The 54,663-nt window shown below is 70.4% G+C and carries 58 protein-coding genes, 1 pseudogene and 1 riboswitch (1 of these 60 running past the window's edge); of the genes and pseudogenes, 30 read left to right on the forward strand and 29 right to left on the reverse strand.

Translation table 11 applies throughout. The features are described from left to right. A protein-coding gene (locus AMIS_RS14080) for an ATP-binding protein (protein WP_014442974.1) crosses the window boundary here: on the forward strand, positions 1-1,367 show its 3' portion. It extends 82 nt beyond the left edge of the window; the window shows 1,367 of its 1,449 coding nt (coding positions 83-1,449); its start codon lies off the left edge, out of view; its stop codon occupies positions 1,365-1,367. A gap of 156 nt (positions 1,368-1,523) precedes the next feature. On the opposite strand, the gene AMIS_RS14085 is transcribed toward AMIS_RS14080, so the two are convergent. From AMIS_RS14085 to AMIS_RS14095, 3 genes are read right to left on the reverse strand one after another with little or no spacing between them, the layout of a single operon-like run. After that, the gene (locus tag AMIS_RS14085) at positions 1,524-2,114 is read right to left on the reverse strand and encodes a TetR/AcrR family transcriptional regulator (protein WP_014442975.1); all 591 of its coding nucleotides are present in this window, start codon (positions 2,112-2,114) and stop codon (positions 1,524-1,526) included. Positions 2,115-2,126: 12 nt separating this feature from the next. Further along, complete coding sequence (locus AMIS_RS14090) at positions 2,127-3,263, reverse strand: alkane 1-monooxygenase (protein ID WP_014442976.1); 1,137 nt, start codon at positions 3,261-3,263, stop codon at positions 2,127-2,129. Positions 3,264-3,318: 55 nt separating this feature from the next. Then, positions 3,319-3,978, reverse strand: a complete 660-nt coding sequence (locus AMIS_RS14095) for a TetR/AcrR family transcriptional regulator (RefSeq protein ID WP_014442977.1) — start codon at positions 3,976-3,978, stop codon at positions 3,319-3,321. An 87-nt stretch (positions 3,979-4,065) separates the two neighbouring features. Between AMIS_RS14095 and AMIS_RS14100 the strand changes: the two genes are divergently transcribed. Both AMIS_RS14100 and AMIS_RS14105 read left to right on the forward strand, forming a co-directional pair. Continuing rightward, the gene (locus AMIS_RS14100) at positions 4,066-5,679 is read left to right on the forward strand and encodes an MDR family MFS transporter (protein ID WP_014442978.1); all 1,614 of its coding nucleotides are present in this window, start codon (positions 4,066-4,068) and stop codon (positions 5,677-5,679) included. A 70-nt stretch (positions 5,680-5,749) separates the two neighbouring features. Further along, positions 5,750-6,490, forward strand: coding sequence for an SDR family oxidoreductase (locus AMIS_RS14105; protein ID WP_014442979.1), 741 nt, complete (start codon positions 5,750-5,752; stop codon positions 6,488-6,490). Between the two features lie 42 nt (positions 6,491-6,532). On the opposite strand, the gene AMIS_RS14110 is transcribed toward AMIS_RS14105, so the two are convergent. Both AMIS_RS14110 and AMIS_RS41645 read right to left on the reverse strand, forming a co-directional pair. Further along, complete coding sequence (locus AMIS_RS14110; RefSeq protein WP_014442980.1) at positions 6,533-7,447, reverse strand: RNA polymerase sigma-70 factor; 915 nt, start codon at positions 7,445-7,447, stop codon at positions 6,533-6,535. 613 nt (positions 7,448-8,060) lie between these two features. Next, positions 8,061-8,417: a peptidase inhibitor family I36 protein gene (locus AMIS_RS41645; RefSeq protein WP_231859392.1), complete on the reverse strand. Its 357-nt coding sequence runs from the start codon at positions 8,415-8,417 to the stop codon at positions 8,061-8,063. 418 nt (positions 8,418-8,835) lie between these two features. Between AMIS_RS41645 and AMIS_RS14115 the strand changes: the two genes are divergently transcribed. Then, positions 8,836-9,273: a hypothetical protein gene (locus AMIS_RS14115; protein WP_041829761.1), complete on the forward strand. Its 438-nt coding sequence runs from the start codon at positions 8,836-8,838 to the stop codon at positions 9,271-9,273. A 23-nt stretch (positions 9,274-9,296) separates the two neighbouring features. Here AMIS_RS14115 and AMIS_RS14120 read toward each other — a convergent pair whose 3' ends face one another. Beyond that, a complete protein-coding gene (locus AMIS_RS14120; protein ID WP_014442982.1) occupies positions 9,297-9,923 on the reverse strand; it encodes a TetR/AcrR family transcriptional regulator in 627 nt (208 codons plus the stop codon). A gap of 118 nt (positions 9,924-10,041) precedes the next feature. On the opposite strand from AMIS_RS14120, the gene AMIS_RS14125 reads away from it, so the two are divergent. Both AMIS_RS14125 and AMIS_RS14130 read left to right on the forward strand, forming a co-directional pair. Continuing rightward, positions 10,042-10,557, forward strand: a complete 516-nt coding sequence (locus tag AMIS_RS14125) for a lysylphosphatidylglycerol synthase domain-containing protein (protein WP_014442983.1) — start codon at positions 10,042-10,044, stop codon at positions 10,555-10,557. A 78-nt stretch (positions 10,558-10,635) separates the two neighbouring features. Next, on the forward strand, positions 10,636-12,117 hold the full coding sequence (locus AMIS_RS14130) for an MFS transporter (protein WP_014442984.1): 1,482 nt from the start codon (positions 10,636-10,638) through the stop codon (positions 12,115-12,117). Positions 12,118-12,186: 69 nt separating this feature from the next. On the opposite strand, the gene AMIS_RS14135 is transcribed toward AMIS_RS14130, so the two are convergent. The 3 genes from AMIS_RS14135 to AMIS_RS14145 all read right to left on the reverse strand — a co-directional run bounded on the left by AMIS_RS14135 (position 12,187) and on the right by AMIS_RS14145 (position 15,251). Then, a complete protein-coding gene (locus tag AMIS_RS14135; RefSeq protein WP_014442985.1) occupies positions 12,187-12,735 on the reverse strand; it encodes a hypothetical protein in 549 nt (182 codons plus the stop codon). 57 nt (positions 12,736-12,792) lie between these two features. Beyond that, positions 12,793-14,307: an FAD-dependent oxidoreductase gene (locus tag AMIS_RS14140; RefSeq protein WP_014442986.1), complete on the reverse strand. Its 1,515-nt coding sequence runs from the start codon at positions 14,305-14,307 to the stop codon at positions 12,793-12,795. A gap of 125 nt (positions 14,308-14,432) precedes the next feature. Continuing rightward, complete coding sequence (locus tag AMIS_RS14145) at positions 14,433-15,251, reverse strand: hypothetical protein (protein ID WP_014442987.1); 819 nt, start codon at positions 15,249-15,251, stop codon at positions 14,433-14,435. Positions 15,252-15,365: 114 nt separating this feature from the next. Here AMIS_RS14145 and AMIS_RS14150 point away from each other — a divergent pair, with 114 nt between their 5' ends. Next, complete coding sequence (locus AMIS_RS14150) at positions 15,366-15,980, forward strand: dihydrofolate reductase family protein (protein ID WP_014442988.1); 615 nt, start codon at positions 15,366-15,368, stop codon at positions 15,978-15,980. A gap of 77 nt (positions 15,981-16,057) precedes the next feature. Here the strand turns inward: AMIS_RS14150 and AMIS_RS43365 are convergent, their stop codons facing one another. Continuing rightward, the gene (locus AMIS_RS43365; RefSeq protein ID WP_014442989.1) at positions 16,058-16,210 is read right to left on the reverse strand and encodes a hypothetical protein; all 153 of its coding nucleotides are present in this window, start codon (positions 16,208-16,210) and stop codon (positions 16,058-16,060) included. Positions 16,211-16,390: 180 nt separating this feature from the next. Between AMIS_RS43365 and AMIS_RS42645 the strand changes: the two genes are divergently transcribed. The 3 genes from AMIS_RS42645 to AMIS_RS14160 all read left to right on the forward strand — a co-directional run bounded on the left by AMIS_RS42645 (position 16,391) and on the right by AMIS_RS14160 (position 18,026). Next, complete coding sequence (locus AMIS_RS42645; protein WP_157434854.1) at positions 16,391-16,777, forward strand: hypothetical protein; 387 nt, start codon at positions 16,391-16,393, stop codon at positions 16,775-16,777. A 72-nt stretch (positions 16,778-16,849) separates the two neighbouring features. Then, on the forward strand, positions 16,850-17,299 hold the full coding sequence (locus AMIS_RS14155) for a hypothetical protein (protein WP_014442991.1): 450 nt from the start codon (positions 16,850-16,852) through the stop codon (positions 17,297-17,299). A 64-nt stretch (positions 17,300-17,363) separates the two neighbouring features. Further along, positions 17,364-18,026: a nucleoside/nucleotide kinase family protein gene (locus AMIS_RS14160; RefSeq protein WP_014442992.1), complete on the forward strand. Its 663-nt coding sequence runs from the start codon at positions 17,364-17,366 to the stop codon at positions 18,024-18,026. Here the strand turns inward: AMIS_RS14160 and AMIS_RS44850 are convergent, their stop codons facing one another. The 3 genes from AMIS_RS44850 to AMIS_RS14170 form a co-directional block, all read right to left on the reverse strand. Then, positions 18,027-18,386: a helix-turn-helix domain-containing protein gene (locus tag AMIS_RS44850; protein WP_157434855.1), complete on the reverse strand. Its 360-nt coding sequence runs from the start codon at positions 18,384-18,386 to the stop codon at positions 18,027-18,029. 748 nt (positions 18,387-19,134) lie between these two features. After that, positions 19,135-20,343, reverse strand: coding sequence for a pectate lyase (locus tag AMIS_RS14165; protein ID WP_014442994.1), 1,209 nt, complete (start codon positions 20,341-20,343; stop codon positions 19,135-19,137). A gap of 234 nt (positions 20,344-20,577) precedes the next feature. Continuing rightward, positions 20,578-21,144 (reverse strand): C40 family peptidase, encoded by a 567-nt coding sequence (locus tag AMIS_RS14170; protein ID WP_014442995.1) that lies wholly within the window; start codon positions 21,142-21,144, stop codon positions 20,578-20,580. Between the two features lie 6 nt (positions 21,145-21,150). After that, positions 21,151-21,328: riboswitch (cyclic di-AMP (ydaO/yuaA leader) on the reverse strand. 332 nt (positions 21,329-21,660) lie between these two features. On the opposite strand from AMIS_RS14170, the gene AMIS_RS14175 reads away from it, so the two are divergent. The 3 genes from AMIS_RS14175 to AMIS_RS14185 all read left to right on the forward strand — a co-directional run bounded on the left by AMIS_RS14175 (position 21,661) and on the right by AMIS_RS14185 (position 24,142). Next, a complete protein-coding gene (locus AMIS_RS14175; protein WP_014442996.1) occupies positions 21,661-22,587 on the forward strand; it encodes a flagellar M-ring protein FliF C-terminal domain-containing protein in 927 nt (308 codons plus the stop codon). Between the two features lie 93 nt (positions 22,588-22,680). Further along, positions 22,681-23,595, forward strand: coding sequence for a dioxygenase family protein (locus AMIS_RS14180; RefSeq protein ID WP_157434857.1), 915 nt, complete (start codon positions 22,681-22,683; stop codon positions 23,593-23,595). Positions 23,596-23,680: 85 nt separating this feature from the next. Next, positions 23,681-24,142, forward strand: a complete 462-nt coding sequence (locus AMIS_RS14185) for a response regulator (protein WP_014442998.1) — start codon at positions 23,681-23,683, stop codon at positions 24,140-24,142. A gap of 8 nt (positions 24,143-24,150) precedes the next feature. On the opposite strand, the gene AMIS_RS14190 is transcribed toward AMIS_RS14185, so the two are convergent. Beyond that, positions 24,151-24,663 (reverse strand): hypothetical protein, encoded by a 513-nt coding sequence (locus AMIS_RS14190; protein WP_014442999.1) that lies wholly within the window; start codon positions 24,661-24,663, stop codon positions 24,151-24,153. Between the two features lie 214 nt (positions 24,664-24,877). Between AMIS_RS14190 and AMIS_RS14195 the strand changes: the two genes are divergently transcribed. The 3 genes from AMIS_RS14195 (at position 24,878) to AMIS_RS14205 (ending at position 26,776) form a co-directional block, all read left to right on the forward strand. Continuing rightward, positions 24,878-25,276 carry a response regulator transcription factor gene (locus tag AMIS_RS14195; protein WP_014443000.1) on the forward strand — a complete coding sequence of 133 codons (399 nt, stop codon included), beginning with the start codon at positions 24,878-24,880 and terminating at the stop codon, positions 25,274-25,276. 8 nt (positions 25,277-25,284) lie between these two features. Further along, positions 25,285-26,124, forward strand: a complete 840-nt coding sequence (locus tag AMIS_RS14200; RefSeq protein WP_157434858.1) for a hypothetical protein — start codon at positions 25,285-25,287, stop codon at positions 26,122-26,124. A gap of 85 nt (positions 26,125-26,209) precedes the next feature. Then, entirely contained in the window at positions 26,210-26,776 is a 567-nt protein-coding gene (locus AMIS_RS14205) for a hypothetical protein (protein ID WP_157434859.1), read from the forward strand. A 259-nt stretch (positions 26,777-27,035) separates the two neighbouring features. Here the strand turns inward: AMIS_RS14205 and AMIS_RS43665 are convergent, their stop codons facing one another. Further along, positions 27,036-27,266 carry a hypothetical protein gene (locus AMIS_RS43665; RefSeq protein WP_197538014.1) on the reverse strand — a complete coding sequence of 77 codons (231 nt, stop codon included), beginning with the start codon at positions 27,264-27,266 and terminating at the stop codon, positions 27,036-27,038. A gap of 268 nt (positions 27,267-27,534) precedes the next feature. Here AMIS_RS43665 and AMIS_RS14215 point away from each other — a divergent pair, with 268 nt between their 5' ends. Next, on the forward strand, positions 27,535-28,278 hold the full coding sequence (locus AMIS_RS14215) for an NAD(P)-dependent oxidoreductase (RefSeq protein ID WP_014443004.1): 744 nt from the start codon (positions 27,535-27,537) through the stop codon (positions 28,276-28,278). 7 nt (positions 28,279-28,285) lie between these two features. Beyond that, positions 28,286-28,510, forward strand: a complete 225-nt coding sequence (locus AMIS_RS14220; protein WP_014443005.1) for a hypothetical protein — start codon at positions 28,286-28,288, stop codon at positions 28,508-28,510. A 31-nt stretch (positions 28,511-28,541) separates the two neighbouring features. Here AMIS_RS14220 and AMIS_RS14225 read toward each other — a convergent pair whose 3' ends face one another. Both AMIS_RS14225 and AMIS_RS14230 read right to left on the reverse strand, forming a co-directional pair. Then, a complete protein-coding gene (locus AMIS_RS14225; RefSeq protein ID WP_231859303.1) occupies positions 28,542-30,032 on the reverse strand; it encodes an FAD-dependent oxidoreductase in 1,491 nt (496 codons plus the stop codon). 166 nt (positions 30,033-30,198) lie between these two features. Further along, entirely contained in the window at positions 30,199-30,813 is a 615-nt protein-coding gene (locus AMIS_RS14230; protein WP_014443007.1) for a hypothetical protein, read from the reverse strand. Positions 30,814-30,861: 48 nt separating this feature from the next. On the opposite strand from AMIS_RS14230, the gene AMIS_RS14235 reads away from it, so the two are divergent. Together AMIS_RS14235 and AMIS_RS14240 are read left to right on the forward strand one after the other, a co-directional pair. Then, positions 30,862-31,071 (forward strand): hypothetical protein, encoded by a 210-nt coding sequence (locus AMIS_RS14235; protein ID WP_041829769.1) that lies wholly within the window; start codon positions 30,862-30,864, stop codon positions 31,069-31,071. A gap of 61 nt (positions 31,072-31,132) precedes the next feature. Next, positions 31,133-31,312, forward strand: a complete 180-nt coding sequence (locus AMIS_RS14240) for a hypothetical protein (RefSeq protein ID WP_014443008.1) — start codon at positions 31,133-31,135, stop codon at positions 31,310-31,312. Between the two features lie 100 nt (positions 31,313-31,412). On the opposite strand, the gene AMIS_RS42660 is transcribed toward AMIS_RS14240, so the two are convergent. Then, positions 31,413-31,625: a hypothetical protein gene (locus tag AMIS_RS42660; RefSeq protein WP_157434860.1), complete on the reverse strand. Its 213-nt coding sequence runs from the start codon at positions 31,623-31,625 to the stop codon at positions 31,413-31,415. Between the two features lie 143 nt (positions 31,626-31,768). Next, on the reverse strand, positions 31,769-32,761 hold the full coding sequence (locus AMIS_RS14245; protein WP_014443009.1) for an IS481 family transposase: 993 nt from the start codon (positions 32,759-32,761) through the stop codon (positions 31,769-31,771). A gap of 192 nt (positions 32,762-32,953) precedes the next feature. On the opposite strand from AMIS_RS14245, the gene AMIS_RS14250 reads away from it, so the two are divergent. Beyond that, positions 32,954-33,277 (forward strand): hypothetical protein, encoded by a 324-nt coding sequence (locus AMIS_RS14250; RefSeq protein ID WP_014443010.1) that lies wholly within the window; start codon positions 32,954-32,956, stop codon positions 33,275-33,277. 1 nt (position 33,278) lies between these two features. On the opposite strand, the pseudogene AMIS_RS14255 reads toward AMIS_RS14250, so the two are convergent. The 5 genes and pseudogenes from AMIS_RS14255 to AMIS_RS44620 all read right to left on the reverse strand — a co-directional run. Continuing rightward, positions 33,279-33,521: pseudogene (locus AMIS_RS14255) on the reverse strand (IS630 family transposase); the annotation flags it as partial. Positions 33,522-33,535: 14 nt separating this feature from the next. Continuing rightward, positions 33,536-34,216 (reverse strand): hypothetical protein, encoded by a 681-nt coding sequence (locus tag AMIS_RS14260; protein ID WP_014443012.1) that lies wholly within the window; start codon positions 34,214-34,216, stop codon positions 33,536-33,538. A gap of 1,013 nt (positions 34,217-35,229) precedes the next feature. After that, positions 35,230-36,285 (reverse strand): hypothetical protein, encoded by a 1,056-nt coding sequence (locus tag AMIS_RS14270; RefSeq protein ID WP_014443014.1) that lies wholly within the window; start codon positions 36,283-36,285, stop codon positions 35,230-35,232. A 15-nt stretch (positions 36,286-36,300) separates the two neighbouring features. Then, a complete protein-coding gene (locus tag AMIS_RS14275; protein WP_157434861.1) occupies positions 36,301-36,522 on the reverse strand; it encodes a hypothetical protein in 222 nt (73 codons plus the stop codon). Positions 36,523-36,586: 64 nt separating this feature from the next. Continuing rightward, on the reverse strand, positions 36,587-36,709 hold the full coding sequence (locus tag AMIS_RS44620; protein ID WP_269447714.1) for a hypothetical protein: 123 nt from the start codon (positions 36,707-36,709) through the stop codon (positions 36,587-36,589). A gap of 97 nt (positions 36,710-36,806) precedes the next feature. Here AMIS_RS44620 and AMIS_RS14280 point away from each other — a divergent pair, with 97 nt between their 5' ends. Both AMIS_RS14280 and AMIS_RS14285 read left to right on the forward strand, forming a co-directional pair. After that, positions 36,807-37,346: an ArsR/SmtB family transcription factor gene (locus AMIS_RS14280; RefSeq protein ID WP_014443016.1), complete on the forward strand. Its 540-nt coding sequence runs from the start codon at positions 36,807-36,809 to the stop codon at positions 37,344-37,346. Continuing rightward, positions 37,343-38,602: an MFS transporter gene (locus tag AMIS_RS14285; protein ID WP_014443017.1), complete on the forward strand. Its 1,260-nt coding sequence runs from the start codon at positions 37,343-37,345 to the stop codon at positions 38,600-38,602. Before AMIS_RS14280 ends, AMIS_RS14285 begins: the two co-directional genes overlap by 4 nt. 122 nt (positions 38,603-38,724) lie before the next feature. On the opposite strand, the gene AMIS_RS14290 is transcribed toward AMIS_RS14285, so the two are convergent. Beyond that, positions 38,725-39,150, reverse strand: a complete 426-nt coding sequence (locus tag AMIS_RS14290; RefSeq protein WP_014443018.1) for a winged helix-turn-helix transcriptional regulator — start codon at positions 39,148-39,150, stop codon at positions 38,725-38,727. A 101-nt stretch (positions 39,151-39,251) separates the two neighbouring features. Here AMIS_RS14290 and AMIS_RS14295 point away from each other — a divergent pair, with 101 nt between their 5' ends. The 7 genes from AMIS_RS14295 to AMIS_RS14325 all read left to right on the forward strand — a co-directional run bounded on the left by AMIS_RS14295 (position 39,252) and on the right by AMIS_RS14325 (position 49,008). Beyond that, positions 39,252-39,902 carry an SGNH/GDSL hydrolase family protein gene (locus AMIS_RS14295; protein ID WP_157434862.1) on the forward strand — a complete coding sequence of 217 codons (651 nt, stop codon included), beginning with the start codon at positions 39,252-39,254 and terminating at the stop codon, positions 39,900-39,902. A 108-nt stretch (positions 39,903-40,010) separates the two neighbouring features. Continuing rightward, positions 40,011-44,516: a HAMP domain-containing protein gene (locus AMIS_RS14300; protein ID WP_041830848.1), complete on the forward strand. Its 4,506-nt coding sequence runs from the start codon at positions 40,011-40,013 to the stop codon at positions 44,514-44,516. A 110-nt stretch (positions 44,517-44,626) separates the two neighbouring features. Continuing rightward, entirely contained in the window at positions 44,627-45,247 is a 621-nt protein-coding gene (gene sigK, locus AMIS_RS14305) for an ECF RNA polymerase sigma factor SigK (RefSeq protein ID WP_041829773.1), read from the forward strand. Continuing rightward, on the forward strand, positions 45,244-45,993 hold the full coding sequence (locus AMIS_RS14310) for an anti-sigma factor (protein WP_014443022.1): 750 nt from the start codon (positions 45,244-45,246) through the stop codon (positions 45,991-45,993). Before sigK ends, AMIS_RS14310 begins: the two co-directional genes overlap by 4 nt. Before the next feature lie 72 nt (positions 45,994-46,065). After that, positions 46,066-46,719: a fasciclin domain-containing protein gene (locus tag AMIS_RS14315; RefSeq protein WP_014443023.1), complete on the forward strand. Its 654-nt coding sequence runs from the start codon at positions 46,066-46,068 to the stop codon at positions 46,717-46,719. Continuing rightward, entirely contained in the window at positions 46,719-48,317 is a 1,599-nt protein-coding gene (locus tag AMIS_RS14320; RefSeq protein ID WP_014443024.1) for a molybdopterin-dependent oxidoreductase, read from the forward strand. Before AMIS_RS14315 ends, AMIS_RS14320 begins: the two co-directional genes overlap by 1 nt. 49 nt (positions 48,318-48,366) lie before the next feature. After that, positions 48,367-49,008, forward strand: a complete 642-nt coding sequence (locus AMIS_RS14325) for a hypothetical protein (RefSeq protein WP_157434863.1) — start codon at positions 48,367-48,369, stop codon at positions 49,006-49,008. Between the two features lie 370 nt (positions 49,009-49,378). Here AMIS_RS14325 and AMIS_RS14330 read toward each other — a convergent pair whose 3' ends face one another. From AMIS_RS14330 to AMIS_RS14345, 4 genes are read right to left on the reverse strand one after another with little or no spacing between them, the layout of a single operon-like run. Continuing rightward, a complete protein-coding gene (locus AMIS_RS14330) occupies positions 49,379-50,023 on the reverse strand; it encodes a response regulator transcription factor (RefSeq protein ID WP_014443026.1) in 645 nt (214 codons plus the stop codon). Next, positions 50,011-51,321 (reverse strand): sensor histidine kinase, encoded by a 1,311-nt coding sequence (locus tag AMIS_RS14335; protein WP_014443027.1) that lies wholly within the window; start codon positions 51,319-51,321, stop codon positions 50,011-50,013. The genes AMIS_RS14330 and AMIS_RS14335 overlap by 13 nt, the downstream gene beginning before the upstream one ends. A gap of 49 nt (positions 51,322-51,370) precedes the next feature. Continuing rightward, positions 51,371-53,881 (reverse strand): ABC transporter permease, encoded by a 2,511-nt coding sequence (locus AMIS_RS14340; RefSeq protein ID WP_014443028.1) that lies wholly within the window; start codon positions 53,879-53,881, stop codon positions 51,371-51,373. After that, positions 53,878-54,609, reverse strand: coding sequence for an ABC transporter ATP-binding protein (locus AMIS_RS14345; RefSeq protein WP_014443029.1), 732 nt, complete (start codon positions 54,607-54,609; stop codon positions 53,878-53,880). Before AMIS_RS14345 ends, AMIS_RS14340 begins: the two co-directional genes overlap by 4 nt. Positions 54,610-54,663: the final 54 nt, after the last annotated feature.

Consider the following 54,663-nt stretch of genomic DNA (forward strand, 5'->3'; position numbering starts at 1 on the left):
TCGCCCTCCGCGGACGCCGGCAGGTCGGCAAATCCCGCCTCGTCCAGGAGCTCTGCGATCGATCGGGCCTGCCGTACTGCTTCTATACGGCGGTCAAAGGCGCGTCGAGCGTCGAGGCGGTCGGCTATTTCCTGGAGTCGGTGCGGGACTCGACGCTGCTCACCCCGGCAGGTCGGGATCTCCTGCCCTCCCGGCCCACTTCCGGTGGCTGGGGGGACATGCTGCGCGTCCTCGCCGGGGTTCTGCCGGACACGCCGAGCATCGTGGTGCTCGACGAGCTGCCCTGGCTCTCCGAGCAGGACGCGACCTTCGACGGGCACCTGCAGGTCGTGTGGGATCGTCTGCTGGCCGCGAAGCCCGTCCTGTTGCTGCTGCTCGGAAGCGACCTGCACATGATGCAGCGGTTCACCGAGTACGACCGGCCCTTCTACGGCAGGGCCACCAACATGCTCCTCGGCCCGTTCAACCTCGCCGAGACCGCCGCCGTGACCGGTCTGCGCGGTGCGGACGCCATCGACGCCCACCTGATCACCGGGGGCCTGCCCGGCATCGCGCTCGAATGGGAGCCGGGCGCCCCGCCCGCCGACTTCCTCCGCGAAGAGATCACCAACAAGACGTCCGCCCTGTTCACGGTCCCTGAGCAGTCCCTGGCGTCGGAGTTCCCCACTCCGGACACCTCACGGCGGGTTCTGGAAGCGGTCGGCGGCGTGGGCAGCCGCACCTTCGGCAACATCGCCTCCGCCGCCGGGGACCGGGGCGGACCGGTCAGCTCGGGCACCCTGTCTCCGCTGCTCACCCGGCTGGTCGAGGAGAAGCGGATCCTCGCCGTGGACAGGCCGCTGTCCACGAAGCCCAGCAAGCTGGCGCAGTACCGGATCGCCGACAGCAACCTTCGCCTCTACCTGGCCGTGCTGCGCGACGTCCAACAGCTGGTGCTGCGAGACCGGCTGGCAGCCGCCCGGAACGTCCTCGAGGCGCGCTGGTCCAGCTGGCGTGGCAGCGCGGTGGAGCCGCTCATCCGGGACGCGCTCGCTGTCGCCGCCGGAGCCGGGGACCTGCCCTGGAGCGATGGGTGGGAGGTCGGCGGCTGGTGGAATCGCCAGGCCAACCCGGAGATCGATCTCGTCGGCGCCGACCGGGCCCCGATCGCGTCCCGGATCGTCTTCGCCGGTTCGATCAAGTGGCAGGACGGGCCCTTCGACCAGCGTCATCTCGACGAGCTGCGCCAGGGCGCCCTGCAGATCCCGGGTTTCGAGCCCGGCGTGAGCGGCCTGGTGGTCGTCAGCCGTTCCGGCACGAGTCTCCCGGACGCCGCCGTGGATCTCGTCTGGGGACCCGACGACGTCGTACGCGCCTGGCCGGCCTGACCCGGCCGGTTCTCAGGGTTGTCAATCTATGCGATGGCGTCAAAACCTTTGACACTGTGGCACTGCGTGTACAGTTGCCGGATGGCTGGGAGGCGCCCGGCCGATTCCGCCCCCAGAATGCTCGGGCGCCTTTCGGTCGCCCGTGGACACCGGTGATCAGCGCAGCAGGCGGACGAGGACCTCGGCGAGCGCGTCGGCCGACTCGGCCGGCGAGGCGGGCGGCAGGAGGATGTGGCTGATCGTCAGCCGGACTGTCGCATCGGCGGCCAGCAGCACGGCGGCCGGCTCCACCTCGGACGCGTGGGTGCCGGCCCACTCCCGGATCACCTCGACCGCGGCCGAGAGGACGGCGTCGGACCGGGTCGTCAGGTACGGCAGCAGATCCTCGGGCCCGCCCCGCACGGTGGTCAGGATGCCGCGCACCAGCGGGTTGCGGGCGGCTTCCTGCAGGGTGTGCAGGATCGCGGCGTGCCCGGCTGCGCGGACGTCGCTCCCGTGTGCGAAGAGCTGGGAGCGAACCTGTGCGACGAACTGCTCGATCTCTCGGACGGCCAGCGCCTGGGCGAGCCCGGCCCGATCGCCGAACTCGTTGTAGACCGTCTGCCGGCTCACGCCCGCCGCGCGGGCGACCTGGGCCATCCGCACGTTCTCCCATCCGTGCTCGATGGCCAGGTCGCGGGCGGCGCCGACGAGCGTGAGGCGGAGCCTGGCCCGGCTGGCGTCACGGTAGGACGAGATCTCTTCCATAGGGCCTGAATTCTAGGCAGGGTGATGTTCCCGGGCCGGCCGGTAACCGGCCACGGCGTTGGCCCGGCCCGCCTCGCCGCCGTAGTGCCGCAGCACGCGGTGGTCCATGACCCGTCGCCACAGCGGCGGAATCAGCGCGAGCAGCAGCATCGTCGCGTATCCGGCGGGCAGCTGCGGGGAGACGTCGAAGGTGCGCAGCGTCTGGTACCGCCGCAACGGGTTGGCGTGGTGGTCGCTGTGGCGTTGCAGCTGGAACAGGAAGACGTTGGTGGTGAGCCGGTCGCTGTTCCAGCTGTGCCGGGGATCGACCTTCTCGTAACGGCCCGCGGCGTTGCGTTGCCGGAGCAGCCCGTAATGCTCGAGGTAGTTGACCGCCTCGAGAACCGAGAAGCCGACGATCCCCTGCAGGATGAGGAACGCCAGCACGCCGGGGCCGAACGCGACGCACAGGACGGTGAACAGCGCGACGGTCATCGCCCAGGCGTTGAGGACGTCGTTGTGCCGGCTCCAGGGGCTGCGCTGACGCAGCCGGTGCCGGTTGGTCTCCAGGTTCCACGCCGATCGCAGACCCCCGGCGACGGTACGGGGCCAGAACCGCCAGTAGGACTCCCCGAGCCGTGCGCTGGCCGGATCCTCGGGAGTCGCCACCCGTACGTGATGGCCTCGATTGTGCTCGACGAAGAAGTGACCGTAGCCGGTCGGCGCGAGGGCGATCTTGGACAGCCAGCGCTCGACCGATTCCCGCTTGTGACCCAGCTCGTGGGCGGTGTTGATGGCGATGCCGTTCACCAGGCCGGCGGTGAGCACGAGCCCCGCCGCCCCGAGGGCGCCGATCCCATGGCTCCACACCGCGCAGGCCATGACCAGCGCGGCGTACTGGACGGGCACGAAGACGTAGGTGATCCAGCGGTAGTAGCGGGACGCCAGAAGCGCCGGCACGGCGGTGTCCGGCGGGTTGTCCCGGTCGTCGCCGACCAGGACGTCGATGAGGGGGATCACGCCGAGGATGAAGACCGGTGTGAGCCACCAGCCCCAAGCCGACCCGGTGGCGAGGGTGATGGCGAGGGCGGCGAACGGCAGCGTGGGCACGACCAGGGCCAGCGGCCACAGGGGCCGCTTGGTGTCGCGCCAGGCGAGGGCAGCAGTCATCCATCGATGCTTTACAAATGGTATTCGATTGTCAAGGACGTGCGGGATGACCTGCTCAACCGCCCAGCAGGCCGGTGAGGACGCGGGCCACCGTGTCCTCGAAGCGGGGCGCCGGCGTCGGGATCGCGCCGGTGAGGGCCGCGGTCAGGTGCGGGTGCCGGCCGGCCGCCAGCACGTGGGCGAGGTAGGCGCCCTGCCTGCTCCGGGCCTCGGAGCCGCCACCGATCTCGTGCAGGACCAGCGCCGCGGTGAGCGTGGTCATCACCGCGAACGCCTCCAGCTTGCGGCCGGCGTCCGCCGGGTGCTCGGCGAGGACCGCCAGCACGTGCTCCAGCAGGTCGGCGCCGTGCGGGCCGAGCGTGGAGCGGGTGAGGACCAGCTCCGGCAGCCAGCCGTGCTGCAGCATCAGCTCCCGCGCCTGCCGGCACACCTCCAGCAGCCCGGGCAGCCACGGGCCGCCCGGCGGCGGTAGCCGGTATCCGGCGGCCACCGCGTCGGTCATCAGGTCGAGCAGGTCGTCACGGCTGTCGACGTAGCGGTAGAGCGAAGCCGCCCCGGTGCCCAGCTCGGCGGCGACGCGCCGCATGGAGACCGCCGCCAGGCCTTCGCGGTCGGCCAGCGCGATCGCCGCGGTGGTCACCTCGGCCTGGGACCGCTCGGCGGGGCGGCCCACTCCGGCACGCCGCTCGCGGAGCCACACCGGCACGGTCTCCATGCTCTACCTCCTTGTTTGCCGTCAGCCTACCCTTACGATAACGTCGTTCGCGAACGCCGTTCCCGAATGAGAGGCGCTGACGGAGGCATGACCACCACCCGCTTCACCGACACCGCCCCGCCGCTGCTGCTGACCAGACGCCGCATCTGGATCATCTTTTCCGCGCTGATCGCCGGGATGCTGCTGGCCAGCCTCGACCAGACCATCGTCTCGACCGCGATGCCGACCATCGTCGGTGAGCTCGGCGGCGTCTCCTCGCAGGTCTGGATCACCACCGCCTACATCCTGGCCACCACGATCGTGATGCCGATCTACGGCAAGTTCGGTGACGTGCTCGGCCGCCGGCGGCTGTTCATCGTCGCGATCGCGATCTTCACGGCCGCCTCCGTCGGATGCGCGTTCGCCACCGGCTTCTGGACGTTCGTGATCTTCCGCGCCGTCCAGGGGCTCGGCGGTGGGGGACTGATGATCCTGTCCCAGGCCATCATCGCCGACATCGTGCCGGCGTCCGAGCGAGGCCGGTACCTCGGCCCGCTCGGTGGCATCTTCGGCCTGGCCGCGGTGGGCGGCCCGCTGCTCGGCGGCTTCTTCGTCGACCATCTCACCTGGCAGTGGGCGTTCTACATCAACATCCCGGTCGGCATCGCCGCGTTCCTGATCGCGGTGTTCGCGCTGCGGCTGCCGAACAAGAAGGCGGTCCATCCGATCGACTGGCTCGGGGTGCTGTCCCTCTCCGCCGCGACCACCTGCCTGATCTTCTTCGCGGACTCCGGCGGCTCGGCGGACCACGGATGGGCCGCCGGCGTCACCTGGGCATGGGCAGCCGGCCTGGTCCTCTCCGCGAGCCTGTTCGTCGTCGTCGAGGCCCGCGCCGCCGACCCGATCATGCCGTTGTCGATGTTCCGCAATCCGATCTTCGTGAACGCCACCGCGATCGGCCTCGCGCTCGGGATCGGCATGTTCGCCGCGCTCGGGTTCGTCCCGACCTTCCTGCAGATGTCGTCCGGGACCTCGGCGGCGGCATCCGGCCTGCTCATGCTGCCGCTGATGGCCGGCCTGCTGGCGACCTCCGTCGTGGCGGGCGTGCTGATCACCCGTACCGGCCGGTATCGGATCTTCCCGGTCCTCGGCACGCTGATCACCGGTGGCGCGATGGCCGCGATGACCACCCTGACCGCCTCCACACCGATCTGGCTCATCGGCGTCTACCTGCTCATCTTCGGTGCCGGGCTGGGCCTGATCATCCAGGTGGTGGTCCTGGTGGTGCAGAACGCCGTCTCGCCGGACGACATCGGCACCGCCACCGCGACGAACAACTACTTCCGCGAGGTCGGGGGAGCGGTCGGCATCGCCGTCTTCGGCACGATCTTCACCTCCCGGCTCACCGAGAACCTCACCACCGTGTTCACCGGCGCGGGCGCCGACGCCGAGCAGGCGAGCCGGGCCACCGCGACGATCGACCCGGCCGTCCTCCGGCAACTGCCCGACCAGGTACGGGACGGCATCGTCGCCGCCTACGCCGACGCCCTGGCACCGGTGTTCTGGTACCTCATCCCGTTCATGGTGATCGCGCTGGTCCTCGCGCTCCTCCTCAAGGAGATCCCGCTGTCCGACGTGGCCGGCATGGTGGCACGGGGCGAGGCGATCGGCGGCGAGGAGGCCGAACGCCTGGAGGCGGAGAGATCAGCGCCGCCGTCCTGATGTCACAACTCCGCGGGCTGCCCGGTCAGTGGTGGTGACAAGGACGTGACAGCGAAGGGTTGTGGTTCGTATGAAGATCGCAGTGCTGGGCGGGACCGGCCTCATCGGCTCCCAGGTCGTCCGGCTGCTCACCGAGCGCGGGCACGAGGCGGCGCCGCTGTCGCCGTCGAACGGTGTCGACCTGCTCACCGGTGACGGGCTGGACGACGGGCTCAAGGGCGCCGACGTGGTGGTGAACCTGACCAACTCGCCGACCTTCGACGACAAGTCGCCGGACTTCTTCCGTACCACGATGGACGCCATGGTGGCCGCCGCCGAGCGGCAGGGCGTCGGGCACGCGGTGATCCTGTCGATCGTCGGGGTCGACCGGGTGCCCGGCCTCGACTACTACCGGGCCAAGGTGCTGCAGGAGGACATCCTCAAGGCCGGACCGGTGCCGTGGTCGATCGTGCGGGCCACGCAGTTCTTCGAGTTCGTGCCGGCGGTGCTGTCGTGGACCTCGGACGAGACCACCGTGCGCCTGCCCGCCACCCCGGTGCAGCCGCTCGCCTCGGCTGACATCGCCGCCGAGGTGGCGACGGTGAGCGTCGGCGCGCCGCTCAACGGGTACCGCAACGTCGCCGGGCCGGAGGTGTTCACGCTCGACGAGCTGGGGCGGATCGCGCTCGAGGCCGGCGGCGACAAGCGGCCGGTCGTGCTGGATCCGGCGGCGGGCATGTTCGCCGCGGTGCCGGGCGACGCGCTGATCGCCCGGGGCGATGCCCACCTCGCCACGACCACCTTCCGTGAGTGGCTCGCGGCCCGGAAGTAGCCGGACGGACGGCCCGCACACCGATGTGCGGGCCGCCCGCGGTCAGCGGAACGCGGCGATCTTGTCCGGGTTCATCAGCCACAGCAGGTGATCGATGCCGTCCGCCGAGGCGGTCAGCGTCAGCACCGCCTTGACGCCGCCGGCGTGCTGCAGGACCGCGGCGGGCCGGCCGTTGACGGTCACGAACCGGGCCTCCACGCCGTCCCACCAGAACGAGGAGAACGCCGCGATGAACTTCGCGACCGGTGTCGCGCCGGCGACCACCCGGCGGGCCGCGTGCTTGACGCCGTTGCCGTCGGTGATGCTGGTGACGCCGGCCGCGAAGAGGTTCTCCAGGCCCGCGAGATCACCGGCACGGGCGGCCGTGAGGAACGTGCTCAGCAACTCGCGCTGGGCCGCCGCGTCGACGGGCGCCTTACGCTCGCTCGTCACGTGCTTGCGGGCGCGGCTCACCAGCTGCCGCGCGGCGGGCTCGCTGGTCCGCAGGACGACAGCGATCTGAGGGTACGGATATTCGAACGCCTCCCGCAGCACATAGGCCGCCCGTTCGGTGGGGGTCAGCTTCTCCAGCAGGATCAGCACGGCGAACTCGAGGGCGTCGCCGGTCTCCGCACCCAGGTAAGGATCGGCCGACGTGTCGACCGGCTCGGGCAGCCACGGGCCGAGGTAGGTCTCCCGCCGTACCCGTGCTGACTGAAGGTTGTTGATCGCGAGGCGGGTCGTCGTCGTCGCCAGGAAAGCCGCCGGGTTCCGCACCGCGCCGCGATCGTAGTTCTGCCAGCGGAGCCAGACGTCCTGCACCAGATCCTCCGCCTCGGTGGCGCTGCCGAGCATCCGGTAGGCGATCCCGAACAGGCGCGGGCGCACCCGGGTGAAGGCGGTTGCCGCCTCGTCGAGCTCGTTCCGGTCCATGGTCGCGTGCACGTCGTCCCCCTCGTGGCTGTCGTCATCAGCCATGACAGGCGACCGCCGAAGCCCGTGACGTCCGGGAGGATGACCTGTGCCACATCCTGGCTCCCGTCAATATGTCGGCCGTGGATCACTACGGAAGGCTCCATCACGCGGTGATCGAAGGGGGCGTTCCGCGCAGCCTTTTGTCACGGATCGGGAGTTCATCGGCCCGGAACGGGACCTCTTCGTCGTGGTCCACGCCGACCTGCCCGAATGGGTCGCGAAGGGGGCCGGCGCTGTTGATCAGCTAGCTGTGTTGATCAGCTCTGTGGACCAGCTGGTCCGGCTGGCTGTCAGCGCTGTCCGAGCACAATGCCGGCAGCACTGGGAGCCAGCTCGTCCCGCCCGGCTGGTCAACAGTGCTGTCGGCCGCACGTTTTTTCCGCGCTGAGCGCCAGCCGGCCTCGGCATTTCCAAGATCTGCCGGGAGCCGGTCGCCCCGGCGATGATCACGGTGCTCGACCGGCAACCCGGCCCTCGCCCGCTGACCCCGACCCCACACACTGCCCGGGCCGACCCGCTGCGTGTGGAGTCGAGGTGCGGAGCGAGCGGAGCGTGCCCGAATTTGACACGCAGGAACCACGCGCCGGCCGGCGCTCTCCGTGTGCTGTCTCGTTCCCTAGTCGCAGACTTGAACGGCGTCCGTCTGGCGAATGGCGGAAAGCGGCAAGTTGCCCCTCTGCCCATCTGTCACACGCGCCAGAAGGGCCCATTGCGTACCCGTCCAGTTGTAAAGGCCAACCGTTTCGCCGGTGCGATTCTGGTAAGAGATCAGGCGGTCACCATTGCCGGCGCTTCCGATGTCGTGCAACCGGCACTCGGGGCCTTGCTGCACAATCATGGTGCCGCGGGCATCGTATCCGTCCCAGCCGCAGAATGTCCCACCGGGACAGGTCCACTCCGGTTTGAGGGCAGACGCGCCTGCATAAGCGCTGGCCGGAGCCGTCCCGGCAAGCGCAGAGGACGTCAGCACCATGGCGACCACGCAGGATCGTCGCAATAGCCGAGTAGTATTCATTTCGAACGGAGATCCTCTCAGGGCCCGCCTTTTTCGGTTTCGGACTCAAAATAACACCAGGTGTTTTGTGGCGTCGGCGTTATTTGATATGACCATTCAGCTCGGTTCGGTCCGACTGAACTGGATCAGCACCGAGGCTGTCGGCAATTCGTTCGGGGCGAGCCGCATCCGCATCCGCACCCGCCACCGTCGGCCCGGCGGGAGGCGGGAGGCGGGAGGCGGGAGGCGGGAGACGGCAGGCGGCAGGCGGCAGGCGGCAGGCGGCAGGCGGTAGGCGGTAGGCGGTAGGGGTAGGCGCTCCCGCCCGCGGTGCCGCAGGAGAACCCGAGGATGGCCGGTCACCGAGATGATTGACGATCATCGTAGTATCTCGCGCGTGGTGAGTCTGTTTCGTCGTATCTCGGCGGTGGTGTTCGGTCTGGGCGGGCTGGTCTTCCTCCTGATCGGAATCGTCCAGTTGAGCAACCAGGCGTGGGGCGGCGTCACCGGAACCGTCCAGACGTGCACCGTGGCGACGACGGAGGCGACCCCGAAATCGCGGGCGCGCAACGTCCACACGTGCGTCGTCGCCTGGGACGCCGGTGGGCAGGAACGGACGCACACCCTGGAGTTGCCGGCGCACCTGGCGGCGCCGGGCTGTCCGGTGGACCTGCGGGTGAAGGGTGACCGGGCCGCCCTGGCGATGCCGCTCGGGAAGGCGGCCATCCCGGCCGTCATCGGTCTCGCGCTCGTCGTGTTCGCGACCGTCCAGTTCGTCCGGGCGCGGCGCGCGAAGACGTTCCGGGGCGGCGTGACAGTCATCGGGTCCCGGTAGCGATGAACTCCGGGCGGGGCGCCTCAGCTCGGTGAGCCGCTGTCCGGGTGGGGCAGCAGCGCGTCGATGAGCTCGGCGAACACCTGGTTCAGGGCGTCCTCGCCGGCGTCGGCGATCGGCTGGACGGCGCGGGTGGAGCGCAGCATGACGACGCCCAGGACGGTTCCCAGCACGAGCTGAGCGCGGATCAGAACCTCGTCGTCCGCGGGGGCCCGGCCGGTCGCGGCGTTCGCCAGCTTCTCGCTCAACGAGCGCAGCACGGCGTGCCGCAGGCCGTCGATGCGTTCGTCGCCTGACGATCGCAGCAGCAGCAGCGCGTTGCGCAGCTGGACCCGGTCGGGGGAGCCGCTGAGGTGGCGTGCGAGGCGGGCCGCGATGTCGTCGCGTTCCAGGTCGTCGGTGTTGGTGCCGACGTCGGAGATCGCGTCGGTCAGGCACGCTTCGAAGAGGCCTTCCTTGGACGCGAAGTAGCGGCTGATCAGCGCGACGTTGACACCGGCCTGATCGGCGATGTCGCGGACCGTGGTCGCCGCGTAGCCGTCCTTCGCGAACCGGGCCCGTGCCACGGCGAGGAGGTCCTGCCGGGTCTGCGCCGCGTTGCGCCGCCGCCGGGAAGCGGTCTCACCATCCGCGCTCGTGATCACTGCCATCCTCTCTGCCCACCCGCGCGACTGTGATCCATCGTTCAACGGGTAGTAAACGGTTGTTGATTTGGTGGCGTCAACCACTACGGTGCGAGTCAGCAATTGTTTACTAGGGCGGGGCACCGTGACGAAGAAGGTAGCGGCATGGCTGCGCACGCACGGAGTCCGGATCGCGGCGGGGACGGCCGTGGTGGCCGCCGTTGCCGTGGCGCTGCGCGGACGCGTACCCGATCCGGTGGAGGTCGGGAACGTCCTGGCCGCCGCCGATCCGCGCTGGCTGGTGGTGGCGGTCCTCGCGCACGTCGTGTCGCAGCTGGCCTTCGCGCGGCAGCAGCGGACACTGCTCGCCGCGCTGGCGGCGCACGTGTCGCGCCGGGTGACGCTGGCGATCACCTACAGCCGGTCGGCGCTGAGCATGGTCCTGCCCGCCGGAGGGGCGATGTCGGCGGCGTTCGCCGTCCGGCAGTACCGCCACAGCGGCGTCAGCACCCCCGCCGGGCTGGTCGCCGCGGGCGCCCCGCACTCGGCGGCGGCCGCGACCGTGCTCGGCTACCGGATCGCCACGTTCTGGCTGCTCCTGCCGGCCGGGCTGGCCGCGTACCTCCGGCTCAGGCGGGTGCAGGCACCGGCCCTGGTGTGACGTAAGCAACCGTTTACTTCCGTGCCTGGCTGCCGATAATAAGTCAGCAGGCGTTTACTTCTAGCTGTCGAGGACACCATGACCCGTACCATCGAAGAGCCCGCGACCCGGGGCTCCGGCGGAAATCTGCTGGTGCTCTACCTGGCGCTGGGCGGCCTGGCCTTCGCGGTCCTGCAGTCGCTCGTCTCACCGGCGCTGTCCACCATCGGCCGCGAGCTGAACGCGTCCACCAGCGATGTCAGCTGGGTCGTCACCGCGTACCTGCTGTCGGCCTCGGTGCTGACCCCGATCCTCGGCCGGCTCGGTGACATCGCCGGCAAGCGCAAGGTCCTGATCGGCGTCCTCGCCACCCTCGCCGCCGGCACCGTGGTCGCCGCGCTCGCCCCGAACCTGGCGGTGCTGATCGTCGGCCGCGTCCTGCAGGGTGCCGCCGGCGCGATCCTTCCGCTCTCGATCGGCATGGTCCGCGACGAGCTGCCCCGCGAGAAGGTCTCCACCACGGTCGGCCTGATCTCGGCGATCTTCGGTGTCGGCGCCGGTGTCGGCATCGTGGCCGCCGGCCCGATCGTCGAGCACCTCTCCTGGCACTGGCTGTTCTGGCTTCCGCTGGTCCTCGTCGTCATCGCGCTGGTCGGCGCGATCTTCGGCATGAAGGAGTCCCCGGTACGCACCCCCGGCAAGCTGGACGTGCTCGGCGCGACCATCCTGTCGGTGTCGCTCGTCGCGCTGCTCCTGGCGATCAGCAAGGGCCAGTCCTGGGGCTGGGGCGAGCCGAAGACCATCGGCCTGCTCGCTCTGGGCGCCGTCGGCCTGATCGTTTTCGTCCTGGTCGAGCTGCGGGTCAAGGAGCCGCTGATCGACATGAAGCTCATGAAGGTCCGCGGCGTGTGGGCCACCGACCTGGTCGCGCTGATCCTGGGCTTCGCGATGTTCGGCACGTTCCTGCTGGTCCCGACGCTGCTCCAGCTCCCCGAGGCGACCGGTTACGGATTCGGCAAGTCGGTCTCGCAGGCCGGCCTGTTCCTGCTGCCCACCGTCGTCATGATGGTGTTCTTCGGTCCGCTCGCCGGCATCCTGAACCGCAAGTACGGCCCGAAGCTCCCGATGTTCCTCGGTGCGATCTTCGTGGTCGTCGCGTTCACGATCCCGGCCCTCGGCCACGGCGCCATCTGGCAGGTCCTCGCGTCCGGCATCCTCACCGGCGCGGGCATCGGCTTCGCCTTCGCGGCCATGTCCAACGCGATCATCGAGAGCGTCCCGGCCGCGCAGACCGGCGAGGCCACCAGCGTCAACACGATCGCCCGGACCATCGGCAGCAGCATCGGCACCGCGGTCGTCGCGGCGGTCATCACCTCCAACACCACGCCGCAGGGCCTGCCCACCGACGCCGCGTTCACCAACGGCTTCTGGGTCTGCGCCGGCGTCGCCGTCCTCGCGGTCGTCGCCGCGCTCGCCCTGCCCGGCGCGCACAAGCGGCACGAGCAGGCCGTCCAGGCCGGCGTCGGCGACCTGCCGCCGGAGCCGGAGGAGATCCACCTGCTGCACCGCAGCAAAGCCTGACGGTCGATCCCCGGGTACGGGCCCGAGTCGCTGCCGGCGGCTCGGGCCCGCTGCTGTCCCGGCCGGGCGTCAGTGACTGAGCACCGTCTTGAGCAGCCCGATCGCGGCGGCAGCGACGGCCAACGCCAGACCGGCGACCAGGGTGCGCGGCGACGGGCGGCGGTGGCGCAGCCGCTCGATGACGAAGCCGACCAGCGCCATCCGCACCATCAGATAGAACGCCGAGGCGGCGATCACGGTGCGTGGGTTCAGCCATCCGGCCCACCCCACACCCATCAACACACACGGTACGAGGGCGGAGGTCACGACCGGCATCGAGTCCCGTAGCTCGTGCCGCAGAGCCGAGCCGGTCATGGTCTCGTCGTCATCGGCGTTGCTGCCGACCAGATCGGCGAAGACGTGCGCCACGAACGTCGACACGGTGACCCCGGCGACCAGCGCCAGGGCATGTCCGTGCCCCAGGTCGGCGGGCTTGAGCGCTACCACTGAGGCGAACGCGATGATGTTGCCGTAGACATAGGCGGAGATCCGGGCGCCGGCCTGGGCAGAGGGCAGCCGCCGGTTGGCCCGGTACTGAACGAGGCGGTCGCGCAGATCGCCTGGATCACCGTCCCCCACCGGACTCACGGTAACAGCGCGTGACGGAGAAGGGCGGCCTTCCCCGGATCGGCGCTGTCAGGCGGTGACGCCGGGAGTCAGGTGCGGGAGGTAGGTGTCCAGCCTCTCGGCGAAACAGTCGCCGGCTGCGAGCCCGATGTGACCGTCGGGGCGTACCAGGAAAAGGGCTTCTTCGTCGGGTGCAACACCGTAGATCGCGGCGATCGTGTCCGCGGTGGAGGGCGAGTGCTCGCGCACGTCGAGGACGCGGAAGGAATCCGCCGGGGCGTGGCGGCGGAGCACCGCGTCGCTCTCCTCGGCCGCCCTGGCCCCGAACGCGAGAGCGGTCAGCTCCACGTCCCGCATCACGGGGAACAGCCGGGGCGCCGAGCCGTCCCGGAGGCTCAGAGGGCCGTCCGGTGCTCGGTCACCGGCGTGCACGGTTCCCGGCGCCGGGCGGGTCTGGACGCTGAGCCGGCGTCCGCGGTAGTTGTTCCGGAGCTGGAAGATGTCCGTCACCTCACCGCGGTCGTCGGTAGCGTCCAGTCCGTTCATCAAGCGAGCCGCGATGGGACGGCGTTCCTCCTCGTAGCTGTCCAGAAGGTCGTCCGGCGCGCCGCGCAACACCGCCGCGAGCTTCCACCCGAGGTTGTGCGAATCCTGAACGGCGGTGTTCAGACCCTGGCCGCCGGCTGCCGGAACGGCGTGCGCGGCGTCGCCGGCCAGAAACACCGGGCCGATCCGGAACCGACTCGCGAGCCGCTCGTTCGCCCGGCTCACCGCGATCCACGGAGCGTCGTCGAAGGTCACCGCCACACCGTCGGACCGCTCGTCGAACAGTCGCTGAATCGTGGCGAGGCCGACCGTGGAGTCGTCGCCGGGCAGCAACGGGGCAACGAACTGGAAGACGTCCGTGCCCGGCAGCGGACACACCGACACCCGGGCCGCGGGGTTGTCCCGCTGCGACCAGTTGTGCCAGTACGAACGGTCCAGCATGGTGGTCCGCACGTCCGCGTTGACATATCGTTCATCGTCCCGGGTGACCCCGTCGAACGTGACACCGAGCAGTTTCCGCACGGTGCTCGCGGCGCCGTCCGCCGCCACGACGTAGGACGCGCGCAGGCGCTCGTCTCCGCGGGGCCGGCGGATCGTGGCGGTGACCCCGGACCCGTCGTCGAGCGCGACGATCGCCGCGTCGTACTCGACCTCCACGCCGTGCCGGCGCAGCGCGTCACGGAGCACTTCCTCGGTACGCCACTGCGGGATCATCCAGGTCTCCGGGTAGGGGATCGCCGGATCCGCGACCGGTTGACCCGTGCCGAGCAGGTCGTAGATCGACTTCTCCCAGGCGAGACGGCCCTCCCGGTAGGTCCGCCACCGCGGGAACGGCCCGCCGGACGCCACGATCTCCTCGACGACGCCGAGTTCCTCGAACACTTCCAGCGTGCGCGGCTGGATCCCTTTCGCCCGCGAACCCGATGCCGGCCCCGCCGACCGGTCGACGACGCGGACGTCGCAGCGGCGGCGCGCGAGCTGGAGCGCGGCGACCAGCCCCGCCGGTCCGGCACCGACGACCAGAACGGGAAGACTCATCGCGGCAGTATGTCGTCGTTCCCCAGACGAGCCAACCGGTTATCCGGAACCCCCCGACCGTGTCTCCTCCGCACGACACCGACCGCGCTCGCGGGCTTGGTGGGTCAGCTGGAGATCGGCGGGAGTCATTCCCCGTCGAGGGGCGCGCCCACGGTCAGCTCCAGGTGCTCGAACCCGTCCGGAACCGCCTCGTCCAGGTCCGCCACCCGCAGCCGCTCCAACTGGGCCACGATCGGATTGGCCGCGAGGATCTCCAGCACTCCGCCGTCGCTGACGTCGAACGCGGCCCGCCTGAGATCCAGGCTCCGTAGCGCGGGATAGTCCCGCACCGTGAGCCATTCGAGCTGGGTGACGGGACACTCCACGCCGTACACATCGGATTGGATGTCAAGCTCGAGGGACCGCAGAGCCGGCAGCGGACCCGGCCAGACCGACCCGTCCGAGCCGACCACGCCGCGCAGCCGCAGCGAGGTCAGCGACGGCGACACGACCCGGTCGAAGAGCAGGGCGCCCTCGACGGTCAAGGTCCGCAGATTCGGCAGCGCCGCCCACATGGCGTCGCCCGCGTCCCCGACGAACCCCTCGTGCAGCCGGTCCAGCGGGTCGATGCGGCGACCGGTCGACGTGATCGCCGGCTGGTAGAGATACTCGTACTCATGACCGAACCACAGGTCGGTCAGCCGCTCCCACCGCCGACCGGCCAGCGCCACCGCGGCCCGCCGCGCCGAATGATGGAAATCGGTCAGGCACAGCCGCAGCGACCGCAGCCCCGCCATCGCCGGATCCCGCAACATCTCCTCGATCAGCACCGACTCCCACAGCTCGGGATCCTCCTCCGGCCGCCCGAGGAGGCGTTCCACCAGCTCACCGGCGCCGTCCGGCACGTACCGGAACTCCGCCACCGCGTTCGTGTCGTCGATCCGCCAGGATCCCTGCTCGCGCATCCGTCCCCCCCACCTGAGTGTCAATGGAAGAAGATGTTCGCGGACGACCGATGAGTTCCGGCGACCGGCCCGGTCTACCCCGGCGAAACCAGTTCACCTGAAGGGAACACCACCATGGCGAAGGTCATCTCCACGCTGTTCATCTCGGCCGACGGCGTAGCCGAGATCGACCCCGACTGGCACTTCCCCTACTTCGACGAGAACATGGGACGCGCTGTCAACGAGGACTACGAGACCGCCGACACGCTGCTGCTCGGGCGCGGCACGTACGAGAGCTTCGCCGGCGCCTGGCCGGACCGGGAGACCGCCGGGGGCGAGGACGCCCCGTTCGCCAAGCAGATCGGCGACCTGCGCAAGGTCGTCGTCTCCCGGCAGAACCTCACCTTCACCTGGCGCAACAGCGAGCTTATCGACGGCGAACTGATCGACGCGGTCCGCGCGCTCAAGGCCGACCCGGCCACCAAGGGCGTCCTCATCCCCGGCTCGATCACCGTGGTCCAGCAGCTGCTCGCGGCCGGGCTGATCGACGAACTGCGCCTGCTCGTCCACCCGGTCGCCGCCCGCAAGGGCCAGCGCCTCTTCGACGAGGGCGACAGCGCGTACCACCTCAAGGTGATCGCCACCGAGGCGTACCCGACCGGCGTCATCCGCGTCGTCTACGCCCCGTCCGAGCCGCCCGCGCCGGCCGGCTACGACGAGGCGGCCGGCAACCTCACCGAGGGTGCATGACCGTCAATCGATGACCAGGACCGATCTGTGCGGGGAAGCGCTTCGCAGATCGGTCCCCGGCCACGACCACCATGACCTCAGTGCGGGTCGCTGTCCTCGGCGGGCTCCACGAACTCCGGGCTCTCGTCGGCGGCGTCCTCGCTGGCCAGTTCGGGGACCGTGCTCTCGTCCCGGACGGCGGCCGCCACCTCGGGCGTCTCCTCAATCGGCGTCCACTGCTGCTCGCTCATACCTTTCCCTTACCCAGGACGGCAGCGTTGCCAACGAGTAACGGCCGGCGACCTCCACGTCGGTTCGGAGATGCGGTCCACCACCACGAGGCGCCTCTGGACCGCAGTGTGGTCACCTATACCGGCAGTGAGCGGACCCCTCAAGCCTGGTCAGGTTGACCAAGACTGAAGTGAGTCGTTATGAGAATTGAAATTGAGGAAGTCCTCGACGCGGCCCGCGGGCAGGTTCGCTTCCGGTCCGGTGGTGAGTCTGTGGTGGGGTGTTGGGCTGGGCCTGGAGAGATTCCGGTCGGGCGAGAATTGGAAGCCGAGGTAGAAGTCTCCGAGGAAAGGATCATCTCGGTTCGTCCGGCTTTCGTGGTGCCCCAAAGTTCGGTGGCGCAGGGCGGCGGCGAGGTTGTCGTCGTTGGACGCGCTGAAAGAATCGGAGACGACGGAATCATCGAATTTCGGGTAGGTCAAGACCTCATCTTGCTCGAGCCGGTTGGGCCGCTGACCAACGTCGTTGAGGGCGCGAGTCTTGCGCTGAGGGTGCCGGAATTGAGAATCTATCCTCGCGATTTATAAGAGCCGATCACGACTGCCTCCGTCGAACTCGTTCAAGGCTGGAGATGCGGCGCGAAGGGATGGCCGGGTCCTGTGATTGATGCGGAGGCTGTCCGTGCTCTGCTGATCGGCGCGACGATCCGGAGCTTGGGCCGTGCTGCCGACATGGGCGTGCTGGAGCTTGTCGGAGAAGACGGCCAGGTCCTCGGCGTTCATCTCCAGTGTCCATTTCGGGTGCAGCGAAGCGATGCCGTGATCGTGGGCTCCAGGGACATCGATTTTCCACTCAAGGGAAGCCGGTCCGAGGCGTTCAACAATTTTTCGACGGTTTTTGACGATCGGGCAAGGCGCTTCACGGCGATACTGGGTCACCGTAAGCCCGTGGTTGAAGACGTTATCGTGGGCGGGTTGGGGGATCTCATTATCACGTGGTCACCCGACTATTCGCTGAATGCCTTTATTGATTCCTCCGGAAGGGTGGAGTCGTGGCGTGTCCTGGTCAGGGGCGGCGAGCATCACGTCTTTCCCGCCGAGTCCTCGTAGGGGTGCCCGAGTGCGGCCGTCAGGTGGCCGGCTGCGGGTGACCTGGCATCCTGGCTCGGTGGGGATGTCTCAGCAGCGGCGCGATGTTGTCGGACATGTGGCGGGGCGGATTCCCGTGCGCGGGGACGGCGGCTGCCTCCGGGTTGCCGTGGACGGGCCGGACGGCTCCGGGAAGACCACCTTCGCGGACGAGCTCGCCGCGGCCGTGCGGGCGCTCGGGCGGCCGGTCGTCCGGGTGTCGCTGGACGACTTCCACCACGTCCGGGCCGTGCGCTACCGGCTGGGGCGTGAGTCCCCGGAGGGCTTCTGGCGGGATTCGTATGACTATCAACGGTTCCGGGCCGACGTACTCGATCCCTTCGGTCCCGGCGGTCTGCGGCGCTATCGGCCGGCCGCGCACGACCTGGCCACCGACGGGGTTCTCGATCCGCCGTCACGGACCGCGCCGCCGGGGAGTGTCCTGATCGTCGACGGGCTGTTCCTGCACCGTGACGAGATCGGCAGTGTGTGGGACCTGTCGGTGTTCCTGGAGGTGCCGTTCGAGGTGACGGCGAGGCGGATGGCCCGCCGCGACGGCACGAACCCCGATCCGGGTCATCCGGAGATGCGACGGTACGTCGAGGCGCAGCGCATCTACTTCGCCGCCTGTTCGCCGCAGCAGCGGGCCGGCATTCTGATCCGCAACGAGGATGTCGAGGCGCCGCGGATCATCCGTACGGTGAAGTGATCAGACGGGCCGGCTCGCGCGGCTGCGGACCATCGCGCCGAGCTGGGTCCGGGAGGTGACGCCGAGTTTCGGGAAGATGCGGCGCAGGTGGGTGCTGACCGTGCGGTGCGACAGGTACAGCCGTTCGCCGATCTCGCGGTTCGTCATGCCGTCGGCGGCCATCTGGGCGATCTGCAGTTCCTGCGGGGTGAGCAGGTCGTGCGCCTCGACGGTATGGCGCTGGCTGGTTGCGCCGGAGGCGCGAAGCTCCTGGCGGGCCAGGTCGCCCCAGGGTGTGGTGCCGAGGCTGTCGAAGGTGTCGCGGGCGGCGCGCAGCGCGCGTTGGCCGGCGCGGCCGGCTGGACCGCGGTGGCGAAGGATCCCTCGGCCTCAAGAAGGCTCGTCGTCCGGTACGTCCTCAGGTTGGCTGACCCATCCGGAGAACACCGGAACTCCATGCCAGGGGCCTCGCATCGGCCGGCCATACGCGTCGAATTCGAGGTCCGTCGCGACGGCGACAACGGCGTATGGATGCCCGAACCGCAGATCCGCAGTTCGTATCACGCCTGCTGCTGGCTCGCTGTCATGAGTGGCGAATCCGGTGACCGCGGCCGCCTCGAATCCGTAGCGGCCGAACCGGGCCATCGCGGCTCTCGGGCCCACGCGTCAAGTAGCGCCGGCTCTGGTAGCGGCCCGGTGTGAGCCTGCGCCGGCAGACTCGAGTACCAATCGCGGATCGGATCGGAATCGGCGCCCGGCCGGTGCCAGACCGCAGTGCCCGACGCCACCAGCGGGTGCCCCCGCTCCAGCACGGTTGCGGCGATCTCCGCGGCGGACGCTGGGTCCATGCCAAGCGTGTCGGTCAGCGCGGCTCTGGTCGTGCTGTCGCTCGCCGACGCGCACAGCGCGAGCAGAAGCCACGCTCCGAGCGGCGATGCGACATGATGCCGCTCGCCGACCGTTGCGTGGAACCGCTGCGCCTATCGAGCGACAGCGCCGGCGGCGTCCGGTGTCATGGTGCGCAGTGTGCCACAGGCCGCCGCGCCGAAACGGCGGCCGACATCCACTCGTCACGACCACCCGCGCGAGCGGCCCGGGAGTCGCCTCCCGGGCCCGCCGCGAACCGGGCCTACTTGTACGTGATGTCGCTCTGGGTGACCTTGCAGTTGGCGTCGTTCCAGCCCTCGCCGAGGTACTTGGGCTCGCTGCCCTTGGCGACGCCCTGGTACTTGCCGCAGACCGTGGCGCCGGAGCTGTTGGTCAGGGTGACGCGGGTGATCGTGGCGGTGTCGCCCCAGTTGCTGTTGATGCCGGCGACCATGTCGATGTTGTTCAGCAGCACGTTGTCGATGCGCACATGCCTCTGGTACGAGTTGGTGCAGTTGCCGCAGCCGCGGTAGAGCTTGCCGGAGCCGCTGAGGTAGAAGCCGGAGATGCTGACGGTTCCGTTGCCGTTGTGCTGGAACGTCTTGTCGCTGCCGGACTTCGCTCCGCCACCGATCACGTAACTCGTACCCCCGCCTGTGCCTTTGAAGGTGGCGGCGTCCTCGCCGATGTCGTTCCACCACACGTTGCGGATGGTGCAGGTGCCTTCGCAGTGCACGCCGTCGCCGGCCGGGGAGCCGAGAATGACGTTCTGCAGGGTGCCGCCGTTGGCGATGCTGAACATCGGGTCCTGGGACTCGCTCTGTGAGCCGTCACCGATGCAGCAGTACGTCTTCATGCCACCGTCGAAGACGCCCGAGACGGTGATCGTGTCGTTGATCGACACGTTGCCGGCCGAGGACGGCCAGGCGCCGGTCGGCGTGCCGGTGCCGCTGGTCGGGCTCGGGCCGGCGGTGGGGCTGGTGGTCGGGTTGCCGGTCGGGGTGGAGCCGCCGTTGTACGTCTCGAACTCGGCGATCCGGGGCGCGGCGGAGGCGCTGGTGATCTCGAACGTGAGCTTCTTCAGCGACGTCGCGGCGAACGTGATGCTGCTCGGGCTGCCGCTGCCGGACGCCAGGACGCTGTTCCTGTCGGCGTTGAGCACCCGCCAGGCGCTGATCGAGCCGCCGCCGGAGGCCTGCTTGATGACGGCCGAGGAGACCGTGGTGGCGCTGCTCCACTTCACTGAGACGTATCCGGTCGCGCTCGCCGGCGACCAGTAGGTGCCGGTGTTGCCGTCGCGGACGTTGCCGTAGCTGGTGCCGCCGGCCTTGCTGGAGCCGTCCGCGCCGGCGCCGAGGCTCAGGTTGTCGGCGGCGAGGGCCTGCGGTGACGGCAGCGCCACCATGATCGCGGCGCTCGCGACCGCGGTGGCGGCCGCGGCCAGCCATCGGACGGCGATCGTTCTTCTCATCGAATTCTCACCTTCATGTGGGGATGGACAGCGCCCTCTAGCGGGGGGAAAGCGCTTTCCTGGCGAGAATAGAGAGAAATTAATGTACGAGTCAACGGGTCGCGCTTTGCGATAGGTGCTACTGCAACTTTTCTGCAAACAAAAAGTATTGACCGAGCCCGATGGCGAATCCTATTGTCGGCCGCGCCGCCCGCACCTGCCGGATCGGCGAGTGCGGGCGGCGTCGCGCCAGGGTCAGACCAGGCGCCGGACCACGTAGTTCTTGCTCCAGATCTTCTGCTTGGAGACGGTCTTGCCGGTCCGCGGCGCCGACCACATCTTGCCGCCACCGGCGTAGATGCCGGCGTGCGTGCCGCGCGTGCCCTTGCGGATGATGATCAGGTCACCCGGGCGCTTCTTGGACTTGGCGACGGCCTTGCCGTACCGCTGCTGCGAGTTCGCCTTGTGCGGCAGCTTCTTGCCTGCCGCTTTCTTGTAGACGTACTTCGTGAAGCCGGAGCAGTCGAACCGCTTGGGCCCGGCAGCGCCGAACTTGTACTTCTTGCCCTTGTGCCGGGCCGCTTCGGACACGACCCGCTTGCCGGCCGCTTTCGCCTTGGCGGAGGCGCTGACGGTGGCCCGGCTCGTGACCGCGCCGGCCGACGACACCGTCCAGGTGGCGGCGACCGCGGTCGTCTGCGGGGCGGCGACGGCGGGCTGCGGTGTGCCGACCCCGCCGGTGAGAAGACCGAGACCCACGGACAGGGCGATGGTGCCGGCTCCCAGCGTACGGGCGGGCCGGCTCGAGATGCGTACGCGCACGGTGAAGGAATCCCTCCGGCACGCCTGCGAGGTTAGCTGTCGGATTCGGGCGCGAAGGTATGCCCGGCCGCACGTCGGCGGCTTCACCCCGAGGTCCTCAACTCTCCGGCCGCCGCGGGCGGCGTGCCGGTCGAGGACCGATAGTGGTTCCCCCGTCCCTGCCCCGGAATGCCTCATGACTCGTCATGCGGGCACGTGCCGCCGGACCGGGGCAGGGCTCGGCGTGGTCCGGTCGGCACGACCGGCGGGCAGGTGCCCGCCGCCCCTCCTTGATAGCCCGGCCCGCAGCGGTCCGCCTCCGCCCCGATGCTCACACAGAGTGGTCGTGGTGCGAGGCGATGTCCGATTCGGAAGCCCGCTGCGAGGTTTGTCGGTACGCCACGCTCATGCCCGGTGACGCTGAGGTCGTGTTGATCTGTGAACGGGAACACGCGAATCGGTCGCCGCCGGACATCTCAACTGGGCGTGCTCCCGGGCGATGAGTCAGGCCCGATGAATCCGTGAGGAGGCAGGCCGGTGCAGAACTCGCCCGCGACGGCGCGCGCCGGGAGGCCGGTCGCGGCGCTCCTGGCCCTGACCCTCGCCGCCTGCATGGTGGGGAGTGCCGTTCCCGCGTACGCGGAATCCCCGGTGTCGCAACGACCGGCGACCGCTCGGCCGGCGCTCGGCGCCGACGCCGCCAGCGTGGCCTTCCAGCAGCGGCTGGACAGCTCCCTGCAGCGCATGCTGGACGCCGTCCTCGGCCCCGGCCGCTCGGCGGTCACCACCAGCGTCGAACTGAACCTCGACCAGGTCGTCACCTCCAGCACCACTCACGCCTGGGACCCGGCCACCGGCGCCCTGTCGGAGCGGATCAGCGCGCGCTCCTACACCGCCGGCAACGGCGGCACACGGTACGAGAGCAGCACCGAGTCCCGGGTCACCGCGCTCGACGAACTGCGGGAGACCCGCCGGCAGGCACCCGGCGACGTCGTCCGGCTCTCCGTCGCCGTCCTCGTCGACGACACCGCGGCGGCGAAGGTCGACCTGGCTCAAGTCCGTGAACTGGTCAGCGTGGCGGCCGGTGCCGACGCCGGCCGCGGCGACCGGGTGACGGTCACCGCCATGCCGATGCACACCGAGGCGGCCGCCGTCGCCCAGCCGGAGACCGAGTCGCACGCCGCGCTGCTCATCGCCGGGGCACTTCTCCTGCTGGCCGGGGTCATGCTGCTGGCTGCTCTGCGGTGGCGGCGGAGGCGGAGCCGGGCGGTCCCTGTGCAGGCCGACTGGCGGGAACCGCTGCGCGTCGAGTCGCAGCTCCAGCCCTCGCCGGTAGCCGCCACCGCCGTCGCACCGATCAGCGCGGCGCCCCACCGTGACGATCGGGAGCGGCAGCGCGCCATCCAGGCGATGGACCCGGCTCAGGCCGCGCAGCAGCTACGCGGCTGGATCGGCCCCGGCTGAGGAGTTGGCGGACTTTTATTGAACATTCAACCTTCACGGCGTACGGTGGGAGTTGTTGAAGGTTCAATTAGAGATTCGCCCTCAGGAGTGACCGTGACCCCGAGCAGCCCCGGCGAAGCCACCGCGATCGCCGACGCCCGTATTCCGGCCGAGCACCCGTTCGCCGCGCACCTGCGGCGGGTCGCCGCTCTCGAGCAGGCCGACCCGCACCGTGCCTGGACGCCCGAGGACGGGCCGATGCCCAGCCTCTACCTCTCGCACGGTGGCGGCCCGATGCCGTTCGAGAGCCCGCAGTGGCTCGACCCGCTGCACGCGTGGGCACGCAACCTGCCCAAGCCGAAGGCGATCCTGATCGTGAGCGCGCACTGGGAGTCGGCCCCGCTGTCGGTCAGCGCCGTCCAGCCGGACGAGCTGGTCTACGACTTCGGCGGCTTCGACGCGCTCTACTACACCTTCCGGTACGACACCCCGGACGCCGGTGACCTGACCCGGCAGGTCGCCGCGATGATGCCGGACACCGAACAGGTGCACCAGCACAACCGGCGCGGCCTGGATCACGGCGCCTGGGTGCCCATGAAGATCATGTACCCGGCAGCCGACATCCCGGTGCTGCAATTGAGCCTGCCCACCGAGGACCCGGACAAGCTGCTCGCCCTCGGCCGGCGACTGCGGCCGCTGCGGGAGCAGGGCGTGCTGGTGATCGGCTCCGGTCACATGACGCACGGGCTGCCGTTCCTGAACCGCGAGATGATCATGCACAACAAGGTGCCGGGCTGGTCGGCCGACTTCGACGCCTGGGCCGCCGACGCCCTGGCCCGCGGTGACGTCAACGAGCTCGCCCGGTTCCGCACCGCCGCGCCCGGCATGCCCTACGCCCACCCGACCGTCGAACACTTCACCCCGCTGTTCGTGACGCTCGGCGCGGCCACCGACCCCACCGCGCCGGTCGTCACGACGCTCGACGGCTACGGCGTCGGCCTCTCCCGGCGCTCTTTCCAGGCCGCCTGACCGGCGGGCCGCGGGTGCCGGGTCCCTACCCCGGCCGGGCCGCTATTGTTTGCTCTCGAACAAGCGTTCAGGCCGAGGTGGAACGATGGTGGAGGAGGTGGCTGTGGTGACGAGTACACGGGCTCTCGACGTGCTGATCGTGGATGACGACGACGCGGATGCCCTGATGATCGAAGAGGCCCTGGAGACGGCAGCGGTCCCGCCGCACGTGCACCGGGTCGCCGACGGCGCTCAGGCCCTGGAGTACCTGCGCCGCGAGGGCGTCTACGCGGGCGTGCAGCGGCCGGACCTGATCCTGCTCGACCTCAACATGCCCCGGATGGGTGGCCGCGAGGTCCTCGCCGAGATCCGTGAGGACGCCGAGCTGACCGCGATCCCGGTGGTCGTGCTCACCACCTCCAACGCGGTGCCGGACATCGTCGGCAGCTACTCCGGGCACGCCAGCGCCTACATCACCAAGCCGATGGAACTCGACGCGTTCGAGGCGGTCGTGCAGCAGATCAACCGCTTCTACGGCAGCGTGGCCAGCCTCCCGTCCACCGCCTGAGCGGTGGGTCAGCGCAGCCGCACGACCCGGGAACCGAACCGGGCGCGTACGGCGATCGTCGTGCCGGTCCGGTCGACGTGGGTCCACCTGCCGGACCGGGCGCCGCACGGCTGCCCCGGCCGGGGGAGGACCCCGCTCACGGTGGTGGACTGGCGTCCGGTCAGGGCGATGCCGGTCATCTGGTTCTTGACCCGGGGCTGGTAGGTGACCCGGGTGCTGATCACGGTGGCCGCCGTCACGGTGACCCGGATCGTCCTCTTCCGGGCGCCGGGCGGGGCGGCACGGGAGCACGTGGCGGCGTACCTCTGCTTGCGAATGCTTGTGATCATCACGTGGCGGGCGTTCTCCTGCATCATGGCCGCGCTCCACCCGAAGGCACGTTGCACATGCGCCTTGTCGACGAAACCGACACCCGTCTTCTCGTCGAACGCCAACGACGCGGCGGCCGGCTGCGCGGACACCGCGATCCCCACGAGGTTCACCGCGACGCAGGCGGCGGCCACCCGCAGACACCAAGGCATGGTCTCCCCGCTTTCTCCCCGGCCCTCTCCTGCGGCCCTCTTCTGCGGCCTTCTTCTGCGGACCGCAGTCAAGGTCATGATGACGAAGAGGTCCGTGCCGGGACGGGCGCCGGGATGACGTGCGACCGAACGGGTGAACGGTCCGGTGCCGTACCCGCTCATGCACTCCCGCCGCCGGCCGATATGAGAATGGGCACGCGGACGAGGGGGCCCGATGACCGAGGACCTGATCCTGATCGCCGAGGACGACGCTGACATCCGCGAGATGCTGGACTTCGTCCTCCACTCCGCCGGGTACGAGACGGTGAGCGTGGGTGACGGTCAAGCCGCCGCCCACGTGCTGACCACCCGGCATCCGACGGCGGTGATCACTGACGTCCGGATGCCGACGATCGACGGCATCGACCTGTGCCGGCTGGTACGCCGCACCGAGGGCAGCGGCACCGCGGTCCTGATGTTCACCGCCAACGCGCTGGGCAGCGAGGTCACGGCGGGCATGAACGCCGGCGCCGACCGGTACCTCACCAAGCCGATCTCCCCGCGCCACCTGCTCGCGGAGCTGCGGGAGGTGCTCGCCAGCAAGAGCGCCCACGAGCAACCGTGCGGGCAATGACGTCATGGATGCCGCATGTCGACGGGTTGACCCGCGCCTTCTGGCGCCTCACCGGCCGTCCGGTCGATCTGGCACGTCGCCATCAGTGGCTGGCTGCTCCGATGCACCACCGCGAGACGATCGGCGACACCTGGCTGGAGGAGGCCGCGGCGTCCTACGGCGGCGCCGCGCACGAGCGGACAGGCGGTGGACTCCTGGCCGACATGGCACAGCTCGACGGACCGGAATTCCGGGCGTCCGCCTTACGCCCCGAGGTGCGCGATTTCTACGAACACACGTCGAACTGGCGGATGGAGGTATGGGCGCAATGGAACCCGTTCTTCCTGCCCGGCGGCGAATTGGTGCTGCGCGGTTTCGGACGCCGGGTTCAGCAGCTGGCGTTGCCGACCAGGCCGCTCGATGTCGCCCTCGGCATGGACAGCCGGGTGGTGGCGATCGTGGACGCCGAGGGGGAGCAGCGGGCGGCCGGATGGTTACGGACACTGCGCTCCACCGGCGAATACGTCTACAGCGGGTGCTACTCCACCCGGCTGCTGCCCGGGTCCGCCCAACCGAGCGTGCACGTCGCCTTTCCCCTCCCCGAGGGCAACGTGCAGGTCTTCCTGCGACCGAAGGTGCTCCCCGACCATTCGCTGGAATTGAGTTCACCGGCGGGCCTGTTCGGCCGGGACGGCGCCTATGCCGTCGTGCGCGGCGGGGGCCGTGTGCACGCCGCGCGAATGCCCATCCATGAGGATTTCCGTGTCTTCGTGGACCGTGAAGGCGTGCTCCGGGCGGACCATTCACTGCGCTTGTGGTCGGCGACAGTGGTGCGCCTGCACTACAAGCTGACGCCGGCGCCGGCGTAGGCCGATCCTGCGGCCCCGGGTTGCGGGTTGGTTGCGTGTGCGGGAAAACCGCAGCCGGGGGCCCGGGCTGCCGATGCTGGCCGCCGTGACCGAACAGGCAGACCGCTTCGCGCTGACGACCGGCCGGGATGGGCGCATCCTGCTCTCACTGGTGCTCCGGAGCCATCCGTGGGCGACCGCTACCGACTACCCCCGCGCGCGCCGCTACTGGGCGTGCGCCCCCGGGCCTCGGCCGCGGTGGCTCGGCGGCGGCTCCGGTTCCGGGTACGGCCGTGACGACGCCCGCCACGCCGAGGACGCGCACGCCGTCGCGGTGGCGTACGTGCCGGGGGTCTCCTGCTCCGGCTGCGGTGACCGGCGCTGGCGGCCGGTGGACCGGGAGGCGGTCGGGCGCTACGTCTACGGCGGCGTCACGGGCACCTGCCTGACCTGCCGGGAGGTGCCCGCCGAGCCGGCGCCGCCGGAGTCCCGGCCGCCGCTGGTGGCGGAGGCGTTCGTCGGCGCGCCGATCACCGTGGACGCGCAGCCCCGTGACGTGATCGTGCGAACCGCCGCCGCCCCCGGCACCGACATGGTCCTCCGCCGCGCCTCCGCCGCGGTGGTCACCGCCGGGCGGCTGCCGGGCGTGCACCGCTATCTCGGACACCTGTGAACCTCGGGTGGAGGCCGCCTGCCGTCACAGCCGGTGCCTGTACCTGACGATGCCCCGGCGCGGGCGACCCCGCGACGGCGGGATCGGAGCCCGGCGGGACAGCGGCGTCAGATGAGGATGGCGGCGAGGTCGCGGAACGCGGCGGCGGGGAACGACGTCGCGTCGCCGCCGTTGAGGACCTGGATCGCCACCTCGTCCGGACCGGCCCGGTAGTGTTTCTCGATCCCGTCCGCGACCTGCTCCGGCGTACCCCAGGGGATCAGGGCGTCGACGAGGCTGTCGCTGCCGCCGCCGACGAAGTCGTCGTCGGTCCAGCCGAAGCGGCGCAGGCCACCATCTTCGAGTACGGCTTGCGGTACGCGGTGCCGTCGCCTTCGACGAGTACGGCGTGGCTGGTGCCGAGGCCGAGCAGGAACCGGCCGGGATGGGCGCTGACGGCATCCCGTGTGTACGCGGCGGCCTCAGCGGGCGCCGCGTGCCAGATGGACATGATGGCGAGTTCCACACCGGAGCCGGTCAATCGGGAAGGAAGCACCTGGCGAGGACCCGGGCGCCCCCTTCCGGGCGGGGCGGCGGACTCGCGCATCGCCGGTCCGGGCCGAACAGGCGTAAGGTGAAGGTGTCGCCCAGGTCCTCGGTGACCGGTATTCGGCCGTGGTGGGTTCTCCGACGTCTTCTTCGCCGCCGCAGCGATCGAGTGCGTTCCTTACGCAGGCACTACTCACGCACGAAAACCGGCCGCGGCCGAGGAGAGAGTCATGGACACAGCCCCCGCACGCAACGACGGCACCTCGTCCGCGAAGCCCCGCGTCTGCATCATCGGCGCCTCTGGAAAACTCGGGCGTTACATGGTGCGGCACGCCCTGGACCGCGGCTACGACGTCGTGGCCGTCTGCCGGGAGGCCAGCGTCGGCAAGCTCGACGTGTTCGGCGACCAGATCACCATCGTGCCGGGACAAACCGACAGCCGCCCGGTCGTCAAACGCGGCGTCGACGGCTGCGACAGCGTGCTGACCGTGCTGGTTCCGCGCGGCGTCGACAGGTACTCGACCCGAACCGCCCAGGCGGTCCTCGACAGCGCGAAGCCCGGCGCCCGGCTGATCTTCTCGTGCGGATGGCACATCACCCGCGACGGCCTGGACACGTACTCCTGGAAGCTCAGAGCGCTCGTGAAGATCGCCGGCCCGGTGGCGAAACTCGTCCGCTTCGCCGATCTCGACGATCAGGTGGAGGCATGCCGGCGGGTCTTCGCCAGTGACACCCGGTGGACCGTCGTGCGCGGCAGCGATCTGGAAGAAGGCGACAGCGAAGGACTGCCCGTCTGGAGCCGGCACGTCGGCGACCCGATCCTCCGGAGCAACACGACGCGGCGGATCGACTTCGCCCAGTTCATGGTCGAGGCGCTGACCGACGACGAGCTTGTCCAGGAGGCGCCCGCCATCGTCGGCTGCCGTACCCCGTCGGCCCTCGCCCACGCCGCCGGGCCGACGGCACGGTCCTGAGGACGACATGGCCAGTACCGTGCTCCGGGTCCGCCTGATCGGCGGCGACCGGATGGACATCACCTATGAGCGACCGGGCATGTCCGGCCAGGACGAGCTGATCGAACACGTGATCGCGACGTTGGCCGAGGACACCGGCGCGCTGCACTGCAAACACGGTGAACGGTTGATCGTGCTCTACGGCCGGGGGGTCGCGGCCATCGAGGTCGCCCCCCGTGGCCCGGTGTTGTGACGCGCCACTGACCTCGCCGGCCCGGTGGTGCTCAGCGTCCGGCCAGCAGCCCGCGGCGCGGGACCGAGTACACCTGCACCGGGCGTACGCCGTGGCGGCGCAGGATCGCGTTGGTGGCCGTCGCGGCTGAGGCGGCGGAGCGTTCCATCAGCGCGCAGGGGAACGGCATGCGGACCCAGTCGCCGGCCAGGAACAGCCCGTCGGCGTCGGTGGACACGCCCGGCCGGGTGGCGTCACTGCCGACGTCGAACGCGGGAGCGTCACCACCGATCCGGGTGTCGCTGTCGACCACCCGCAACCCGTTCGCCTCCGGCCAGATCCCGGCCAGCTGCGACCACATGTCGCGAGCCGCTTCCGGCGCGCTGACACCGGCGTCGGCGGCGTAGGCGTGCAGTTCCAGAACCGCGCCGCCGGTGCGTCGCGCCCACCGGGCGGACCCGTGTTCGACGCGATGGAACAGGCTCACCGAGTCCAGCAGGGGCTCGCGGGCGACACTGCTGAACACCGCGCGGTCCGCGGCGACGTCCCGATCGGTCCAGACCCGGCTGACCGCGTACGGGGCGGTGGTCCGTACCGTATCGATGTTCTTCACCAGGCCCGGCGCCTGTTCGGCGAGGGCGGGGGAGGCGGCCACGATGTCGCGCGCGGATGCGGGGTCGGTCGCCAGGATGACGTGGTCGGCCTGGATCCGGGTATCGCCGGTGAGGGTGACGGTCCAGCCCGGTTCGATCCGGTCGACGGCGGCGCCGGTGCGGATGTTCGCGCCCATCGCCTGCAACCGTTCGCAGAGCGGCGTCCAGATCGAGGTCTGGTAGTCGTCGTCGGGCGCGTCGAAAGCGAGCCCTTCGGCGTTGCGCAGGAAGTAGAAGTGAAACTGCATGATCATCTCCGCGGCTGACATCTCGGCCGCGGGGTTGAAGAACGAGTGCGCGAACACGTCGAACAGCAACGCGCGGGCCTGGTCCGGCATGGCGAGCCGGTCGAGGTAGTCCGCCGCCGACATCGTGTCGAACTCCCGGTAGGTCCGGGCACGCGAATATCGCAGCAGCGCCATCGCCACCGGGCCGTCGACGTCGCGCATCTCGCGCATCCGCAGGCTGGGGGAGCGGGCGATCAACGCCAGCAGACTCCAGGGTGGAGTCCGGGGCAGCCCGCCGAAGTCCTCGTCCGGCCAGGCCCGGGACACCACGGGGTAACGCTCGGCCGGGCGGAGGAACGACAGCGAGGGGTCGATCCGGCGCAGGATGTTGCGCCAGTTGTAGTACTGCCGGAAGAAGGCGTGAAACCCGTGGCCGACCATCTGCGTTGACCCGTCCACCAGCTGTCTCGGCCACGCCGCGAGCCGGCCGCCGAGCCGCTCGTCGCGTTCCAGCAGGGTCACCGCGACACCGCGCTCCGCGAGCAGCAGGGCCGATGTCATTCCCGCGATGCCGCCGCCGATCACCACGGCGCGCACCGGGTGCCCCACGGTGCGTGGCAGTGACCGATCGATGCGCACCAGGCGGTCGGCGTGGCGGCTCACGGAGCTGGATCCGCGGGAAGGCGTCATGTTCCGCACATTCCCGGCCACCCGAGATCCAATCCCTCGTCAGACGGTTGCCACCGGTCCGGTGAGAATTTCGCGCGCGCCGTCGAGTGTGTACGGAGAGGGAGCCACCCGCCGATGATCGGGTGACCTCGATGGGTCGTCAAGGGCGTGGCCAGTCGCCTATCCGGGCGACACCATGACCTCCTTCACCAGTGCACCACCAGACCGCGGCTCCGCCGTGACGTCGGGCGTGGACCCCGCGCCGGTGCGCGGGACACTCCGGCCATGCCGACCACAGCGCGTGCATCACCGCGTCCTGCGCATCGTCGGCCACCGCCACCAGCGCGGACACCGGGTCGGCGCCGGAGTCGGGGAGGACTCCCTGCCCTGATCCGGTGTGACCGTCCCAGGTTTCGGCATAGGCGTTCTCCCGGACGCGCAGCCGGCAGCCGTGAGGCAGGCCGCTCGCCGCGATGTCCCGGTTCACCAGGCGCATGGCCTCCTGCAGGCGTACCAGCCAACCCGGCTCCTCCGCGAAGCCGGGAGCGAAGTCGGCCTTCGCCAGGACAACGAGGGCGAGTTCGGCCCTGTGCAGCCGGCTCCCCGGGGCGCAATCGAGGCTCTGCGACGCCAGCTCGGTGGCGTCCGGATCAGCCGGGCGGAACTCCAGCACGGACGCGGCCAGGTCGAACGTGTCCGTGCAGTCCACCGCTCCTGCCCGGGCCGCGCGGTAGACGATCCGGCAGAGCCGGTCGAAGTCCGCTGTCTCATCCATGTATCCATGATCAGGCACCGCGTTGACCAGGGTCCCTACGCTGGCGCAATGAAGATCGTTGATGTCGGGGCTGCGGTCGTGCTCTCCGCGACCGCGGCGACCTTCCTCGGGCTCGGTTGGGAGCTCCGGTCGGAACAGTCCGCCTACGGCGACGGAATCGTCACGACGGCGACCACGACCAGCTTCCGCACCACACGCTCCGCCAACGAGGACCGGACGATCTGGACCACCCACTATCGGCCCGTCTACACCTTCTGAGACACAGGACGGCGAGACGGCGACGTTCGCTGATCCGAAGACCGTCACGGAACTGCCGCAGGTGGGCCGGACCGTTCAGCTCTCCTACCGCGCCGATCAGCCCGGGCGGGCCCGGGTGGTCCGCGGCTGGCACGGCTGGACGGCTTTCCCGGTCATGTTCACGGCGGTCGGCGCGGTGCTCCTCGCGGGCATCCTCTACACCCTGGTACGCCCGAGAGCGCGTCTCACGGCCTCACGCTGAGTTCATCGATGAGATCTCGATAGGTGTGGGCCGCCGGTTCCGGTTGGTAATCGGAGTCTGGGACACGATGCGTACCCTTGGTTGAAAGGTCTGCCGGAGGTTACGGCCTGCGGTCGCGCCGCAACCTGGTGAGGCCGGCGACGGCCAGCGCAGCGCCGGCGAGCACGCCACCGTAGAACATCAATTGGAGCATCCCGCCCCCGATGTTGGGACCGCCCCACCGATCAGGAAACGCATCGCGCGCCCACAGATTGACTACTGCGCCAGTCAGGCTGACGGCGAGCAGTGCCGCGCCGGCTGCGGTTAGCCGCATGTTCGATGCTCCTTCGGGGTGTGTCGATCCAGCTTCCCATCCCGTTGCCATTAACGCAGCAAGGTCCAACGCACTGTCGTACGGCCGAGCGGGCCCGCCGGGTCGGCGCGAACCGACCATGCGTGCCCTCAGCCTGGACGGCGCTAGTTGTGATGTCCAGCCAGGTTGTTCAACCGGGTGATGGGTGCCAGTTTGCCGATGGCGGTGTGGGGTCTGTGGTGGTTGTAGTCGTGCAGGAATGCGGGTAGTGCGGCGCGGCGGGCTTTCTCCGAGGTGTAGAGCTTGGCGAAGGCCCAGCCGTCGGCCAGGGTGCGGTGGAAACGCTCGATCTTGCCGTTTGTCTGAGGCCGGTAAGGGCGCGTCTTCTTCACCGTGATGCCCAGTTCGGCGCAGGTGTCTCGCCAGAGGTGTGATTTGTAGGCGGAGCCGTTGTCCGACAGCACTCGCCGGGTGGTGACGCCGCGTTCGGCGAACCAGGTGGTCGCGCGGCGTAGGACTGCGGTGGCGGTGACCGCGGTTTCGTCGTCGTGGATTTCGGCGTAGGCCACGCGGGAGTGGTCGTCGATGACGGTGTGCACGAACGCGGTGCCGATCATGGGGTTGTAGTGCTTGTTGCGTGGCTTGCCGATCGTGGTGGCCCGGTTCTTCTTGCCTTGCTGACGGCCGAGGTAGCGCCAGCCGCCTCCATCAGGCACGTTGCCGAGTTTCTTGACGTCGACATGCAGCAGGTCGCCGGGCTGGGCGTGTTCGTAGCGGCGGATCGGTTCGCCGGTGGCACGGTCGAGGTGAGACAGCCGGTTCGCTCGCTGGCGGAGCAGGACGGCGTGCACGGTGGAAGCTGCCAGGCCGATCTCATCGGCGATCGGGACCGGACCCCAGCGTCGTTTACGGCGTAGGTGCAGAATCTTGCGTACCACCGGTGCCGGGGTCCGGTTCGGCTGTCGGTGGGGTCGTGACGAGCGGTCGTGCATGCCGGCTTCGCCTTCAGCGCGGTAGCGGCCGGCCCATTTCGCGGCGGTGCGCCAGGACACGTCGTAGCGTTCGGCTGCTCGTGCGGGTGACCAGCCGTGGTCCACGATCAGACGCGCCAGCCGCAATCGCGCTCGTGGGGTCAGCGCGGCGTTAGCGTGGGACATGAAGGCCTCCAGCCTGGTGAGAGTGGTTCCGTGACAGCTCCACTGCACCGTTGGAGGCCTTCATCTGTTCACAAGATCAGGTCTTGATCGTCAGATCGAGTGGTCGCACTTCCTCGACCAACGTCCCTGGACATCACAGCTAGTGCCGTGACCAATAACGTTCACCGGCTGGGCTCCCAGTAGCCTCGAGGCGTGGGCGGCCAAGAGCAGTACGTGCGATATCGGCAGGATCGAACTGTGCTGGCGGCGATTGGTACTCAGTTGGAGTCCCAGGTCAATCGGGTCAGCGTGCGCTTGCCTCGGTCTCTGGCCGAGTCGGCGGTCGCGGCCTGGGATCGGGAGGAGACAGACGAGATCGGCGAGGAGAGCCGCGAGGAGTACGAGTTGCGTGATGACGCCGCCGAGCTGGCTTGGATCGGCCTGGCCGTCAGTGAGCGCGGTGTGTGGGACGGCGAGGAGGTCGTCGTTGATCTGGATGTTGTGCAGGTCGCTGCGGCACTGCGGGCCGCACGGTAGTTCAGGCGGCGCAGGCGAGAGGTCGTCCGCCCCAGCGGATGCCTTTCTCGCTGCGGACGCGGACGCGGGCGCGTTCGCGGCGTTGGGCGGCCAGGACGTCGGGGTGGCGTGCGTGGGTGTTGCGCCAGCGCAGGTAGGCGTGCAGTTTGCGGGCCAGGGCGGTGTGGTTCGGATGGTTCGAGCCGGCGATCACGAAGGTGCGTAGCGGTCCGAACTGTGCCTCGATCGGGTTGGCCCAGGACGCTCTTGGTCAGAGCACTAGCTGACCGCCGTTGCGATCGGGTAGCCGGCCGCGGCCACTTCCGTACGGACGGCGGCGAGGCTCGACTCCGGGTTCAGCGCCCGGACCACGTCGTCGGTGAGTGGCCGCAGCGCCGCGACGTACGCCACCGCATCCCGGTCGATCTCGGTCTCGTAGTAGTCGCTGGCGAAGTCAACGTACGCGTCGACGATGTCGTCGCACAGGATGCTGAGCCGGTCAGTGCCGTCCGGGCTGATGTCGTAGGGGCCGCGGGCCGGCGGGAACGTGATGCCGGCGCCGGCGTGCCAGCGGTCGTCGCCGGTCCGCCGCCACAGCACCGCTGTCGCGATCAGGTCGTCGCCGTCGCAGAACGCCGGATCGGCGACCTGTCCGGCGAACTCCGGCGGCAGCCCGTCGAGCAGTCCCGGCCAGAGCGCCATATCGTCATCGGCGGCATAGGGCGACATCGCGGACTCGTGGTCGAACAGCCGGATGAATACGCCGGCGTCGCCGAAGACGATGGTGTACTCGTCGCCGCTGCCGTTGCTCATCAGCGCTGCTTCACTGTCACCCCAGGCGGTGTAGCTGTAGTACTCGTACCCGGTGCCCTGGATCAACTCCAGAACGGCCAGTGCCCGGCACCGGTCGCGCAGCACCGGAATCGAGGGCAGCCGACCGGCGATGTCATAGACGTTCACCCGATGACCTTACGAGCCCCGCCGTCACCCGGCTCCGGCACGGTGCTCCGGGCCCTCGACCGTGCCCCGCAACGCCTCGGCCACAACGCCATCGGTATACATCAGCAACGCTGTCTTGGCACCCACGGTCCGAACGCTACGGTGACTTCGCAGGCCGCACAGTGCCCCGGCACAGCAGGACCGCAATGCGGCCGACTGCCACCGTCATGGCTGGTGGCCGGCCGTACAGGGCATCTTGTCGTGCCGAATTCAGTGCGTTCTCCGTGGAGGCCCGAGCTGGTCGTTTCGCCGATTCTTGAATAGCCGAACGGGGGCGACTTCGGGTGGTCGTCGGGAGGGCGTAGGAACCCCATTTCCGGAGCCCTTTCGCGCGTGGTTCCGGTGACCTGGAATGCGGGCCCTTGGCCTTTCGGCTTCCGTCCTGGGCAGAGTTTCCAGCTGCATCCTCCACACCCTCGGTCGCGGCAGGCGAAGGGTCCGGCACGAGCGCTTCACCCTTCCCCGCATCACGCTGATCCGCCTTGGTCACGACTGCATCGTCCGGGGTGGCGCTGGGCTCACTCGCGCAGTCGAGTGGCGCTTCACCATCGGGTTGTGGGGCCCCGCACGGCGGCTGGGCGGAGACCGCGGCGCGCTCCTCGGCTTCTCGTAACTGGTGCAGGCGCCGGGCGTGGCGTTGGGTGAGACCCCACGAACGGTGCCGCTCGTGCTCCCGCCGGAACTCCTCCGCCGCCGGAGAATAATTGCGGCGCAGCGTCCGATCCCGAAGATTCCGGGTGGGAAACAAGGAAAGCTGCGCCATCACCCGATAATCCGCGGCCACTCAACGAACAATCCCGCCCGAATTTCACATCGCAGAATGTTCGCCAATCAGCTTGATGATCCGCCGATGAAGCTCCACGAAACCGTCAACGCCCCCATCGACAGGTCGGCGTAACGCTTTCTTACTCTCCGGCCCTCAGGCGTGCTGATTGCTGATGAGGGTAAAGCCGCCGTCACGGCGAGCCAGGCGGTCAGAAAGCATAGACCGTGTAGCTGTAGGGACGGCCTCGTTCGTAGATGGCCCGCAACCGTGGCTGCCTGACCTCGGGCAGTCGGGCCAGGACGCTGAGGAAGATCTGACCGTCGGGCTGGAACCGGTGAGCCGGGAGCTGCGCCGGCAGGGCTTCCGGCGGGATCGGGACCGTCCGCCCGACCGGCTTCGGGGCTGCGTGGAAGGCGAGGTGCCGCCAGGCGTCCCAGGCCAGCGGGACCGGTTTCACCGGCGGGGCCACCGGCCAGAGTTCGCCGGTCTGCGGATGCACCGGGATGAGCGCGACGTCGCCGTCGGGGTCCGGAAGGCCGGGCCCTGCCAGGACCAGGGTGCGCTCCGGCCCCGGGCTGACCGGGCCGACGAGACGGTCGAGAGTGGGCCGGAAGACCTCGGCGACCCGGGGATCCGGGATCGCCATCGGGTCGCCGCCCGAAGCGGTCAGGAGATGCGCCAGCGCCGAAGCTGCGGCGGCCGCCCACATCGGGTTCCAGCCGCCGCTCGGTTCGGACGGCGGGATGCCGGGCCGCTGGTCGATCAGTTCCGTCCAGTCGAGCACCGGGTGCGGGCCGGGACCGTTGTCGAGCATGCGGGTGGTCCGCGGGTCCAGCCAGATCGCCTGCCGCAGGCCGCAGTCGTCGATCCGGATGGCCACGGGTATGCCGCAGGTGTCGCACGCCATGTTGGGTTCGCCGCCGTCGAGGCCACAGCACGCGGAGTCGCCGACGAGCGCCGGGTCGATGACGGCGCCGTGGACGTCCCCCGGGACGAGCAGCACCCGGCCGACCGGCCCGGTGGAGATGCTGAACCTCGGCGCGTACCAGCCGAGCGACTCGGCCTGACCGGATTCGAGTTCCTTCCACCGGCGCCACGGCGAACCGGAGGGCAGCGGATCCACCGCGAACGTGCCGGGCTCCAGCGCCGGTGCCAGCGATCCCGGCCCGTTCCCGTACTTCTGATCCGCGTGGACGGGCAGCGCCACCCTCGACACCGGAACCGTCAGTGTGGCGTCGCAGTTTCGGCAGCCGAAAACCGTCATCAACGAAAGCTTCCGTTACTCATTCCGCTGTGGTGCGCCGGTCAGGCGTAGCCACAGAGCTGTGCCGTAAAGGATCAGGGATCCGATGCCGAGGACCGCGCCCCCGGTGTAGGCCACCTCGAGCCCGCCGCCCGCCAAGACACCCAGGAAGAGCAGGGCGGCGCTGCCGGCCGTCATGCCCGTGGCGAAGAGGGCACACTGGACGGCCGCGCTTTTCGATCTGACCTCGCCGTTCATGGCCCACATGGTCTCATCGCGACACAAAGAGCCACGAGAGTGTGGCCACGACAAGGGGAGGCACTCATGCGTTGCCTCGGGCCACTAGGTCGGTGAGCCAGGTGGCCTCGTCGAACGGCACCATCTCGGCGGTCGACCAGAAGGTGGCGGCCTCGTCGGTCGACGGCGGCCCGGCCCGCCGGGTCAAGTTCTGCGCTGCGAAACCTGACTGCGGGCGGTGCGAAGCGACGCGATCGCGCGGAAAGGCCTTGCGCAATGGTCAAGAAACGTTGACCATTGAGCGCATGCCTGCGGACGATCTACCCGAGACGTTTCACGTCACCACGGCCGAGCAGCTACGCGCCGTCGCCAACCTCACCCGTCACCGGATCATGGCCGTGCTCCGCTTCGAGCCGGCGACGATCACGCAGATCGCCGATCGGGTGGGGCTGGCGAAGGGCAGTTCCAGCTACCACGTACGGCTGCTGGAGCGGGCCGGCCTGGTGACGGTGGTGCGGACCCGGAAGGTGCGGGGAGTCACCGAGCGGTACTACGCGATGGCCGCTCAGTCGATCGAGCTGCCGGATCCGGGCGAGGGCCGGCCGGATGTGCTGATGCGCAACGCGGTGGCGGACCTGGAGGCAGCGCCGGCGGACGGCACGCGGCAGGTGCGGATGGCGCATCTGCGGCTCACCGAGGAGCAGTTCACGCAGCTGGGGGAGCGGTTGCAGGCCCTTGCGGACGAGTACCGGGACCTGTCCGATCCGTCGCTGCCGGACGCGTCACTGGTCTTCGCGCTGTTCCACCCGGCAACCCGCGTGCAGGCCGGAGGTGATGCCGAGTGACCGCAGACGTCCGGAAACTGCCGGCCGGGTTCGGGCGACTGTGGACCGCGCAGACGGTGTCCTCGCTCGGCGACGGGGTCACCCACGCCGCGTTCCCGCTGCTCGCGCTGACGTTGACCCGGGACCCGATGGCGCTCGCCGTGGTCACCGCCGCCGGAACGCTGCCGTGGCTGCTCTTCGGGGTGATCGGCGGCGCGCTTGTCGACCGCTGGGACCGCCGGCGCACGATGTGGGTCGCGGACGTGGCACGCGCGGTGCTGCTCGCGATCCCGGTCGGGGCGGCCGCCTTCGGCGTGCTGAGCATCCCGTTGCTCGCAGCCGTCGCCTTCCTGCTCGGGCTCGGTGGCCTCTTCTTCGACACGGCCGCCACCGCCTACCTGCCCGACCTGCTCGGCCGCGAACCCGCGCTCCTGGAGCGCGCCAACTCCCGCCTGCGCGGAGCCCAGACCGCCATGGCCGGCTTCGCGGGGCCACCGGCGGGCAGCGCGCTGCTCTCGCTCGGGCGGGCGGCGCCGCTGCTCGCTGACGCGGTGTCGTTCGCGCTCTCCGCCTTGCTGGTCCGGTCGCTTCCCGCCATGCCCCGGCCCGTCACGCAGGCCCGCGAGTCACTGCTCCGGCAGGCGCGGGCCGGCGCCTCGTATGTCTTCCGGGACCAGTTACTGCTCGGACTCGCGCTCCGCCCGGCGATCGGGAACATCGCCTTCACCGCCGTCGGGACCGTCCTCGCCCTCTTCGCGCACGACCGGCTCGGCATCGCGACCTACGGCTTCGGCCTGCTCCTCACGGCAGAGGCCACCGGCGGCCTGATCGGTGCGGCCATCGCCTCCTTCCTGGGCCGGCGCCTCGGCACCGGCACCGCGCTGACCTGCACAGCCGCGGTCGAGGGACTCGCCGTCCTGGGTCTGGCCGCCGCCCCGAACCCGTACGTCGCCGGCCTCGCCCTCGCCGCCTGCGGAGCGGCCATGGGCGCCACGATGGTGCTGGCCCCGTCCCTCCGGCAGGCGATCGTCCCCGCCCACCTGATCGGCCGGGTCGCCTCCACGTCCCGGATGCTCGCCATGTGTGCCGCCCCGGTCGGCGCTTTCCTCGCCGGCTGGCTGGCCGCCACGTTCGACGTGCGCACGCCGCTCTACGTCGCGGCCGGCCTCCTGCTCGCGATGACCGCCGTCACGGCGACCATGACCAGCAACCGCCGCGTCGAGGCAGCTCTGTGCGCCGCGGCCCCGGCCCAGCCGTCCAGCTCACTCAAAATCTGACGATCCGGTACGGGCGGACCTGCCGCACGCCGGTCAGGAGCGGTCGTTCCTGGGGATGATGCCGAGGGTGGAGCCGACGGACTGCGGTAGACGGCCGACGATCGCGGCGGTGGCGAAAATACTCAGTCCGGCTCGGTGATGAGGGGGTCGCCGCACGCCCGGCAGTGCACCTCGGCCACCAATTCATGGCCGCAGGAGTGGTCGAACCGTACCGGATCGTCGGTTTTTCGGACGTGTTCGTGACCCCAGCGCTTCAGCGTCAGCAGCACCGGCGACAACGCCCGCCCCATCTCGGTGAGCCGGTACTCGTAGCGGGGCGGCCGCGAACTGTACTGCTCCCGGGCGATGACGCCACAGTCGAGCAGCTTGCGCAGCCGGGCGGTGAGGATGTCCCGAGGCGCGCCGGTATTGGCCGCGATGTCGGTGAACCGCCGTTCCGCATAGAACAGCTCCCGCACCACCAGCAGGCTCCAGCGATCACCGACCACCTCCAGCGCGTCGGCGATCGTGCAGTCCCTGGGGGTCCGGTCCGCGGGCGCTGTCGGCATGCTCGAATTCTCCCCTCAGTGGGTTGTGATTTCAAACCGACCCTGCCAGGGTCGGTTTGATTGCCCAACTCACTACGAAGCAGGCAGGTGAAGCGGCAGTGATGAGCGAAGCCACCGACCCCGACGTCCTTTCGCCGACGCAGGCCGCGAAGATCCTCTCCGGCGCTGTCTGGAAACGATTCGCCGTCTTCGGCGACAGCCTCTCCCTCGGCGTCGGCGACGCCACACCCGGCTACGGCGACCTGGGCTGGCCGTCCCGTGTGGAGCAAGCGTTGCGCCAGGTCCAGCCCGGCCTCGCCTACCTCAACACCGCCCGGGTCGGCGCCACCACCGCACAGGCGCTCGCCGAGCAGGCCGATCGCATCGCGGACTTCGGTCCCGACCTTCTCCACCTCAACAGCGGCGCCAACGACATCATCCGGCGCTCCCTCGACTGGGGCCGGATCGAGAACGACCTGCGGACCATGTACGCCTGGGCGTCCTCGACAGGCGCCCGGCTGAGCGTCTTCACCCTCGGGCGGGCCTTCACGGTCGGCATACCCGGCTTCACCGACCGCGTCGCCCGCCTCAACGACATCACCCGGGCTCTCGCGGCGGAGTACGACGTGACGGTCGCCGACTGCTGGGACCACCCGCTCAACGACCGGCCCGGACTGGTCAGCCGGGACGGCATCCACTTCGCCGCCATGGGTCAGGCGATCATCGCGGGCGTGCTGGTCGAAGCGCTCGGAAAGCGCCTCGTCGCTCGATAGAAGGGTGATCCACCTCTGCGTGCATACTTACCGCCGATGATCACCGTGATGCGGCTGCGGTGGTGCGGATGAGGAAGCCGGAGAGGTCCTGTGGGCGACGAGATGACCATGCATCAGCACACCGGTGCGGCGGTGGCCGATCGCGATCTGCGGCAGCTGCTGGCCGGGCTCACCGCCGTGCGCGACGGCGACTTCCGGACCCGGCTGCCGGAGGACGGTGACGGTCTGCTGGGTGAGATCGCGACCGTTTTCAACGGCATGGTCGACCAGCTGTCGCTGTTCACCTCCGAGGTGACCCGGGTGGCCCGGGAGGTGGGCACCGAGGGGCAGCTCGGCGGGCAGGCCGAGGTGCCGGCGGTCTCCGGCACCTGGAAGGACCTGACCGATTCGGTCAACGCGATGGCCGGCAACCTCACCGACCAGGTACGCGACATCGCTCAGGTGGCGACAGCGGTGGCCCGGGGTGACCTCTCGCAGAAGATCACGGTCGACGTACGGGGTGAGATCCTCGAACTGAAGAACACCATCAACACCATGGTCGACGAGCTGTCGAGCTTCGCCGACGAGGTGACCCGGGTGGCCCGGGAGGTGGGCAGCGAGGGCCGCCTCGGCGGGCAGGCCGAGGTGCCCGGCGTCGCCGGCACCTGGCGTGACCTGACCGACTCGGTGAACTTCATGGCCGGCAACCTGACCAACCAGGTCCGCAACATCGCGCAGGTGACCACCGCGGTCGCCCGCGGTGACCTGTCGCAGAAGATCACCGTTGACGCCCGCGGGGAGATCCTCGAGCTGAAGTCGACCATCAACACGATGGTGGATCAGTTGTCGTCGTTCGCCGACGAGGTGACCCGGGTGGCCCGCGAGGTCGGCACCGACGGACGCCTCGGCGGCCAGGCGCAGGTCAGCGGCGTCGCCGGCACCTGGCGTGACCTCACCGACTCGGTCAACTCGATGGCCGGCAACCTGACCGACCAGGTCCGCAGCATCGCCCAGGTGGCGACAGCGGTGGCCCGCGGTGACCTGTCCCAGAAGATCACCGTGACCGCCCGCGGGGAGATCCTGGAGCTGAAGAACACCATCAACACGATGGTCGACCAGCTGTCGAGCTTCGCCGACGAGGTCACCCGGGTGGCCCGCGAGGTGGGCACCGAGGGCCGGCTCGGCGGCCAGGCCGACGTCAAGGGCGTCTCCGGCACCTGGAAGGACCTCACCGAATCGGTGAACGTCATGGGCGACAACCTGACCGCCCAGGTGCGCAGCATCGCCGAGGTGACCACCGCCGTCGCCAAGGGCGACCTCACCCAGAAGATCCGGGTCGACGCCCGCGGCGAGATCGCCGAGCTCAAGGAGACCATCAACACGATGGTCGACCAGCTGTCCGCGTTCGCCGACGAGGTGACCCGGGTGGCCCGGGAGGTGGGCACCGAGGGCCGGCTCGGTGGACAGGCCCGGGTGCTCAACGTGGGCGGCACCTGGAAGGACCTGACCGACAACGTCAACGTGATGGCCTCCAACCTGACCACCCAGGTGCGCTCGATCGCGCTGGTCGCCACCGCGGTGGCGCAGGGCGACCTCAGCCGCAAGATCACGGTGGAGACCAAGGGTGAGGTCGCGGTCCTGGCGCAGACCATCAACACCATGGTCGACACCCTCTCGGCGTTCGCCGACGAGGTGACCCGGGTGGCCCGCGAGGTCGGCACCGAGGGCCAGCTCGGTGGTCAGGCGCGGGTGCCGAACGTGGCCGGTACCTGGAAGGACCTGACCGACAACGTCAACTCGATGGCGAACAACCTGACCGGCCAGGTCCGCAACATCGCGCAGGTCACCACCGCGGTCGCCCAGGGCGACCTGACCAAGAAGATCGACGTGGACGCCCGCGGCGAGATCCTGGAGCTCAAGACCACCATCAACACGATGGTCGACCAGCTGTCCAGCTTTGCCGCCGAGGTGACCCGGGTGGCACGCGAGGTGGGAAGCGAGGGCCGCCTGGGCGGCCAGGCCGAGGTCGAAGGCGTTTCCGGTACGTGGAAGCGGCTCACCGAGAACGTGAACGAGCTGGCCGGCAACCTCACCCGGCAGGTACGCGCGATCGCCGAGGTGACGAGCGCGGTGGCCACCGGCGACCTGACCCGCTCGATCACCGTGGACGCCTCGGGTGAGGTGGCCGAGCTCAAGGACAACATCAACTTCATGGTGGAGTCGCTGCGCGAGACCACCCGGGCCAACCAGGAGCAGGACTGGCTCAAGACGAACCTGGCCCGGATCTCGTCGCTGATGCAGGGGCACCGCGACCTCGAGGTGGTCGCCTCCCTGGTGATGAACGAGCTGGCCCCGCTGGTCAACGCCCAGCTGGGCACGTTCCTGCTGGTCGAGGAGACCGGTACGGGCGCGGATCTGCGCGTGGTCGGCACCTACGGCCACCGGGCCGGCGAGCACCGATACGCGCTCGGCGAGTCCCTGGTGGGCCAGGCCGCCGTGGCGAAACGGCGCATCGTCGTCAACGAGATGCCCGGTGACTACTTCACCGTCGCCTCCAGCCTCGGCTCGCTCGCTCCCATGCAGGTGGTCGTGGTGCCGATCCTGGTCGAGGACCAGGCGCTGGGCGTCATCGAGCTGGCCGGCATGGCGCCGTTCCAGCAGGTGCACCACGACTTCCTGGATCAGCTGATGGAGACGATCGGCGTCAACGTCAACACCATGGTCGCCAACGCCCGTACGGATGTGCTGCTCACCGAGTCGCAGCGGCTCGCCGCCGAGCTGCAGGCCCGGTCCGAGGAACTGCAGGCGCGCTCGGAGGAGCTGCAGCGGTCGAACGCGGAGCTGGAGGACAAGGCCTCGCTGCTGGCCCGGCAGAACCGCGACATCGAGACCAAGAACTCCGAGATCGAGCAGGCCCGCCAGGAGTTGGAGGCCCGGGCCCAGCAGCTCGCCCTCGCCTCCAAGTACAAGTCCGAGTTCCTCGCCAACATGAGCCACGAGCTGCGTACCCCGCTGAACTCGCTGCTCATCCTGGCCCAGCTGCTGGCGCAGAACCCGAACCGCAACCTGACCCCGAAGCAGGTGGAGTACGCGACGGTCATCCACTCCGCCGGCACCGACCTGTTACAGCTGATCAACGACATCCTCGATCTGTCGAAGGTCGAGGCCGGCAAGATGGACATCACGCCGGAGACGGTCGCGCTGCGCAACCTGCTCGGCTACGTCGAGGCGACGTTCCGCCCGCTGACCACCTCGCGCAGCCTGGACTTCCAGGTGTCGACGGCGGCCGACGTGCCGACCGAGCTGTTCACCGACGAGCAGCGGCTGCGTCAGGTGCTGCGCAACCTGCTCTCCAACGCCGTCAAGTTCACCGAGCAGGGCAGCGTACGGCTGCGCATCGACCGGGCCCGGCCCGAGGAGCTCTCCGCGGCGCTGGCCGAGCACGACACGGTGATCGCCTTCCGGGTGACCGATACCGGCATCGGGATCGCCGAGCAGCAGCTCACCGCGATCTTCGACGCCTTCCAGCAGGCCGACGGCACCACCAGCCGCCGCTACGGCGGCACCGGGCTGGGCCTGTCGATCAGCCGGGAGATCGCCTGGCTGCTCGGCGGCGAGATCAGCGCACAGAGCCTGCTCGGGCAGGGCAGCACCTTCACGCTCTACATGCCGGTTCAGACGGCGCCGGCGGCCGGAACGCCGGCGGCGGAACCGGTCCTCGGCGCCGGGCTGCCGGCGCTGCCGCAGCAGGCCGACCTGAGCCGGCCCCACCGGCTGCTGGTCGTGGAGTCCCAGGCGGAAGGGCTCCTGACGCTGATCGCCCGGGGTGTCGCCGCGACGCTCGCCGACACGCACGGGCTGATCGACGTCGTGACGGCGGTCGACCCGGAGGCCGCGATCGCCGAGCTGCGCTCCCAGGCGTTCCACCTCGTGGTCCTGGACCTGGCGATGCCGGCCGATCACGGGCCCGGGTTCCTCAAGGCGCTGCACGACGACGCGCGGCTGCGCGATCTGCCGGTCCTGGTCTACCGGACCCAGCTCGCGTCCCTGGGCAACGACACGCTGCTGCAGGCGTTCGCCCAGACCCGGCCGCTGGAGTCGCTGTCGAGCCTCGACGATCTGCGGGAGCGGATCACGCTCTACATGTCGACGGACGCCGGGAGGCCGGTCATGCCCCCGTCGATGCCTGTCGACACGGTCGCGGACCTGGCGCACGCCGCCGGGAATCTCGCCGGGCGCAAGGTGCTCGTCGTCGACGACGACGCCCGCAACGTCTTCGCCCTGACCAACATCCTCGAACTGCACGGCATGGAGGTCGTCTACGCGGAGAACGGCCGCAAGGGGATCGACGTGCTCGCCCGGCACGACGACATCGACCTGATCCTGATGGACGTCATGATGCCGGAGATGGATGGTTACGCCGCCACGGCCGCCATCCGCGCCATGCCCAAGTACGCCCGCCTGCCGATCATCGCGGTGACCGCCAAGGCGATGCACGGCGACCGGGAGAAGAGCCTCTCCTCGGGGGCCAGCGACTACGTCACCAAGCCCGTCGACGCGGAGGACCTGCTCGCCTGCATCGAACGCTGGCTGGCGCAGAAGCCGGAATCGGAGGTGACCCGCTCCGCCGGCTGACCGCCGCGGCGGCGCCCGTCGCGAAATTCGTCGTGGATCAGACCCATCCGCACATGCCGGGACTCCGAATCACGGTTGGATCAGTGTGTGGGCGGAAGGGCGAGAACCTCATGGCGGAACGCGGCACCAGCCGCCGGGCGGAGCACCTGATGCCGGTGACCGACCCGGAACCGGCGTCACCGAGCATGGCCGACGAGCTGCTCAGGGCGGTGGGCAGGGGCGACGAGCAGGCCTTCGGCCGCCTGTACGACCTGGTCGCGCCCCGGGTCTACGGCCTGATCCGGCGCGTGTTGCGGGACCCGGCGCTGGCCGAGGAGGTCACGCAGGAGGTGCTGGTGGAGGTGTGGCGCAGCGCCGCCCGGTTCGACGCCGCGCACGGTTCCGCGAGCGCGTGGGTGTTCACGATCGCGCACCGGCGTGCGGTGGACCGGGTACGCGCCGAGCAGTCGGCCGCCGACCGGACGATCCGGGTCGGCGCGTCGTCGCTGGACACGCCCTACGACGTGGTCGCCGACGAGGTGTCCGGCCGGCTGGAGCGGCAGCAGGTGCGTCACTGCCTGGACACGCTGACCGAGCTGCAGCGTGAGGTGGTCACCCTGGCGTACTACCAGGGGTACGCGTACCCGCAGGTGGCCGAGCTGCTCAAGACACCGCTGGGAACTGTCAAGACGAGGATGCGGGACGGGCTGATCCGCCTGCGGGACTGCCTGGGCGTGGAGGTGGCGGCGTGACCTCGGACATTCACTCGCTGGTCGGGGCGTACGCGCTCGACGCCGTGAACGATCTGGAACGGGCCGCGTTCGAGCGGCACCTGGCCGAGTGCGAGGCGTGCCGGATCGAGTCGGCGGAGTTGCGTGAGGCCGCCGCCCGCCTGGCCGACGGCGTCTGGTCGGTGCCGCCGCCGCGGCTGCGCGAGACCGTGCTCGCCGAGATCGCCGCGACCCGGCAGTTGCCACCGCGCACGGCGACCGTGGCCGGCGGTGGCCCGGCGGCGCGGGCGCGGCTGTCGCGGCGTCATCTGCTCAGCGCCGCGGCCGCCGTGGTGATCGCCGCGGCCGGCGCCGGCACGGCGGTCTACACGGTGCAGGAGAGTCGGGTACGCGAGGAGCGGTCGGTCGCCGAGGCGGCCCGTGACCAGCAGGCGCGTGTCCGTACCATCCTCGCGTCGCCCGATGTGGAGGTGCGCGGTGAGACGCTGCGCGACGGCGGGCGGGTCACCGTGGCGTACTCCCGGTTGCGGGATGCCGGCGTGGTCATGCTCGCCGCGGACGCCGCGCCCGGCAGCGGCCGGGTCTTCCAGCTCTGGACGGTCCGTTCCGGCACGGCGGTGTCCGAAGGGGTGCTGGCGCCCGGCGAGGCCGCGAGCGTGACGATCGTGGAACGGGTGGCGTCCGCGACGGTCGTCGGCGTCTCGATCGAACCGCCCGGTGGCTCGGCCACGCCGACGGACATGACGGCCGGCGTGAAAATAATTTGATCTTCCACCAATCCGGCGCGGGGTTCGTTCCGAATCATCGGTGAAGGTACCGATACAGGAGGAATTGAACCCATGCGTGCAACGAAGCTCACCGCCCTGACCGCCGCGACGCTCTTCGCGGTCTCCCTCGCGGCCTGCGGCAGCGACTCCGAGGACAACAGCGACTCGGCCGCTGCCGCACCGGCGACGACCAGCGCGGCGCCGAGCATGGCATCGAGCATGGCGCCGAGCACCGGCAGCGACGCCATGGCGAACTTCGGCCCCGGCTGTGCGGCGGTGCCGACCGACCCGTCCGACGCGGGCAGCTTCCAGGCGATGGCGCAGGTGCCGGTCGCCACCGCGGCCTCCGGCAACCCGCTGCTGTCCACACTCGTCACCGCGGTCAAGAAGGCCGGGCTGGTCGACTCGCTCAACTCGGCCGACGGGATCACCGTCTTCGCGCCGACCAACGACGCGTTCGGCAAGCTGCCGAAGGCCACGCTGGACAAGGTGCTCGCCGACAAGAAGACGCTGACCAGCATCCTCACCTACCACGTGGTGCCCGGGAAGCTCACGCCCGCGGACCTGGCCGGCACCCACAAGACGCTGGAGGGCGACGAGGTCACGGTCACCGGCAGCGGCGAGGACTTCACGGTCGCCGACGCGGCGTCCGTGGTCTGCGGCAACGTGCAGACGGCCAACGCCAACGTGTACATCATCGACTCCGTCCTGATGCCGAAGAGCTGATGGGCCGCACACTGTCCGGCGCGCTCTGCGGGATCGTCGCGGCAGGCACCGGGGTCGCAGTCGCGGAACTCTCCGCGGCCGCGACCCGGCCGCAGGCCGGCCCGCTGGTCGCGGTCGGCGCGGCGGTCATCGACGCCACGCCGACCGCGGTCAAGGAGTTCGCCGTACGCGAGTTCGGCACTCACGACAAACCGATCCTGCTCACCGGCATCGCCGTCGTCCTGGCGCTGCTCGCCGCGCTGGCCGGGGTGGCGGCGACCCGGTGGCGCCTCGCCGTCCCGGCGGGTGCGCTGATCCTCGGCGGCGCGGGAGCCGCGGCGGCGCTCTCCCGGCCCGCGGCCACCCCGGTCGACGCGCTGCCGTCGCTGCTGGGCGCCGTGGTGGCGGGGGCTGCCCTGTGGTGGCTGACCCGTCCCCGCGAGGGTGGCGCCGCCGCGAATGACCGTCACGGGCCGGTGCCGGCCACCCCTGACGTCCCTCGCGAGGCAGCGCCGGCCACCCCCGGCGTCCCTCGCGAGGCAGCCCCGGCCACCCCTGCTCAGCCGGGCGTGGATCGGCGTCTCGTCATGCGGCTGGCGCTGCTCGCGGCCGGCGCGGGCGCGGCGGAGGCCACCGCACTGTCGCTGGCGGGCCGGCAGGAGACTGCCGCGGGCCGTACCCGGGAAATGCTCCGATTGCCTGCCCCCGCCGACCCGGCGCCCGCCCTGCCCCGCGGAACCGCCCCGGGCTTCACCACCGGCAACGACGTCTTCTACCGGGTGGACACCGCCCTGAGCGTGCCCCGGATCGACCCGGCGACGTGGCGGCTGCGCCTGCACGGCATGGTCGACCGGGAGATCGAGGTGTCCCTGGCCGACCTGCTGCGCCAGCCGCTGATCGAACGCGACATCACCCTCAACTGCGTCTCCAACGAGGTCGGCGGGCCGTACATCGGCACCGCCCGCTGGCTCGGCGTGCCGCTCGCGGCGCTGCTGCGTGAGGCCGGCATCCGGGCCGGCGCCGACCAGATCGTGGCCCGCTCGGTCGACGGCATGACCATCGGCACCCCGCTGGCGACCGCGCTCGACGGACGCGACACCATGCTGGCGGTCGGCATGAACGGCGAGCCGCTGCCGCTGGAGCACGGTTTCCCGGTGCGCATGCTCACCCCCGGCCTGTACGGGTACGCCGGCGCCTGCAAATGGCTGACCGAGATCGAGCTGACCACGTTCGAGCAGGTCGACGCGTACTGGGTCGAGCGTGGCTGGTCGCCGGGAGGCACCGTGAAGACCGCGTCGCGCATCGACCGCCCGGCGCCGTTCGCGAAACTCAGCCCCGGGCCGGTCACCGTCGCCGGCGTCGCCTGGGCCCAGCGCCGGGGCATCACGGCCGTCGAGGTCAGCGTCGACGGCGGCCCCTGGGAGCAGGCCGAGTTGCTGCCCACGGCGTCCGTCGACACCTGGACGCAGTGGCGATACAGCTGGGCGGCGACGGCCGGGTCCCACACGCTGGCGGTCCGCGCCACCGACCGCACCGGCGCGGTCCAGCCGCAGTCCCGGGTCACCCCGTTCCCCGACGGTGCGACCGGCTGGCACACCGTCACCGTCACCGTCGGATGAGCGCGGGCCCGGGGTGGCGGCCGGCCGGGATATCGGACAAGGTTGATCGGTGCGCGATGACGACCTGCACCAGCCGCCGGCGCCGGCGCGGAGACCCAGGGTGCGACGGGCCCGGCGGCTCCTCAGCCCGGCAGGTCTGATCATGGCGGGGCTCTGCCTGTTGCTGCCCTTCATGAGCGCGTCGTGCGAGAGCGGGCAGCAACAGGTGCGATGGCGCGTCACGTACACCGGTGTGGATGTCGTTGCCGGCGGGAAGCCTGCCGTCGCCTTCACCGACGACGTGACCCGGCGGCCGATGCGCACCCTCGACGCCGAGGGGGAACGGCAACTGCTCGGTACGTCACCCACGCCGCTGCCGCCGCAGCCCGTGGCGTGGATGGCCGTGGTGCTCATGACGGCGGCGCTCGCCGCCACAGCGCTGCCGTCGCGGTACTGGCGTGCGACCGCCACCGCCGGGCTCGCCCTTCCCGCGGCCGTCCTCCTGGTCGGGGCGACCATGCTGGCGCGGCGGGACGCGACGGACGCGGTGGCAGCGGTGCTGAGCAGGACGACCTCGCCGGAGGTGCGCCGGTGGGAGCACTACGGTCAGGTCAGCGACATGTTCGGCTACACCTACGGGTTGTGGATCGCGGTGGGGACGCTCTCCGCCGTCGGGGTGGTCAACCTTGTCGTGGCGGTCAGCCGCCGCTGACGCGGCCGCCGCGGGTGAAACTCAGCGAGCCCACCGAAGTTCAGCGGCAGCAGCTGGATGCCCAGGATCGACTCCGGCTCGGCCTCGCCGGCGCGGCATCGATCAGGTCGCACGCAACGCCAGGCGGCGCGGGGACCAGGTCGCACGCAACGCCGGCGGCACATCAATCAGGTCGCACGCAACGCCTTCGTGGCGATCCATCAACGCCAGGGCAGGGATGACAGCACACGAACCGGTTCCGTGCGACCTCATCACGACACGCTGAAACGCCGCCCACCCTGCTGTGTCATGGGTACGCCTACCACTCGGCAGGCCCGGTCGGGCGCACCGCTGGCGCCGACATCCGGCAGGCCACGGTCGCGCCCGGGCGTTACTGATTGAGGTAGGTCAGGACGGCGCGTACCCGGCGGTTGGTGTCGTCGGCGGGTGGGAGGTCGAGCTTGCCGAAGATGTTGGTGATGTGTTTCTCCACCGACACCGGGGCGAGGAACAGGGCGCCGCAGATCGCCGAGTTCGACAGGCCCTGCGCCATCAGGCCGAGGACCTCGCGTTCGCGGGCGGTGAGGCCCTCGATGCCGTGGTCGCGGCTGCTGCGGTTGAACAGTTGCCGGACGACCTCGGGATCCATCGCGGTGCCGCCGGCGGCGACGCGGTCGGCGGTGTCGAGGAAGTCGTCCAGGGCTGTCACCCGGTCCTTGAGGAGGTATCCGACGCCGCCCCGGCCGTCGGCGAGCAGTTCGGCGGCGTAGGCGCGTTCGACGTACTGGGAGACGATCAGCACCCTCGTGTCCGGGTCGGCTGCCCGCAGCTCCAGGGCCGCGCGCAGGCCCTCGTCGCGGAAACCGGGAGGCAACCGGACGTCCACGATGGACAGATCGGGGCGGTGCTCGGTGACCGCGGCGATCAGGTCCGGCGCGGTGTCGACGGCGGCCACCACGGTGTGCCCGGTGTCGGTCAGCAGGCGGACCATGCCCTCCCGCAGCAGGAGCAGGTCTTCGGCGATCACGATGCGCATGGGAACTCCGCGTGCAGGACGGTCGGCCCACCGGCCGGGCTGGTCACGGTCAGCGTGCCGTCGAGGGCTTCGACCCGGCGGCGCAGCCCGTCGAGCCCTGAGCCGGCCGGATCGGCGCCGCCGTCACCGTCGTCGGTGACGGTGACCTGCACCGTGCCGGTCGACCGGCCGCTCGATCGGCCCAGGGAGACGGTGCACCGGCCGGCGCCGGCGTGCTTGGCGGCGTTGGCGAGGCCTTCGGCGACCACGAAGTACGCCGCGGACTCGACAGCGGCCGGATAACGGTCCTCGGGATCACCCTGGACGGTCACCGTGAGCGGGCTGTCCCCGGCCAGCGCGGCGACGGCGGCGTGCAGGCCGCGATCGGTGAGGATCGGCGGGTGGATGCCACGGACCAGCCGGCGCATCTCGGCGAGCGCCTCGTCGAGCTGCCGGCGGGCCAGGTCGATGTCGGCGGCGGTGTCCGGCTGTTCTTGCTGGTTCGTTGGTTCTTGCCGATTTGCTGGTTCTTGCTGGTTCGTTGGTCCGTGCCGGTTCGGTTCAACCCGCCGCAGCTTGCGGGCGGCCAGCGCGAGCGTCATACCGGCGGCCACGATCCGGGCCTGGGCGCCGTCGTGCAGGTCACGCTCGATACGCCGCAGCTCGGCGGCCTGCACGTCGACGACGCGGCGGCGGGTCTCGGCCAGCCGGGCCGTCTCGTCGACCAGGTGGCGGTGCATGCCGGGCGCCAGCAGGGCGCGGGCGGCCCTGCCCTGCCACCCGCCGAGGGTACGGATCAGCCACCCGGCCACCGGCAGCAGCAGCACGCCGAGGACGGTCAGGACCAGCCGGCCGGGAACGGTGGTCATCAGGAACCGCATCGGCTCGGGCGCGTGCGGGTTGGGCACCGCCCACGCCCACAGCACGGCGGTGAGGATGCCGAGCTCCACGACCGCGGTGACGATGCCGGCCACCGCGGCGGCCGGCCCGATCGGGAAGAGCAGCACGAGCCAGACCAGGTCGCGCCACGTCGCCGGCTGGACGACCACGGCGCGGACCCGTTCGCCGACGGTGCGGCCGCCGGTGGGAACGTACGGTGAAGGGATCGGTGTGCCGAGAACCCAGCGTGCCCGGCGTCGTTCCGCGTCCGCGAAGCGGCGCGTGACCCAGGAGGCGCCGAGGAAAGCCGGCCCGCCGAGATGGGTGATCGAGGTCAGCGCGACGACGAGCGTGGCGGCCAGGCTCCACACGAACCCGGCGACGCCGGCGGGCAGACCCACGATCAGGTACGCCAGAGCCCGTCCCGTCCGCTGCAGCATCGCGCTGATCCTACCGATCCGGCCGCTACGCAATGACCCCGACGTCACGTCATGATCCCGACGCGGGCAGGCTGCGACGGCCGACGACGAGCCGGATCGGCAGCGCCCCGGCGAGCAGCCCGAGACCGCCGACACCGGCGAGCATCGCCAGGTACGTCGGAATGTCCACAATCACCCGTGCATGGCCGTCCTGGGCGGCGCTGAAGGTGCCCACCACCACGCTCGTCACGATCATGCCCAGCGCCAGGCCGACGGCGACCGTGATCAGCGCTTCCCGGCCCGCGAGCCGGTGCAGCTGTCCGGGGGTGGCGCCGGCCAGCCGGAGTCCCGCGTACTCCCGCCGCCGTGACGTGGTGGCGATGGCGAACGTGTTGACCACCGCGATCGCGGTGAATCCCAGCGAGATGATCATCATGAGCTCCCATCCGCCCTGCTGCTCCGACACGTCGCCGCCGGGTGCCGCAGCCACCGTCGGCGCGATCCGCAGACCGGGAAAATCAGCAAGCCCATCGGGTACGCCCCCGGAGTACCGCACCGCTATCACGCCCACCAGGCCGGCCGGATCGTGTGCCGCGACGACGCCGGCGTCCAGGACGAGATCGCCGAAGCCGCGCGCCCGGTCGTACACCGCGGTCAGCCGCAGCGGGACCTGGTGGCCGTCGGCGAGCCAGACCGGTACCCGGTCACCGATCCGCCAGTCGTACTGCCGGGCGAGGTAGGCGCTCGCGGCGAGCGTGCCCGGCCCGCCCAGGGTTCCCGCACGCACCGCCAGGTCCAGTGCGGACTCCGTCCCGGTGGTGAGCAGGCCCTGCGCCGCGTAGTCCTGCGGCTTGCCGCCCTGCGCGACGACCACCCGGGTCGGCAGGGTGATCGCGGCGCCGGTCACGCCGCCGGTGGCGGCGAGCCGCCGGGCGTCCGGGAGCGACAGCCCGGCGGGCACCGAGAGCTGCGCCGTCGCGGGCGCGGTGCGGGCGGCCTGCTCGGCCTCGGTCAGGTCGGCCACCAGCGCGTTGTTGAGCAGCATCACCGCGTTGACCGCGAACATCAGCACCAGCGGTACGGCGACCGCCGCGACCCGCCGGCGTTCCGCCCGGGTCACCAGTCCGGCCAGCCAGCCCGCGGCGCTGCCGGCGCCGAGGATCCGGGACAGCGGCCCGGTGAGCAGGCGTACCAGCAGCGGGCCGAGGGCGGCCACCGCGCTGAGCAGCAGCGCCGTCGCGACGAAGCTCATGCCCATGCCCAGTGGCCCGTCGAGCGGCACGAGCGCCAGCAGGGTGATCGCGCCCGCGGTGGTCACCGCGGCGATCAGCAGCCGGGGGAGGAGCGCGCCGGTGGGAGCAATCGCGGTCTCGGTGAGGGCCTGGGTCGGGGCGATCCGGACCGCGCGGCGGGCGGCGAGCCGGGCGCCGGCGAGGGTCACCAGCATGCCCGCCACGGCGGCAGCCACCAGCACGAAACCCTGGACCCGGACCTCGAACTGGGCCGGGACCACCCCGAGCTGCCGGAACCGTGCCGCCACCGCCTCGGCCAGCACGATACCGAGCGGAGCCCCGCCGAGCGATGCCACGGCGGACAGCAGCACGCTCTCGTACCCGAGCAGGCGCCGCAACTGCCGCGGGGTGGCGCCGACGGCGCGGAGCAGCGCGAGTTCGCGCAGCCGCTGCCGCACACCGAGGGTCACGGTGCCGGTCAGCACGAAGACCGCGGCGAAGCCGGTCAGACCCAGGACGAATCCGAAGATCGAGATGGGCGCGATGTAGTCGGGCAGCGCGCCGGGCAGGTCGGCGCGGGCCCGGTCGTCACCGGTGAAGACGCCGGCGTCACCAGCGGCCTCGCGCACCGCCGTGACCAGGGCGGCCTGGTCGGCGCCCGGCTCGGCGACGATCGCCAGCGCCGTCGGCCCGTCCGTTCCGGAGACCGCGGCGACCTCCGCGTCAGCCAGGAAGATCGCGCCCTGGGCCGGCAGCGCGTCACGTCCGGCGGGGGCGGCGACGCCGGCGACCCGGAACTGCCGGGTACCGGTCCGGGTGGTGATCACCACGGTGTCGCCGGCCCGGCGGGCCAGCTCGGCGTCGACGACGACCTCACCGGGCTGTGGAGCACGGCCACTGCGCAGGGTGTACGGGGTCAGCGGGGCGGAGACCCACCCGTGGCCGATCACCGGCGCCCCGTCGGCGCCGCGCACCGCACGACCGTCCGGCGCGCTGACCCGTACCGGGAAAGCGGCGTCCGCGACGACGGCCGTGACCGACGGCAGGGTTTTCAGGCGGTCGGCGAGCCTGACCGGCAGGGTGGGCGCGCCGGTGAGCTGCTCGGTCTTGACCTTCGTCTTGACCTTGTCTTTCTTCTTCTGCTGCGTGGTGGTGATGCTGACCTCGTGCGGACCGGCCACCACGACGGTGGCGGCGGCGAACCGGTCAGCCGGCGGGCGCGCGGTCAGAACCGACGCCAGGAGCAGCCCGCCACTGGCGAGCAGGGCGATCGCCAGCAGCGCGGCGACGAAGGTGCCCAGGTAGACGCCGCGGTGCCGGCGCAGCGTGCCGATCGCGAGCCGGATCATCGGGCCGCCACCGCCATCATCTGCGCGGCCGCCTTCTCCGGGGTCGGGTCGGCCAGATCGGCGACGATCCGGCCGTCGGCGAGGAACACCACCCGGTCCGCCCAGCCGGCCGTGACCGGATCGTGGGTGACCATGACGATCGTGGCGCCGAGGTCGTCGACCGCCTCGCGGAGCAGCGCCAGGATCTCGCGGCCGGTCGACAGGTCCAGGGCGCCGGTCGGCTCGTCCGCGAAGACGATCTCCGGCCGGGCGGCCAGCGCGCGGGCCAGCGCGACCCGTTGCCGCTGCCCACCGGAGAGTTGCGCGGGCCGGTCGTGCTCGCGCCCGCTCAGGCCGACCCGGCGCAGCACGTCACGGGCCCAGGCCCGGTCCGGCCGGACGCCGGACAGCCGCTGCGGGAGCAGGACGTTGTCCCAGACCGAGAGCGAGTCCATCAGGTTGTAGGACTGGAACACGAAGCCGGCCCGGCGCCGCCGCGCCCGGGTGAGCTTCGGCTCCCGCAACCCGCCGATCTCCTCCCCGGCGAGCCGGACCTGCCCGGAGTCGGGACGGTCCAGGCCGGCGGCGCAGTGCAGCAGCGTCGACTTGCCGGAGCCGGAGGGGCCCATGACGGCGTTGAACGAGCCCGCGGCGAAGGCGACGGACACGCCGTCGAGGGCGCGGGTGGTGCTGCCGTAGGTCTTGGTGACACCGGTCAGATCGACCACCGCGGTTCCACTGATTCTCATGGGAATCAGCCTGGTCGGCGGGGGAGGCCGGGAGTACACGGCGACCCATGGTCC

This window comes from Actinoplanes missouriensis 431, assembly GCF_000284295.1.
Lineage (GTDB): Bacteria > Actinomycetota > Actinomycetes > Mycobacteriales > Micromonosporaceae > Actinoplanes > Actinoplanes missouriensis.

What these genes read in the sequence shown, in the direction of transcription:
- AMIS_RS14085 (WP_014442975.1), bottom strand. Translation starts at nt 2,114, where the DNA reads ATGGAAGAGATCTCGTCCTACCGTGACGCCAGCCGGGCCAGGCTCCGC.
- AMIS_RS14090 (WP_014442976.1), bottom strand. Translation starts at nt 3,263, where the DNA reads ATGACTGCTGCCCTCGCCTGGCGCGACACCAAGCGGCCCCTGTGGCCG.
- AMIS_RS14095 (WP_014442977.1), bottom strand. Translation starts at nt 3,978, where the DNA reads ATGGAGACCGTGCCGGTGTGGCTCCGCGAGCGGCGTGCCGGAGTGGGC.
- AMIS_RS14100 (WP_014442978.1), top strand. Translation starts at nt 4,066, where the DNA reads ATGACCACCACCCGCTTCACCGACACCGCCCCGCCGCTGCTGCTGACC.
- AMIS_RS14105 (WP_014442979.1), top strand. Translation starts at nt 5,750, where the DNA reads ATGAAGATCGCAGTGCTGGGCGGGACCGGCCTCATCGGCTCCCAGGTC.
- AMIS_RS14110 (WP_014442980.1), bottom strand. Translation starts at nt 7,447, where the DNA reads ATGGCTGATGACGACAGCCACGAGGGGGACGACGTGCACGCGACCATG.
- AMIS_RS41645 (WP_231859392.1), bottom strand. Translation starts at nt 8,417, where the DNA reads ATGGTGCTGACGTCCTCTGCGCTTGCCGGGACGGCTCCGGCCAGCGCT.
- AMIS_RS14120 (WP_014442982.1), bottom strand. Translation starts at nt 9,923, where the DNA reads ATGGCAGTGATCACGAGCGCGGATGGTGAGACCGCTTCCCGGCGGCGG.
- AMIS_RS14130 (WP_014442984.1), top strand. Translation starts at nt 10,636, where the DNA reads ATGACCCGTACCATCGAAGAGCCCGCGACCCGGGGCTCCGGCGGAAAT.
- AMIS_RS14140 (WP_014442986.1), bottom strand. Translation starts at nt 14,307, where the DNA reads ATGAGTCTTCCCGTTCTGGTCGTCGGTGCCGGACCGGCGGGGCTGGTC.
- AMIS_RS14145 (WP_014442987.1), bottom strand. Translation starts at nt 15,251, where the DNA reads ATGCGCGAGCAGGGATCCTGGCGGATCGACGACACGAACGCGGTGGCG.
- AMIS_RS14150 (WP_014442988.1), top strand. Translation starts at nt 15,366, where the DNA reads ATGGCGAAGGTCATCTCCACGCTGTTCATCTCGGCCGACGGCGTAGCC.
- AMIS_RS43365 (WP_014442989.1), bottom strand. Translation starts at nt 16,210, where the DNA reads ATGAGCGAGCAGCAGTGGACGCCGATTGAGGAGACGCCCGAGGTGGCG.
- AMIS_RS42645 (WP_157434854.1), top strand. Translation starts at nt 16,391, where the DNA reads ATGAGAATTGAAATTGAGGAAGTCCTCGACGCGGCCCGCGGGCAGGTT.
- AMIS_RS14160 (WP_014442992.1), top strand. Translation starts at nt 17,364, where the DNA reads ATGTCTCAGCAGCGGCGCGATGTTGTCGGACATGTGGCGGGGCGGATT.
- AMIS_RS14165 (WP_014442994.1), bottom strand. Translation starts at nt 20,343, where the DNA reads ATGAGAAGAACGATCGCCGTCCGATGGCTGGCCGCGGCCGCCACCGCG.
- AMIS_RS14185 (WP_014442998.1), top strand. Translation starts at nt 23,681, where the DNA reads ATGGTGGAGGAGGTGGCTGTGGTGACGAGTACACGGGCTCTCGACGTG.
- AMIS_RS14190 (WP_014442999.1), bottom strand. Translation starts at nt 24,663, where the DNA reads ATGCCTTGGTGTCTGCGGGTGGCCGCCGCCTGCGTCGCGGTGAACCTC.
- AMIS_RS14195 (WP_014443000.1), top strand. Translation starts at nt 24,878, where the DNA reads ATGACCGAGGACCTGATCCTGATCGCCGAGGACGACGCTGACATCCGC.
- AMIS_RS14200 (WP_157434858.1), top strand. Translation starts at nt 25,285, where the DNA reads ATGCCGCATGTCGACGGGTTGACCCGCGCCTTCTGGCGCCTCACCGGC.
- AMIS_RS43665 (WP_197538014.1), bottom strand. Translation starts at nt 27,266, where the DNA reads ATGTCCATCTGGCACGCGGCGCCCGCTGAGGCCGCCGCGTACACACGG.
- AMIS_RS14215 (WP_014443004.1), top strand. Translation starts at nt 27,535, where the DNA reads ATGGACACAGCCCCCGCACGCAACGACGGCACCTCGTCCGCGAAGCCC.
- AMIS_RS14220 (WP_014443005.1), top strand. Translation starts at nt 28,286, where the DNA reads ATGGCCAGTACCGTGCTCCGGGTCCGCCTGATCGGCGGCGACCGGATG.
- AMIS_RS14230 (WP_014443007.1), bottom strand. Translation starts at nt 30,813, where the DNA reads ATGGATGAGACAGCGGACTTCGACCGGCTCTGCCGGATCGTCTACCGC.
- AMIS_RS14235 (WP_041829769.1), top strand. Translation starts at nt 30,862, where the DNA reads ATGAAGATCGTTGATGTCGGGGCTGCGGTCGTGCTCTCCGCGACCGCG.
- AMIS_RS42660 (WP_157434860.1), bottom strand. Translation starts at nt 31,625, where the DNA reads ATGCGGCTAACCGCAGCCGGCGCGGCACTGCTCGCCGTCAGCCTGACT.
- AMIS_RS14245 (WP_014443009.1), bottom strand. Translation starts at nt 32,761, where the DNA reads ATGTCCCACGCTAACGCCGCGCTGACCCCACGAGCGCGATTGCGGCTG.
- AMIS_RS14270 (WP_014443014.1), bottom strand. Translation starts at nt 36,285, where the DNA reads ATGACGGTTTTCGGCTGCCGAAACTGCGACGCCACACTGACGGTTCCG.
- AMIS_RS14275 (WP_157434861.1), bottom strand. Translation starts at nt 36,522, where the DNA reads ATGAACGGCGAGGTCAGATCGAAAAGCGCGGCCGTCCAGTGTGCCCTC.
- AMIS_RS14280 (WP_014443016.1), top strand. Translation starts at nt 36,807, where the DNA reads ATGCCTGCGGACGATCTACCCGAGACGTTTCACGTCACCACGGCCGAG.
- AMIS_RS14290 (WP_014443018.1), bottom strand. Translation starts at nt 39,150, where the DNA reads ATGCCGACAGCGCCCGCGGACCGGACCCCCAGGGACTGCACGATCGCC.
- AMIS_RS14295 (WP_157434862.1), top strand. Translation starts at nt 39,252, where the DNA reads ATGAGCGAAGCCACCGACCCCGACGTCCTTTCGCCGACGCAGGCCGCG.
- AMIS_RS14300 (WP_041830848.1), top strand. Translation starts at nt 40,011, where the DNA reads ATGCATCAGCACACCGGTGCGGCGGTGGCCGATCGCGATCTGCGGCAG.
- sigK (WP_041829773.1), top strand. Translation starts at nt 44,627, where the DNA reads ATGGCGGAACGCGGCACCAGCCGCCGGGCGGAGCACCTGATGCCGGTG.
- AMIS_RS14315 (WP_014443023.1), top strand. Translation starts at nt 46,066, where the DNA reads ATGCGTGCAACGAAGCTCACCGCCCTGACCGCCGCGACGCTCTTCGCG.
- AMIS_RS14320 (WP_014443024.1), top strand. Translation starts at nt 46,719, where the DNA reads ATGGGCCGCACACTGTCCGGCGCGCTCTGCGGGATCGTCGCGGCAGGC.
- AMIS_RS14330 (WP_014443026.1), bottom strand. Translation starts at nt 50,023, where the DNA reads ATGCGCATCGTGATCGCCGAAGACCTGCTCCTGCTGCGGGAGGGCATG.
- AMIS_RS14335 (WP_014443027.1), bottom strand. Translation starts at nt 51,321, where the DNA reads ATGCTGCAGCGGACGGGACGGGCTCTGGCGTACCTGATCGTGGGTCTG.
- AMIS_RS14340 (WP_014443028.1), bottom strand. Translation starts at nt 53,881, where the DNA reads ATGATCCGGCTCGCGATCGGCACGCTGCGCCGGCACCGCGGCGTCTAC.
- AMIS_RS14345 (WP_014443029.1), bottom strand. Translation starts at nt 54,609, where the DNA reads ATGAGAATCAGTGGAACCGCGGTGGTCGATCTGACCGGTGTCACCAAG.